The 57,671-nt window shown below is 58.2% G+C and carries 48 protein-coding genes (2 of these 48 cut by a window edge); 33 read left to right on the forward strand and 15 right to left on the reverse strand.

All coding sequences use genetic code 11. From position 1 onward, the window contains the following. Positions 1–1,067: the 3' portion of an MATE family efflux transporter gene (locus FO268_RS18830; RefSeq protein WP_150994790.1), read on the forward strand. The gene continues 325 nt to the left of window position 1, outside the view; only the last 1,067 of its 1,392 coding nucleotides appear in the window; its start codon lies beyond the left edge, outside the window; its stop codon occupies positions 1,065–1,067. Between the two features lie 5 nt (positions 1,068–1,072). Here the strand turns inward: FO268_RS18830 and FO268_RS18835 are convergent, their stop codons facing one another. Together FO268_RS18835 and FO268_RS18840 are read right to left on the reverse strand one after the other, a co-directional pair. Then, positions 1,073–2,086, reverse strand: coding sequence for a GGDEF domain-containing protein (locus tag FO268_RS18835; protein ID WP_150994792.1), 1,014 nt, complete (start codon positions 2,084–2,086; stop codon positions 1,073–1,075). Between the two features lie 182 nt (positions 2,087–2,268). Further along, positions 2,269–2,955, reverse strand: a complete 687-nt coding sequence (locus FO268_RS18840) for a DUF6901 family protein (RefSeq protein WP_150994793.1) — start codon at positions 2,953–2,955, stop codon at positions 2,269–2,271. Between the two features lie 200 nt (positions 2,956–3,155). Here FO268_RS18840 and FO268_RS18845 point away from each other — a divergent pair, with 200 nt between their 5' ends. The 10 genes from FO268_RS18845 to FO268_RS18890 all read left to right on the forward strand — a co-directional run bounded on the left by FO268_RS18845 (position 3,156) and on the right by FO268_RS18890 (position 18,154). Further along, complete coding sequence (locus FO268_RS18845) at positions 3,156–4,019, forward strand: sensor histidine kinase (protein WP_150994795.1); 864 nt, start codon at positions 3,156–3,158, stop codon at positions 4,017–4,019. A 2-nt stretch (positions 4,020–4,021) separates the two neighbouring features. Further along, positions 4,022–5,368 carry an HD domain-containing phosphohydrolase gene (locus FO268_RS18850; RefSeq protein ID WP_150994797.1) on the forward strand — a complete coding sequence of 449 codons (1,347 nt, stop codon included), beginning with the start codon at positions 4,022–4,024 and terminating at the stop codon, positions 5,366–5,368. Continuing rightward, positions 5,365–5,889: a response regulator gene (locus FO268_RS18855; protein ID WP_150994799.1), complete on the forward strand. Its 525-nt coding sequence runs from the start codon at positions 5,365–5,367 to the stop codon at positions 5,887–5,889. Before FO268_RS18850 ends, FO268_RS18855 begins: the two co-directional genes overlap by 4 nt. 10 nt (positions 5,890–5,899) lie before the next feature. After that, positions 5,900–6,574, forward strand: coding sequence for a GTP-binding protein (locus FO268_RS18860; RefSeq protein ID WP_150994801.1), 675 nt, complete (start codon positions 5,900–5,902; stop codon positions 6,572–6,574). Next, positions 6,561–7,718, forward strand: a complete 1,158-nt coding sequence (locus FO268_RS18865; protein ID WP_150994803.1) for a sensor histidine kinase — start codon at positions 6,561–6,563, stop codon at positions 7,716–7,718. The genes FO268_RS18860 and FO268_RS18865 overlap by 14 nt, the downstream gene beginning before the upstream one ends. Before the next feature lie 9 nt (positions 7,719–7,727). Continuing rightward, entirely contained in the window at positions 7,728–9,974 is a 2,247-nt protein-coding gene (locus FO268_RS18870; protein WP_150994805.1) for an ATPase, T2SS/T4P/T4SS family, read from the forward strand. Continuing rightward, a complete protein-coding gene (locus FO268_RS18875) occupies positions 9,971–13,609 on the forward strand; it encodes a PAS domain S-box protein (RefSeq protein WP_150994807.1) in 3,639 nt (1,212 codons plus the stop codon). The genes FO268_RS18870 and FO268_RS18875 overlap by 4 nt, the downstream gene beginning before the upstream one ends. Beyond that, the gene (locus FO268_RS18880; RefSeq protein WP_150994809.1) at positions 13,602–14,078 is read left to right on the forward strand and encodes a response regulator; all 477 of its coding nucleotides are present in this window, start codon (positions 13,602–13,604) and stop codon (positions 14,076–14,078) included. The genes FO268_RS18875 and FO268_RS18880 overlap by 8 nt, the downstream gene beginning before the upstream one ends. After that, complete coding sequence (locus tag FO268_RS18885; RefSeq protein WP_150994811.1) at positions 14,065–16,938, forward strand: EAL domain-containing protein; 2,874 nt, start codon at positions 14,065–14,067, stop codon at positions 16,936–16,938. The genes FO268_RS18880 and FO268_RS18885 overlap by 14 nt, the downstream gene beginning before the upstream one ends. Positions 16,939–17,032: 94 nt before the next feature. Then, entirely contained in the window at positions 17,033–18,154 is a 1,122-nt protein-coding gene (locus tag FO268_RS18890) for an HD-GYP domain-containing protein (protein WP_150994813.1), read from the forward strand. Positions 18,155–18,162: 8 nt separating this feature from the next. Here the strand turns inward: FO268_RS18890 and fghA are convergent, their stop codons facing one another. Together fghA and FO268_RS18900 are read right to left on the reverse strand one after the other, a co-directional pair. Then, on the reverse strand, positions 18,163–19,008 hold the full coding sequence (gene fghA, locus FO268_RS18895; RefSeq protein ID WP_150994815.1) for an S-formylglutathione hydrolase: 846 nt from the start codon (positions 19,006–19,008) through the stop codon (positions 18,163–18,165). A 26-nt stretch (positions 19,009–19,034) separates the two neighbouring features. Then, entirely contained in the window at positions 19,035–19,457 is a 423-nt protein-coding gene (locus tag FO268_RS18900) for a CBS domain-containing protein (RefSeq protein ID WP_150994816.1), read from the reverse strand. A 233-nt stretch (positions 19,458–19,690) separates the two neighbouring features. Between FO268_RS18900 and FO268_RS18905 the strand changes: the two genes are divergently transcribed. Both FO268_RS18905 and FO268_RS18910 read left to right on the forward strand, forming a co-directional pair. Beyond that, entirely contained in the window at positions 19,691–21,052 is a 1,362-nt protein-coding gene (locus FO268_RS18905; RefSeq protein ID WP_150994817.1) for an alanine/glycine:cation symporter family protein, read from the forward strand. Positions 21,053–21,189: 137 nt separating this feature from the next. Further along, positions 21,190–21,843 (forward strand): peroxiredoxin, encoded by a 654-nt coding sequence (locus FO268_RS18910; protein ID WP_150994818.1) that lies wholly within the window; start codon positions 21,190–21,192, stop codon positions 21,841–21,843. Positions 21,844–21,920: 77 nt separating this feature from the next. Here the strand turns inward: FO268_RS18910 and FO268_RS18915 are convergent, their stop codons facing one another. The 3 genes from FO268_RS18915 to FO268_RS18925 form a co-directional block, all read right to left on the reverse strand. Then, positions 21,921–22,703, reverse strand: a complete 783-nt coding sequence (locus FO268_RS18915; protein ID WP_150994819.1) for a MetQ/NlpA family ABC transporter substrate-binding protein — start codon at positions 22,701–22,703, stop codon at positions 21,921–21,923. Positions 22,704–22,883: 180 nt separating this feature from the next. Further along, complete coding sequence (locus FO268_RS18920) at positions 22,884–23,561, reverse strand: methionine ABC transporter permease (protein ID WP_150994820.1); 678 nt, start codon at positions 23,559–23,561, stop codon at positions 22,884–22,886. Then, positions 23,561–24,568: a methionine ABC transporter ATP-binding protein gene (locus FO268_RS18925; protein ID WP_150994821.1), complete on the reverse strand. Its 1,008-nt coding sequence runs from the start codon at positions 24,566–24,568 to the stop codon at positions 23,561–23,563. The genes FO268_RS18920 and FO268_RS18925 overlap by 1 nt, the downstream gene beginning before the upstream one ends. Before the next feature lie 191 nt (positions 24,569–24,759). On the opposite strand from FO268_RS18925, the gene FO268_RS18930 reads away from it, so the two are divergent. Then, a complete protein-coding gene (locus FO268_RS18930) occupies positions 24,760–26,181 on the forward strand; it encodes an HDOD domain-containing protein (RefSeq protein WP_150994822.1) in 1,422 nt (473 codons plus the stop codon). 15 nt (positions 26,182–26,196) lie between these two features. On the opposite strand, the gene FO268_RS18935 is transcribed toward FO268_RS18930, so the two are convergent. Together FO268_RS18935 and FO268_RS18940 are read right to left on the reverse strand one after the other, a co-directional pair. Further along, a complete protein-coding gene (locus tag FO268_RS18935; protein WP_150994823.1) occupies positions 26,197–26,904 on the reverse strand; it encodes an anti-sigma factor in 708 nt (235 codons plus the stop codon). Next, on the reverse strand, positions 26,901–27,458 hold the full coding sequence (locus tag FO268_RS18940) for a sigma-70 family RNA polymerase sigma factor (protein WP_150994824.1): 558 nt from the start codon (positions 27,456–27,458) through the stop codon (positions 26,901–26,903). Before FO268_RS18940 ends, FO268_RS18935 begins: the two co-directional genes overlap by 4 nt. A gap of 170 nt (positions 27,459–27,628) precedes the next feature. Between FO268_RS18940 and FO268_RS18945 the strand changes: the two genes are divergently transcribed. Next, positions 27,629–29,098 carry a DUF4331 domain-containing protein gene (locus FO268_RS18945; RefSeq protein WP_150994825.1) on the forward strand — a complete coding sequence of 490 codons (1,470 nt, stop codon included), beginning with the start codon at positions 27,629–27,631 and terminating at the stop codon, positions 29,096–29,098. 81 nt (positions 29,099–29,179) lie between these two features. Here the strand turns inward: FO268_RS18945 and FO268_RS22860 are convergent, their stop codons facing one another. After that, positions 29,180–29,476: a hypothetical protein gene (locus FO268_RS22860; RefSeq protein ID WP_191967003.1), complete on the reverse strand. Its 297-nt coding sequence runs from the start codon at positions 29,474–29,476 to the stop codon at positions 29,180–29,182. Between FO268_RS22860 and FO268_RS18955 the strand changes: the two genes are divergently transcribed. Together FO268_RS18955 and FO268_RS18960 are read left to right on the forward strand one after the other, a co-directional pair. Continuing rightward, complete coding sequence (locus tag FO268_RS18955) at positions 29,469–30,557, forward strand: tetratricopeptide repeat protein (RefSeq protein WP_225316861.1); 1,089 nt, start codon at positions 29,469–29,471, stop codon at positions 30,555–30,557. The two genes, FO268_RS22860 and FO268_RS18955, sit on opposite strands and share 8 nt — an antisense overlap. Beyond that, positions 30,554–31,675: a HupE/UreJ family protein gene (locus tag FO268_RS18960; protein ID WP_150994826.1), complete on the forward strand. Its 1,122-nt coding sequence runs from the start codon at positions 30,554–30,556 to the stop codon at positions 31,673–31,675. The genes FO268_RS18955 and FO268_RS18960 overlap by 4 nt, the downstream gene beginning before the upstream one ends. A gap of 49 nt (positions 31,676–31,724) precedes the next feature. Here the strand turns inward: FO268_RS18960 and FO268_RS18965 are convergent, their stop codons facing one another. Further along, entirely contained in the window at positions 31,725–32,357 is a 633-nt protein-coding gene (locus tag FO268_RS18965) for a hypothetical protein (protein ID WP_150994827.1), read from the reverse strand. Between the two features lie 149 nt (positions 32,358–32,506). Further along, positions 32,507–33,994, reverse strand: a complete 1,488-nt coding sequence (locus tag FO268_RS18970; protein ID WP_150994828.1) for an amidase — start codon at positions 33,992–33,994, stop codon at positions 32,507–32,509. A 52-nt stretch (positions 33,995–34,046) separates the two neighbouring features. Between FO268_RS18970 and FO268_RS18975 the strand changes: the two genes are divergently transcribed. Beyond that, positions 34,047–35,162, forward strand: a complete 1,116-nt coding sequence (locus tag FO268_RS18975; protein ID WP_225316863.1) for a lysozyme family protein — start codon at positions 34,047–34,049, stop codon at positions 35,160–35,162. A gap of 18 nt (positions 35,163–35,180) precedes the next feature. Next, positions 35,181–35,945 (forward strand): sulfite exporter TauE/SafE family protein, encoded by a 765-nt coding sequence (locus tag FO268_RS18980; RefSeq protein ID WP_150994829.1) that lies wholly within the window; start codon positions 35,181–35,183, stop codon positions 35,943–35,945. A gap of 29 nt (positions 35,946–35,974) precedes the next feature. Here the strand turns inward: FO268_RS18980 and FO268_RS18985 are convergent, their stop codons facing one another. Beyond that, on the reverse strand, positions 35,975–38,332 hold the full coding sequence (locus tag FO268_RS18985) for a diguanylate cyclase (RefSeq protein ID WP_225316865.1): 2,358 nt from the start codon (positions 38,330–38,332) through the stop codon (positions 35,975–35,977). 226 nt (positions 38,333–38,558) lie between these two features. Here FO268_RS18985 and FO268_RS18990 point away from each other — a divergent pair, with 226 nt between their 5' ends. The 6 genes from FO268_RS18990 to FO268_RS19015 all read left to right on the forward strand — a co-directional run bounded on the left by FO268_RS18990 (position 38,559) and on the right by FO268_RS19015 (position 42,487). Next, positions 38,559–39,359: a MotA/TolQ/ExbB proton channel family protein gene (locus tag FO268_RS18990; protein WP_150994830.1), complete on the forward strand. Its 801-nt coding sequence runs from the start codon at positions 38,559–38,561 to the stop codon at positions 39,357–39,359. Then, on the forward strand, positions 39,346–39,747 hold the full coding sequence (locus FO268_RS18995) for an ExbD/TolR family protein (RefSeq protein ID WP_150994831.1): 402 nt from the start codon (positions 39,346–39,348) through the stop codon (positions 39,745–39,747). The genes FO268_RS18990 and FO268_RS18995 overlap by 14 nt, the downstream gene beginning before the upstream one ends. Further along, positions 39,744–40,154, forward strand: a complete 411-nt coding sequence (locus FO268_RS19000; RefSeq protein WP_150994832.1) for an ExbD/TolR family protein — start codon at positions 39,744–39,746, stop codon at positions 40,152–40,154. The genes FO268_RS18995 and FO268_RS19000 overlap by 4 nt, the downstream gene beginning before the upstream one ends. Continuing rightward, positions 40,154–40,945: an energy transducer TonB gene (locus tag FO268_RS19005; protein ID WP_150994833.1), complete on the forward strand. Its 792-nt coding sequence runs from the start codon at positions 40,154–40,156 to the stop codon at positions 40,943–40,945. The genes FO268_RS19000 and FO268_RS19005 overlap by 1 nt, the downstream gene beginning before the upstream one ends. Positions 40,946–41,142: 197 nt before the next feature. Then, positions 41,143–41,661: an Hcp family type VI secretion system effector gene (locus FO268_RS19010; RefSeq protein ID WP_150994834.1), complete on the forward strand. Its 519-nt coding sequence runs from the start codon at positions 41,143–41,145 to the stop codon at positions 41,659–41,661. Between the two features lie 124 nt (positions 41,662–41,785). After that, positions 41,786–42,487 carry a hypothetical protein gene (locus tag FO268_RS19015; protein WP_225316867.1) on the forward strand — a complete coding sequence of 234 codons (702 nt, stop codon included), beginning with the start codon at positions 41,786–41,788 and terminating at the stop codon, positions 42,485–42,487. Here FO268_RS19015 and FO268_RS19020 read toward each other — a convergent pair. Next, entirely contained in the window at positions 42,467–45,136 is a 2,670-nt protein-coding gene (locus tag FO268_RS19020) for a nitrate reductase (RefSeq protein WP_150994835.1), read from the reverse strand. The genes FO268_RS19015 and FO268_RS19020 overlap by 21 nt on opposite strands. Positions 45,137–45,578: 442 nt before the next feature. On the opposite strand from FO268_RS19020, the gene FO268_RS19025 reads away from it, so the two are divergent. The 8 genes from FO268_RS19025 (at position 45,579) to nirD (ending at position 55,764) form a co-directional block, all read left to right on the forward strand. Beyond that, positions 45,579–46,205 carry an ANTAR domain-containing response regulator gene (locus FO268_RS19025; protein ID WP_150994836.1) on the forward strand — a complete coding sequence of 209 codons (627 nt, stop codon included), beginning with the start codon at positions 45,579–45,581 and terminating at the stop codon, positions 46,203–46,205. A gap of 23 nt (positions 46,206–46,228) precedes the next feature. Next, on the forward strand, positions 46,229–47,485 hold the full coding sequence (locus FO268_RS19030) for a CmpA/NrtA family ABC transporter substrate-binding protein (RefSeq protein ID WP_150994837.1): 1,257 nt from the start codon (positions 46,229–46,231) through the stop codon (positions 47,483–47,485). Positions 47,486–47,690: 205 nt separating this feature from the next. After that, on the forward strand, positions 47,691–49,046 hold the full coding sequence (locus FO268_RS19035; protein WP_150994838.1) for a CmpA/NrtA family ABC transporter substrate-binding protein: 1,356 nt from the start codon (positions 47,691–47,693) through the stop codon (positions 49,044–49,046). Positions 49,047–49,070: 24 nt separating this feature from the next. After that, positions 49,071–50,066: an ABC transporter permease gene (locus FO268_RS19040; protein WP_150994839.1), complete on the forward strand. Its 996-nt coding sequence runs from the start codon at positions 49,071–49,073 to the stop codon at positions 50,064–50,066. A 189-nt stretch (positions 50,067–50,255) separates the two neighbouring features. Continuing rightward, on the forward strand, positions 50,256–51,125 hold the full coding sequence (locus tag FO268_RS19045; RefSeq protein WP_227716563.1) for an ABC transporter ATP-binding protein: 870 nt from the start codon (positions 50,256–50,258) through the stop codon (positions 51,123–51,125). Positions 51,126–51,424: 299 nt separating this feature from the next. Next, entirely contained in the window at positions 51,425–52,654 is a 1,230-nt protein-coding gene (locus tag FO268_RS19050) for an NAD(P)/FAD-dependent oxidoreductase (RefSeq protein ID WP_150994841.1), read from the forward strand. A gap of 29 nt (positions 52,655–52,683) precedes the next feature. Next, positions 52,684–55,197, forward strand: a complete 2,514-nt coding sequence (gene nirB, locus FO268_RS19055) for a nitrite reductase large subunit NirB (RefSeq protein ID WP_150994842.1) — start codon at positions 52,684–52,686, stop codon at positions 55,195–55,197. 198 nt (positions 55,198–55,395) lie between these two features. Further along, positions 55,396–55,764, forward strand: a complete 369-nt coding sequence (gene nirD / locus FO268_RS19060) for a nitrite reductase small subunit NirD (protein ID WP_150994843.1) — start codon at positions 55,396–55,398, stop codon at positions 55,762–55,764. 158 nt (positions 55,765–55,922) lie between these two features. On the opposite strand, the gene FO268_RS19065 is transcribed toward nirD, so the two are convergent. Continuing rightward, positions 55,923–57,671, reverse strand: the 3' portion of a protein-coding gene (locus FO268_RS19065; protein ID WP_150994844.1) for an efflux RND transporter permease subunit. 1,407 nt of this gene lie beyond the right edge of the window; only the last 1,749 of its 3,156 coding nucleotides appear in the window; its start codon lies off the right edge, out of view — the gene reads right to left on this strand; it ends in the stop codon at positions 55,923–55,925.

A 57,671-nucleotide genomic window follows, 5' to 3' on the forward strand; every position in this document is an offset into this window, starting at 1 on the left:
TAGCGGCCGGTGGCTCGGTGATCATGATCCTGTTGCTGACGAATGTGCATCCGGTACTCAGCGCCCTGAACCTGGAAGCCAACACCGCACGTATCAGCCAGGGCTACCTGGATGCCTTTGCCTGGGGCATTCCCGCCATGTTGCTGATGATGGCGCTAAGGGGTCTAACGGACGGCCTCGGGCATACCCGGGTGATCATGGCATTCTCGGTACTGGGCACCCTGATCAATCTGCCCCTCAACTACATCCTCATCTATGGCAAGCTCGGGATGCCGGCCATGGGGGGTATTGGCTGTGGATGGGCCACGTCGATTTCCAATGGTGTGGCTGCCACAGCCCTGCTGGTCTACCTGAACCGCAGCGCGGTCTATCGCCGGTTTCACCTGCTTGCGGACTGGGCCAAACCAGACGGCGCGGGTATACGCTATATTCTGCGCCTGGGCGTCCCCATCGGCTTTACCATTTTTGTGGAAGCCAGCATGTTCTCGGTGATCGCTCTTTTCCTGGCACCGCTGGGCCCCGTGATCGTCGCTGGGCACCAGATTGCCCTGAACGTGGTATCACTGCTGTTCATGCTTCCACTGAGCATCGGTATGGCGCTCACCCTGCGGGTCAGTTTTCTTGTCGGCGCCAGGGCCCCGGACACCGCCCGGCTCATTGCCCGCAGCTCGCTGATTCTGGCGTCGGCTGTGGCGCTGGTGTTTGCCATTCTGCTGTTCGTGTTTGCCGAGGGAATTGCGGCGCTGTACACCAGTGACGCAGATGTCCAGGCCGTCACCGTGACGCTGCTGGTATACGCCGCTTTTTTCCAGATCGCCGATGTCATCCAGGTTACCTGCATCAGTGCTCTGCGGGGGTACAAAGACACCAGCATTCCCATGTTCATCATGCTGTTTTCGTTCTGGATCGTGGGGTTGCCCCTGGGCTGGGTGCTGACGTTTACCGACTGGTTGTTGCCGGCTATGGGTGCTGCCGGTTTCTGGGTAGGGCTGACCAGTGGTCTGGCGTCTGCCAGTATTCTGCTGGGGTTACGTTTGTTCCTGTTTGCACCGGAAGCAGAGAAATAAAACCATCAGGCGCTTTCTGCCGCGGGCTCCTGAGACACAACCTCATCCGCGTAAACAATCTGGTCCCGACCGCTGGCCTTGGCTTCGTAAAGCGCGTCATCGGCCCGAGCCAGCCAGTCATCAGGGCTTTCGCCATTTTTTAACAGGGCAACGCCGAAAGAAGCCGTCACCTGGCCACCACTTGGGTGCTTGAGAAACCTGTGCATAATGTGCTGCAGGTTGTGCATCACCGCCCTGAGCCCTGTTTCATCCACACCGCTCATCAACAGCACAAATTCCTCACCACCAAACCGGAACAGCTGGTCGGATTTACGGATATTCTGCTCAATCAGTGCCACCATTTCGGTCAGCACGTGATCCCCCACACTGTGGCCGTGCTCATCGTTGATCTTTTTGAAGTGATCAATATCCAGCAGCACCAGGGCATAGGAGATCCCCGTTCTGGCGGCGCTGGCGGCTGCCATTGCCAACTCTTCGTCCATCGAGCGACGGTTCTTGACGCCGGTCAGCGGGTCAATGGTAGCCAGGTGTTCCAGGCGCTCCCGCTGGTTTTCATTACGGAAGGCAAAAACGTAGGCGCAGCAACTGACCACCACGGCCGTCGCGGAAAAGGACCACATCTGGACCGTGGAGCTGAAAGCGACGCCATGGATTATCAAGGCAGCTACAGCGGCCAGGTTGATAAAGATGGCGTAGCGGGACTCGGTAAGAAAGAAACTGGTCACCAGGCATGGAAATAACCAGAAAAGGCCCGGTTCCCCGACCACAGCGCCGACGGTAACAGCACCCGCAGAGGACACAATGGCCATGGCCAGACCGGTGCGCGCGGTATCACCGGTCACCCACGCATACACCATGCCCGCCGAAATAGACAACATGATGGTCAGGTCGACCACCCCGGCCAGCATGTTCCCCTGCACGAACCGCATCACCGCAAACGGGCTGATGCCCAGAATGGCGCTCATGCCCAGCAGCGTGATTATGGACAGGCGAAAATCAGTTTTCAGACGATAGAACATAGTGCTTACCAATACCGGGAAAGCCGCGCAGGTTTTCCAACTTCTTTGTTATTGTGGCTCAGGACGCATCCGACCAAAGTCTTATTAGCAAACTATCATAGCCCAAGATGCCACCCCCGACGGCGCACCCTGCGAAATTTAACAATCGTCCCATATCTTCACGTGTTGTGTTGTCCACCAACTCATTCCAGGAATTCCCGGAAACTGTCATCCAGCTCCCCCTCGTACTCCTCAAGTGCGTAGCTGACGTCAGCCGCCAGCAGATCAAGCAGCACAAAACTGTTCACTCCGGCATCCTCATCCTGGCTCGCCCGCAGGCGGCTGCTCATACCATGGTTAAGGCGCCTCAGGTCATTGTATACCTGGCTGAGCGACGCCATCTGCCAGTCCGGCTCCAGTCCCTGGCGTTGCCTGAGATACTGCCCCAGAAGATAGGTACCGAAGGTCCTGAAAAGTGTTTCGTCCGGTGAACTCAGGGGGAGATGAAATCGTGCCATAGGCCGCAGAATACGGGTGACCGGGCAGCCGGAAAACGGGCCGATCAGCCCCAGAAGGGAGCCCATGGCCCGCTGCAGCGTGGTATCAGCGGTAATGGTTCGGGAGCGGGAGGTAACCGTGACCGTCACCGGCTCATGGGACGCCCGCATTGCCGTTACCCTTGCGGGCTCCACCAACGCCACGGCATAGGGGCAATACCGGTATTCTTCTGTCGACAGGGGACAGTGACTGCACTGGTGAAAGCCCAGGCGCGTCCACTCCGGCAGGTTGGCCGCCGTCAGAGCCTGGTCACCGCCCGCGGCCGCTACGTCACACTCCCAAACGGAGGTGTCGTCAAACCGGAAATGATAATGCACATCCGCAGCCGCCATAGCCCTTCTCCCGACCAGTATAGCCCGGCAATAAAAACCAATAATCCAGATACCAAACGTAACGTTGAACAATGCCCAGAACTACTATACTGAAGCCATATAAATAATAGTAAACCCATATCTCGATTAAACGTATTGCGCGTCATTTCAAGCTGGCTTCCCCCCGAATTCTGGAGCCATCCGCCCAACGGACCATCACTATGCCGGACTTCACCCCCAGATTATCAGAGCAGGATCAACTGAACGCCAAGCTGGAGCAGGCAAACAGGCAGTTGCTGCAGTCTGAAAAGCTTGCCGCCATTGGCCAGTTGGCGGCCGGGGTTGCCCATGAAATCAATAACCCGGTTGGTTATGTCTATTCCAACCTGCAAAGCCTGGGCACCTATCTGGAAGATCTGTTCAGGCTTACCGATGCCGTGGATGCCGGGGCATCGCTGGAAGATCTGAGTGCGATCAAAAAGAACATAGATTACGGCTTTCTGAAGGATGACCTTAAAGATCTACTGGCAGAGTCCCGGGAGGGTATCGAGCGGGTTAAGACCATCATTTCCGCAATGAAGGATTTTTCCCATATCGAAGACGAGGAGTTCAAGCTGGCGGATCTGCATCGTGGCATTGAAACCACCCTCAACGTGGTCAACAACGAACTGAAATATAAAGCCACTGTCATCAGGGAATTTGGCGCCCTGCCAGAAGTGGAGTGCATCAGCTCACAGATAAACCAGGTTGTCATGAACCTGCTGGTCAATGCTGCCCACGCTATCGACGATTTTGGCGAGATTATCATTCGTACCCGTTGTGACGGCGAATGGGCAATCCTCGAAGTAGAAGATAACGGTAAGGGTATTGCCGAGGAAAACCTGCATCGGATTTTCGAGCCTTTTTTCACCACCAAGCCGGTCGGCAAGGGCACAGGCCTCGGGCTCTCCCTGTCGTTTAATATCCTCCAGAAACATAACGGCTACATCACAGCGGAAGCCGCGTCGACCGGCAAGGGGACCTGTTTTCGTATATCCCTGCCACTGAAGCAGCCAGAGACCCCAGCGGACAATGAGCGGGGCTGACCATGGCAGAGTCTCTTCCCTCCAACGCCAGCCTGTTATTGGTGGATGACGAGGAAAACATCCTCCGTAGTCTGCAGAGAATACTCCGTAAAGAGCCCTACGACATTCGCACGGCCGCATCCGGTGAGGAAGCACTGGCATTGCTCAATGAGCAGAAATTCGACCTGGTCATATCAGATGCCCGCATGCCCGGCATGGATGGCCCTACCCTGCTGGCCGAAATCAAGAAAAAGTGGCCCTGGTGTATCCGCATACTGTTGACCGGTTATGCCGATATCAATTCCACCATCAAGGCCATCAATGATGGCCAGATATACCGCTACATCAGCAAACCCTGGGACGATGAAGAGCTGAAGCTGGTCATCCGCCAGGCGCTCGCGTTCCAGTATTCCGAACGTCGCCGGCTGGCACTGGAGAAGCTGACGCGCAAGCAGAACAAGGAACTACAGTCGCTCAATGCCAGCCTGGAAGACAAGGTGCAGGCCCGCACCGAGGAGCTGAAAGAAACCGCAGACATGCTGGATGCGGCTTACACAGAACTGAAGCTTAGTTATGTCACCACCACCGAAGTTTTCTCCACGCTGATTAACAAGCGGCTGCCCGCCAACCGCCAGCCCAACGCCAAAGTAATCGGCCTGGTGAAGGCCTATGCCGAGTACCACCAACTGGACGAAGACCTCTCCCGGGACCTTTATATGGCGGCCGCCCTCTACAATCTCGGCAAGCTGAGTTGGCCCGACGAGCTGTTCACGGCCCCCTCCGATCTGCTGACCAAAGAACAGCGCCTGGAATACCTGAAGTATCCGGTCAACAGTGAACAACTGTTGATGGCCCTGGAACCTCTGAAAGAAACCGCCCGGATCATCCGTCACCATCAGGAAAAATGGAACGGCTACGGGGTGCCTGAAAGGCTGGAGGGCAATGAAATTCCCCTGGGGTCGCGAATCCTCAGGCTGGCTGTGGATTTCATCGAGCTACAGTACGGCCTGATTCTGGAGCGCCGGGTATCCCGGGACAATGCCCTGAAACTGATCAAACGCTACCGGGACCGGCTTTACGATCCGGAGATTGCCGATCGTTTCCTGGAGGTCTGTATCGAGGTGGCGCCCGATGTGGAGCATGAGGACCCCGACATCATGGTCCTCGACACGTTACGACTGAAGGCCGGCATGGTGCTGGCGCGTAACCTGTATGCCGCTTCCGGCATGCTGTTGCTGAACGAAGGCAAGGAGCTGACCTCCCTGCTCATCGACAAACTGGTGGCGTTCGAGAAAGGCGAACCGGACGGTACCCACTACACGGTGTATGTCCACCGCCCGGACGAGGAAGAAACGGAGAAAGCATCATGATCAAGATTCAGCTGGTGGATGACGAGCCGAACATCCTCAATGCCCTCAAACGTCTGCTGCGGCCTAATGGCTGGGAGATCCATACCTACGATAACGTCGAGTCGGCCCTGGGGGGACTGCTTGAGCACAACTATGCCGTCATCATCTCCGACTACCAGATGCCCACCGCCGATGGCGTGACCTATCTGCAGTTTGCCAAACAGCGCCAGCCCAACGCCGTTCGTCTGGTCTTGAGCGCCTACGGCGATCGCAATTCCATGATCAAGGCCATTAACCAGGCGGAGGTCTATCGCTACCTGTCCAAGCCCTGGGATGACTATGAAGTGGTGGCAGCCATAAAGTCCGCCATTGATATCTACGAGCTCAAGTCCGAAAACCAGCGCCTGGTGGATGAAGTCAATGCACAGCGTCGGATGATAAAAGCCCGGGAGCAGGAATTGCTACGCCTGGAAAAAGATAATCCCGGTATTACCCGCGTTCATCGCGATGCCGACGGCTCCGTGCTGATCGGCGACCAGTGAAGAGGTTCTGATGGCGGATCATAGCCCTGACGACAACAGGTTGGCTTTGAAGGTGGTGTTTTACGGCCCCGCCCTGAGTGGAAAAACCACCAACCTGATGCAGTTGCATTCCCTGCTCAACCCCCAGCGCAAGGGAGAGCTGATGGTGCTGGAAACCCGGGATGACCGCACGCTGTTTTTCGACATGCTGCCCATCGGCCTGAAAGGCGCTTCCGGGCTGGACCTGCGGCTGAAGCTATACACCGTGCCGGGCCAGGTTCAGCACGACAGCACCCGCAAGGCGGTTCTGTCCCGCGCAGACGCCGTGGTTTTCGTGGCGGACTCCCAGACCGCCCAGCAGGACAATAACGCCACGGCGTTCGGAAACCTGGAGGAAAACCTGGAAAAGGTCGGGCTGGATATCGACACCCTGCCCATGGCCGTGCAGTTCAACAAACGCGATCTGCCCGGTGTGGTTGGCGATGCTGAACTACAGAAGCGCTGGGCTGAAACACCCTGGGCGCCACTGCAGATGGCCTCCGCACTTCATGGCAAGGGCGTGCTGGAGACGTTCCGGGTGCTTCTCGATCGGCTGTACACCGAGGTGGACCGGGAGTTCGCCCTGGACACGGATCACGGTATCGATCGCGATACGTTTATCCGCCAACTGAGCGCCGCTAGCGAGGACAGCCGTGCGTACCTTTGAAGACGACCCCACCCTCGAAGACCTGCTCTCCGCGGACCAGCTGCAGCGATTGAACCGGATGCTCAGTGCCCTGTGCCGTGAACCGGTCGAAATTGGCAGCGACAGAAAAGACGGCGCGTTGGCGCTGGAATTCAACCTGGAAACCATAGGCTGGCTCGCCGGCGGCAGTTCGGAACAGGAGCGGCTTGCGGCCGCGGACCTGGTGTCGTTCCTGATGATGTTTATTGCCAAGTACCGGCTTGCGGCCAACCTGCACCACGACACTACCGAGGCCAGTTACGCTGAATTGCAGAAACAGAACGAAGCCCTGAAAGCGTCGGAAGCCCGTTACCGGGCGCTGTCAGACCAGTTGCAGGAACAGGTGGATGAACAGGTAACGGTGATCAAGCAGGCCCAGATGGACCTGTACGAGAGCGCCCGACTGCGCTCTGTGGGGCAACTGGCGGCAGGCGTGGCCCATGAAATCAACAACCCGATCGGTTTCATTTCCAGCAACCTCAAGGTGGCTGGTGAGTACGTCAACGATCTGCGGGAGGTGGTGCCGGATACCAGGCAGAACCGGGAGCTGCTGGACGACTTCACCGACCTGCTCGGAGAGTCCTCTGACGGCGCCCGCCGTATCGCCAGTATTGTGTCAGACCTGAAGACCTTCTCCAGCATTGATCAAGCCGACTATACCCTGTGTGACGTCAACGAGCTGCTTGCCAGTGCCGTGCACCTGCTCCAGACCGAATATGGTCATGACCTGGAAATCCTGAAGAAACCGGGAGAGCTGCCAAAGATCTCTGGCCATCCCTCACGATTGTCGCAAACCTTTTACAACCTTCTCGACAATGCCGCCCAGGCGCTCAGAGAGCAGACACAAGAGTCCGGGGCTGAGGGCAAGGCCGGCCGAATCCTCGCTAAAACCAGTGTCGATAGCGACGGTATCCGGGTAGTGATTCAGGACAATGGCTGCGGCATTCCCGAAAGCATTCGCGAACAGGTCTTCGACGCCTTTTATACCAGCCGGCCGGTAGGGTCGGGCACCGGCCTGGGCCTGACGGTTGCTCGGGATACTGTGCGCGCTCACGGGGGCTCCATTCAGATCGACAGCAGGGAAGGCACTGGCACCCGTGTCACCCTTTTGCTGCCGGTCAGTTAAGGATTGATCATGGCTAAACGCTACGCCTCGCTATTCTTCAACCAGGAGCCGGATGACAAATCGGAACCGGTCATTGAAGAAAAGAAAGCGCCCTACCGGCTGCTGCTGGTGGACGACGAACCCAATATTCTGGCGGCCCTGCGCCGGGTCTTTCAGCGTGAGAATTACGAACTGCTGTTTGCCAATAATGGCCACGAAGCCCTGCGCATCATGGAAAAACAGCCGGTCGAGCTGATCATGACCGACTTCATGATGCCCGGCATCAACGGCAGCGAATTGCTGAAAGAAGTTCGGGAACGCTGGCCCAACACCATCCGTATCATGCTCACCGGCCACGCCAATACCGATGCCGTTATGGGGTCCATCAAGGAAGGCGCTGTTTACCGTTTCATCCTCAAACCCTGGAATGACGACGACATCCGCCTGACCATTGCCCTCGCACTGGAACAGTACGAACTCATCCAGCGCACACGGGCCCTGGAGCAGCAGACCAAAAAGCAACACAAAGACCTGGAAACCATCAGCAAGCTGACGGCCACCAACCGCAGCCAGCTTGCCATACTGCTGCACAAGAAAGGCTGGCTGAATCCCCAGCAGATCCAGCAGCTGCACCGGGAAATGCAGAGCCACAAAACCCCCGTGGTTCGCCAGTTGCTGAAACACGAATGGATCGATTTCCGCAAAGTGTTCGAAATGCTGCGGGATGACATGCTGTTCGAGGAAATCGATCTCCGCGAATTCCAGCCGGACCCGGCCCTGATGTCGCTGGTACCCCAGAAAATCTGCACCCGCCAGTTGGTGCTTCCGCTACGGGTACAGGGCCAGCGCTTGCGTCTGGCCATGGTGGATCCCATGGACGTGAACCTGATCGACGAACTGGGGTTCATGACCGGCTACACCATCCACCCGTTGCTGTGCGAAACCACCCAGATGCAGGCCAAGCTGACGGAGATTTTCGGCGAAACCAGCGACCTCGATGATATCGCCACCAAAGTCGGCACCGATGACCCCTATGAAGGCATCGAAATTGTTCTGGATGAAGACAGTGATAATGAATCCCTGGAGCAGTTGCTGGGCAGCTCCGAAGAGCCACCGGCCATTCGCCTGGTCAATGCGATCATTTTGGAAGCACTGCGCCTGGGCGCCAGCGATATTCATGTTCACCCCCGCACCAAGTCGCTGGTGGTCCGTTACCGGATTGACGGGGTGCTGCAGGACAAGATTCACATCCCCACCAATCTGCTGATGTCGGTGGTCTCTCGTATCAAGGTGATGGCGGAACTGGATATTACCGAACGCCGCAAGCCCCAGGATGGTCGCATTACGGTCAAGACACCGATGAAAATCGTCGACCTGCGGATTTCCACCCTGCCCACCATCAACGGTGAGAAGGTGGTCATGCGGGTACTGGAGCGGCAATCCTCCGCACAGTCCCTGGAAGACATGGGGCTCTCTGAGCACAACCTCAAACGCCTGCTGCACGTGGTGGCCAAACCCCAGGGCATTATCCTGGCAACCGGCCCCACGGGCAGCGGCAAAACCACCACTCTGTATGCCCTGCTGCAACACAATGCTTCACCGGAGCGCAATTACGTCACTATCGAAGACCCGGTGGAGTTTCATGTGGATATGGCCGGTCAGGTACCGGTCAAGGATCGCATTGGCCTGAGTTTCGCCAGTGTGCTCCGAGCCATTTTGCGACAGGACCCGGACGTCATCCTGCTGGGTGAAATCCGTGACGAGGAAACCGCCGATGTCGCCTTCCATGCCGCCATGACTGGCCACCTGGTGTACTCCACCCTGCACACCAGCTCCGCCGCAGCCACCGTAGCGCGCTTGCTGGACCTGGACCTGAAGCCCTATGTGCTGGCCTCAACCCTGGAAGCCATCATTGCCCAGCGGCTCGTCCGGCGAATCTGCCCCCATTGCTGCGAGCAAACCGACGCGCCTACGGAAATCCTGGAACAACTGGGCCCCGAGTTCATGGCGCCCGATCTGATTTTTTACCGGGGTACGGGCTGTGATAAGTGCCACAAGGGTTACAAAGGCCGGGTCGCCATCCACGAAGTGCTCACCATGAATCAGCCACTGCGGATTGCTATTACCGAAGGCGCCAGCGCCATGCAGATTGAATCCATTGCCAGGGAGCAGGGTATGCGTGTGCTTCTGGACGATGCCCTGGAAAAACTCCGTGCGGGCCTGACCACCGCGGAGGAGATCCTGAGGCTGCTGGGGCCCCAGGTGCTGAACGAATGAAAGAAGAGCGCAACCCGGTGGTCGGACGATTCTGCCTTGTGCTGTCCCTGGCCATTGCACTCATAGCCGTCGGACTGGTGATTTTTATCGATCATTTCTCCCTGGGTGGCAGTGCCAATGGTCGGGTTTCGCTGTCCCCCGGTGGCGGGCTGGCCTCAGTATTGATCGGGGCATCATTTTTGGCGCTGGTGTTTCGCCGCATAGCGGCCGCCACTGTCCTGGCCTGCCTGACCATTATGATCGCCCTGCTTCAGGTTGCCCTGCCATGGATTCCCACCGCGGAGCCACTGGCAACGCTGGCTATCAGCAAGCCTCTTCTCGTAGTGGTGTGTCTTACGGAGCTGTCGCTGCTTGCAGCGCTCTACCGCAAATGGGGAAAGCGTGTGGGGCGGATATGCGGCCTCGTCGTTGTGGTCCAGGGCCTGCTGTCACTGTTGTCCTACTGGTACCCGTCACTTCAGAGTTTCAGTCTTGGCACCCTTCCGGAATCAACTATTATTGTCAGTCCTCTGGCAGTACTGGTGGGACTGGTTCTGCCGCTTTTTCACACCATAAACCGCCGGAACCTGCCGGATTTTTCGGCGAAACTGGTGCTGGTCGGTGTAGCCAGCATAGTGCTGACCACCATCATCTGGCACGCCATGCGGGTGCAGAACAGTGATAGCCTGCAGGACAGGGCGGAAATTCTGGCTGAGCAGCTGAAGGCTTCCAGCACGGCAGCTTTCAATGACGACCTGGCACTGATTCGCAGACTTGCAGAGCGACAGGACCTGCTGACAGGTTTCCCCGCACAGAGGGAATGGACACAGGAAGTCCAGAGTTACCTGGATGACTTTCCTGAAGTACAGCTTATCGGCATGCTGGATCCAGCCAGGCAACCCATCGGCATTCATTCCCGTGCGGAGCAGAACCAGCATTGGCTGAACAGTTTTCTGACAACACCGGCCAACCAGAAGTGGCTGGATCACGTGACCAGTACCACTCGACCGCATCTCAGCCCGCCACAGCCGGATGAAGACGGCCGAATGCATGCCATGATCGCGTATCCCGCAAGGGTGGTTGTCGGGCAGCCCTGGGTCGTCTTTGCGGTGATTGATCTGGATACCGCCTACAGCAGCCTGCTTCAGCACTACGATGGCGACCTGAGCCTGAGAGTCTATTACCAGAACATTCTCGTTTTTGATCTTTCTCCGGATACCGCGGCGGGGACACGGATTCCACTGGCTACCCGCATTACCAACCCTCACCACGACAGTCAGTGGCGGATTGAAGTGTACACCCGGCAAGGCGGACTCCCCGCCACCGTACTATATCTCCCTCCAATGGTCCTGTTTACCGGTCTGATACTCAGCTTCCTGATGATGCTCAGCCATCTGTTCTGGCGGGAATCGGAACGTCGCTCCCAGAGCCTGCGGAAACTCAACAGCACCGTTAATGCCCACCTGGCACGCGAGCTGTCACTAAGGCAAGCCAATGAACGCATCATGGAATTTTCCCGGGACATTCTGTGTTCGATCGACTCGAGGGGCCTGTTCAAGTCCATCAACCCCGCGGCTGAGGATATTCTCGGCTATCAGCCGGACGAGCTGATCGGCGAACCCTACAACGTTCTGATTCCGGACATGGACCGGGACGCCACAGCCGAAGAAATGCGTAAACTTATGGCTGGCGAACGCCAGATCAGTGAAGGATTTCGCAACCACTTACGGCACCGGGACGGGCATATCGTTACCTTGTCCTGGACAGCCGAATGGTCGGAGGCCGACCAGGCTCTGTTCTGCGTGGGCCGCGACATGACCGACCAGTTGGTGGCGGAAACACTGATGCGGGAGAGAGACCAGTTCTTTTCCCTGTCACCGGACATGTTCTGCATCGTCGACCTGAACAGCCACTTTTTCGAGCTCAACAACGCCTTTGTGGAGGTTCTTGGCTACGAGCGCGAAGAACTGCTGGGCTCCTCTTACCTGGAGCTGATCCTCACAGATGATCGGCCCAGGGTCGAGGAGGCAGTAGTTGCGCTGATAGCCGGAGACACCATCAGAGATCTTCACGTGCGGATAATGCACAAAAACGGTTCGGAGCACTGGCTTGAACTCAGCGCCACCCTCAGCTCAGACGAGCTTATTTATGTGGCCGCCCGTGATACCACGGAAATCCGCCACACGCAGGAGAAACTGCGGGAAAGTGAAACACTGCTGAAAATTGCCGAAAAAGCAGCCCGCATCGGCGGCTGGGTGGTGGACGTAAGCACCGGCAATACGCGCTGGACCCATGCCATGTTCGACATCTTCGAGATGCCGGTTGGTGAGGTGCCTGCTCTTGAGGAGGGGCTCGGGTTCTATACTCCAGAGGGCCGGGACACCATAACCCACGCCATGAACATGTGTACCCAGACCGGCATCCCCTTTGATGAAGAAGTGCAAATCCGCACCCGTCTGGGCCGACTGCGATGGGTTCGGGCAATCGGCCAGGCGCTCAAGGACGCCGACGGCCAGATCGTCCAGATCCAGGGTGGCCTGCAGGACATTACTGCCTCCCACCAGGCCATGGAGCAGATCCGTCGGTTTGCCGAACGCCAGGCCGTCATCTTTGAGAGCATCACCGATGCCTTTTTTACCCTTGATCGTGAATGGCGGTTCACCTACGTCAACCAGCGTTCCGAGGAGTTGCTCAGGGAAAGCCGGGAGGTGCTGCTTGGCAACACCCTCTGGGACATGTTCCCGGCAGCGCAGGGCAGCGAGTTCGAACGCCATTACCGACGCGCCATGGAGACCGGGGAGTCCGTGTCCTTCGAGGCCCATTACGCCCCCCTGGACAACTGGCTGGAGGTGAGTGCCTACCCCTCCGATGAAGGACTGGCCGTTTACTATCGCAGCATAAACGAGCGCAAACAGGCCCAGCAGAAGTTGCAGGACACCATGGCTGAGCTGGAGCGCAGCAACCGCGAGCTTCAGGATTTTGCTTTTGTTGCTTCCCATGATCTTCAGGAGCCACTGCGCAAGATTCAGGCCTTTTCGGACAGGCTCTTGACGCGATCAGAACGGTTTGACGATCAGGAACAGGATTACCTGCAACGAATGCAATCGGCCGCCAGGCGCATGCAGTCACTGATTCAGGACCTGCTCACCTATTCCAGAGTGACAACTCAGGCCCAACCATTAACCGTCTGCGACACCAACCGAATTCTCGGAGAGGTAATGCAGGATATGGAAACATCCATCTCCCGTGAAAATGCCGTTATTGACATCAGACCACTTCCGCCTGTCACCGGTGATGCCACCCAGCTCCGACAGGTTTTCCAGAACCTGCTCAGCAATGCCGTCAAGTTCCACAAACCTGACCAGCCCCCACACATATTGGTCTACTCTGAAGACAACACTGAAGATCATTGGACGCTGGTTGTCAGCGACAACGGGGTAGGGTTTGACAGGCGCTACGTTGACAAGTTGTTCCAGCCCTTCCAACGGCTGCACAAACAGGCTTTCCCGGGCTCCGGCATTGGCCTGGCCATCGTAAAAAAGATACTGGATCGCCACCACGCGACGGTATCCGTTGAAAGCGAAGTCGATCATGGAACGACTTTCCGCATCCGTTTTCCAGCCAGCAATCAGATGAAAGGAAGCAACAATGACTGATCCGAAAACGACGCCCATCATACTGATTGCCGAGGATGACCCTGACGACAGGTTACTGATGACGGAGGCATTCGCTGAGCGTTGCCGTGACTGTCGGATCTGCTTCGCCCACGATGGCGTTCAGCTGATGCGCTTCCTCAACGGCGAGGGCCCGCTAGCAGAGGATACCGGCGCCTCCTTTGTATGCCCGGACCTGATACTGCTGGACCTCAACATGCCGCTGAAAGATGGCCGGGAGGCGCTTCAGGAAATCAAGTCCGACCCCAGGTTGCGAACCATTCCGACGATTATCCTGACAACCTCGGGCAATGCCGATGATGTTCGCTACTGCTACCAGACCGGTGCCAACTCCTACATTGTCAAACCATCAAGCTATTCAGGACTGCTGGATGTTGTCTCCTCGCTGACAACTTACTGGGCAACAACCGCAACCCTGCCACGAAGACCGGAGCGTTATGACCGAGACTGAACCCTTGCTGCGCATCCTGCTGATCGAAGACGATGAAGACGATTACCTGATCACCCGCGACCTGCTGCAGGACAGCAGCCCGGTGAATACCCGGCTGGACTGGGTGGACTCCACCAGTGACGGCATAGCTGCACTGGAGACGGGCGATTACGCCATAGCGCTGGTGGACCTCCGCCTGGGCCCGGATTCCGGGATTGATCTGATCCGGGAAGCCCGAGAGCGGAGCATCACCACACCGTTCATCCTGCTGACAGGACAGGGCGATGAAGAGCTGGACGCCCGCGCCGTCGAGCTGGGGGCAGCGGATTATCTGGTCAAGGGAAGCCTGGACGGCTATACCCTGATCCGCAGTATTCGCTACGCCATCGACCGGGCCATGGCCACGGAGAGCCTTGCCACCAGTGAGAGCCACTACCGGCTGTTGTTCGAGAGCAACCCCGCCCCCATGTGCCTGGTAGCGCCGGATTCTCTGGCCCTGGTTTCCATGAACCAGGCCGCCAGGGCTCTCTATGGATATGGCACCGACGAGATAGGCAGCCTGACCCTGCACACAATTCGCGCTGCCGATCACGCACCGCTCAGACTATCGTCCGAGGGCATTCTGTTACGGGAAGGCGGAGTGCTGGAAAGACACCAGCGCCGCGACGGTCGGGAAATGATCGTGGAAATGGTCAGCACCAGCATGACCATCAACCACCGCCCTCTGCAGGTACTGATGATCACGGATGTGACGTCTCAGCTGGAAAACAGCCGTCAGCTGAGGCTGTTCAAGCGCAGCATCGAATCCAGTTCCAACGGCATTCTCATTACTGATGCCCGGCAGGGCGATTTGCCCATCATCTACACCAACAAGGCGTTTGAGAAGATTACCGGTTACAGCTCTGAGGAAGCCCTTGGCAGGAACTGTCGTTTTCTGCAGGGCAACGATTTTGACCTGAGTAACGAGCAGGGGCTCTCGGACATAAGGCGCGGCCTGAAAAAGGGCACTGACATTTCAGTGGTATTGAGGAACTACCGCAAGGATGGCACCCCCTTCTGGAATGACCTGTACATCTCCCCGATGCGCGACGAACAGGGTGAGATCACCCACTATATCGGTGTCCAGAACGATATATCGGAGCGCAAATCTGCCGAGTACCAACTGGCTTTCAATATCAGCCACGATGTTCTCACCGGACTGCCAAACCGCACCCTGCTGGAAGACCGGTTGGGCCAGGCCTGCCAGTTATCACGTCGCTATGGCCGCACCATCGCCCTTTTATTTATCGATCTGGATGGCTTCAAACTGATCAATGACTCGCTTGGGCATCGTCTGGGCGACCAGTTGCTGATCGAAGTGGGCAGACGCCTGAAGGCGCTGGTCCGCTCCGGCGACACGGTTGCCAGGATCAGCGGCGATGAGTTCATCATATTATTGCCGGACCTGGCCCAGGCTGAGGACGCCGTGATTGTCGTGGAGACGGCCATCCATGAAATCGCCTGCCCCTATCACCTCGATGGCGAAACCATTCACCTGACCGCCAGCGTGGGTATTTCAACCACTGACGGCAGTATCGAAAAACCCATGGCCCTGCTGCAACAGGCCGACCTGGCCATGTACCGCGCCAAGCAGCAGGGGCGCAATACGTATCAATGGTATTCGCAGGAATTCAATGAGGAAGCCAGCTACCGTGTTGCCCTGCGCAATGAATTGCAGGATGCCATCGACCAGGAGCAACTGTCCGTCTATTACCAGCCACTGATTGACGCCCGCACCGGCCACACCCGCAACGTCGAGGCGCTGGTTCGATGGCAACACCCGACTCGTGGCCTCATCTCACCTGGTGATTTTATCCCTCTGGCGGAAGAAACCGGGCAGATCATCGCGCTGGGAGAGTGGGTTCTGCGCAAGGCCTGTCGCGACATGGTGCATCTGCATTCCCGGGGTTTCCGACACTGTTCGATATCGGTCAACGTATCGCCGATTCAGCTGCGCAAAGAAGGCTTTACCCAAACCATCACCAACGCGCTGAAGGCTTCAGGCCTTCCTCCGGAAAGTCTGGAGCTGGAGGTGGTGGAATCCGCCATACTCCTGGACACCGATCTTGTGATCAATACCCTCCATGCCATTCGCGAGCTCGGAGTACACATCGCAATTGATGATTTCGGTACCGGTTTTTCCAGCCTCAGCTACATCAAGCTGCTGCCGGCCAATAAGATCAAGATTGACCGATCCTTTATCAAGGATGTCATCGAAAACCGCAGCGATGCTGCCATCACCCAGGGTGTCATCTCCATGGCCCACCACCTGGGCCTGGAAGTGGTGGCCGAAGGGGTGGAAACCGAAGCGCACGCAAGCTACCTGCGGAAAAACCATTGCGATCTTCTGCAGGGTTTTGCTTTTGCAAGGCCCATGCCGTTTGATGATCTGCTGGCATTTCTCAATGACCAGGCCAGGGGGGACACATCGACATCCGGTACCGGTGAGGTCAGTGAACAGGAGCGGACGCTACTCCTGCTGGATGACGAGGAAAATATATTGCGGGCGCTGACCCGCTTACTCCGTCGCGACGGCTATCGCATACTGGCCACCACCAGCGTAAAAGAGGCGTTCAGCTTGCTGGCGGCAAACCAGGTGCAGGTGATTGTCTCCGACCAGCGCATGCCGGAGATGTCCGGTACCGACTTTCTCAGCGAGGTTAAAGCCATTCATCCCGAAACCGTCCGAATTGTACTGTCAGGTTATACCGACCTGAAGTCGGTCACCGACGCCATCAATGAGGGCGCCATCTACAAGTTCCTGACCAAACCCTGGGACGACAAACAAATACGTGAACATATCCAGCAGGCGTTTCTCTATTACCGGGCCACAACGGGATGAGCACGCGAAAGAGTTGACCAGCTCTTTCTGGAGTTGAACATGGATTCAGAGGTAGACTTAAGCACCACTATTATAAGCATCAGGAAGCGACAGAGTGCCGAATCTTGTCCGTATCGCACCCGGCGCATTGACCATTGGAAAGCCTTTACCCTGGACGGTGTTCGACGCCGATGGCAATGTGCTCTTGCGCCAAGGTTACGTCATTCAGAATGACATCCAGCTCGAGCAGCTGTTTGAACGTGGTCTTTTCCAGCCCCGTAAAATTGAGCGCCCGCAGGATGAGATTCTGGAAGATACCCGGGTCCTCAACCCCTTTGCGGAATACCCGCTGTTGCTGCAAACACTGGAATCCACTCTTAACGCCATCACCAGACGGGAAGAAAGCGCCCTCAAACGAGTGCTCGGCCTGTCACGAATGATCGACCAGATGTGCCAGGAGTCGCCGGAAGCCAGCCTGGCGCTTGTGCACCTGTATTCCATCGAGCCCACCATTCACGAGCAGATCCTGTTCTACGCCGTGCTTTGCCAGTTCACCGCACGCCGCTTCGGCCTTGATGACAAGCGGATCGCCGTGCTGATCAGCGCAGCGCTGACCGCAAATCTGGCGCTGGTACCGGTGGCCGATAAACTGAATGCATCCAACCGGCTGTTGAGTGATGACCAGCGGGCAGTTATTCGCAAGCACCCCGAACGCAGCATCCAGGCACTGAAAGACGCCGGGATAACAAGCCCCATACTGCTGAAAATCATCGCCCAGCATCATGAACAGGCAGACGGTTCGGGGTATCCGCAAGGGCTTAGCGGCACTGATATCCGGGGTGAGGCAGAAATTCTCGCATTGGCGGAACGTTATGTCGCGATGATTACCCGCCGGGCCTATCGCGAACGAATGAATGTTGTGGAGGCCCGTAAACTGACCAGCTCACTGGCCAACGGCAAGTTTCGCCCCGCCATCCCCCGCGCCCTGCTGGCTGTGCTTACCGAATACCCACCAGGCACCCTGGTAAGGCTGGCCAACAACGAGATAGCAGTGATTGTACGCCGTCCCCACCGGCACCGGGGGCCATTCGCCAAAGCGATCATCGGGCCACGGGGCAATCGTTACAGTGGCTCGTTCGAGCGGGACTGCAGCCTGCTGGAATTCAACGTCAGGGGTATAGAGCAGCCGGAAGTGATGCCCTCCATGGACTTCGGGCTGCTCTGGGGATTTCGCTGACCTCGCCGCTACTTCAGCCCGAGGGCCTCGGCATGATGGTCCAGATGATCGTCGATAAACGAGGCAATGAAGAAGTAACTGTGGTCATACCCCCGATGCATCCGCAAATTTATGTGGTGATGCATTTTTTCACAGGCATCTGCCAGCGCATCCGGATTCAGCTGGCTGTCGAGGAATTCATCGGCGGTGCCCTGGTCTACCAGCAGGGGTAACCTCTCTCTCGCCGTGGGAATCAGCAGCGTGGCGTCCCACTCTTCCCATGCCTTCTGGTCATCACCCAGGTACCCGCTGAAGGCTTTCTGGCCCCAGGGGCACTCGGTGGGGTTGGCAACGGGTGCAAACGCAGAAACCGACTTGTACAGCCCCGGATTCTTCAACGCTGCTATCAGCGCCCCGTGCCCGCCCATGGAGTGGCCGCTGATACTGCGGTCCTCCGTCACCGGCAGGTGGCCTTCCACCAGCTGCGGCAGTTCCTTGACCACATAATCGTACATGCGGTAATGGGCCGCCCAGGGTTCAAGGGTGGCGTTGACGTAGAAGCCGGCCCCGCTGCCGAAATCATAACTGTCATGCTCGCCAGGCAGGTTCAGGCCGCGGGGACTGGTATCGGGGCACACGATGGCCAAACCCAGACGAGCGGCTTTCTTCATGGCACCCGCCTTTTGCATGAAATTCTGGTCTGTACAGGTGAGCCCCGACAGCCAGTAAAGTACCGGCACCTGGCGCGAGTCCGTGCCCAGCGCCGCGGGCGGCAGGTAAACCGCAAACTCCATGTCGCAGTCCAGGGCTGCTGAATGATGCCGGTAACGACGGTGTTCCCCGTCAAAACAGACGTTGGTGGAGAGCAGTTCCATGATCACCTCGGGGGCTTATGGGAATTTTACAACGCGTATTTGGGCACATCGATGCCGAAGCCGGCTTTTGCCAGCTCCGACAGGATAGCCGTTCGGGTTACGATGCCAATCAGGCGATTATGGTCAACCACCGGATAGACCTTGGGTTTTCCAGCGCCCAGGTTCTGGGCCAGATCCACGACAGACATTTCTGGTGAAATCGTCACCGGATTGCGGAACATCACATCATCCACCAACGGATCGCCTTCGTGATGATAATTGCTCACCAGAAGGGCGTGTATACAATCCTGTTCCGAGATGAAACCGATAACCTTGCGGTGGTCGTCCACCACCGGCAGCCCCGTAACGTGATTATGGAGCAGCGTTTTGACCACTTTGGTTAACGGTGTACCACAGCGAACAGGCTCAATGTGGTTCCACATGACATCCGATACTTTTAACGATTGCATTGGCAGGCTCCCTGACCATTCACATTCCGGATATTTCCTTCTATAACCATAGGCAATGCGGGCGGAAACTGGAAGTATAAACCCCGGAATAACGAATTCTGCCCGCCGAATGTTTACAGATAAAAATAAGTGTCTAAACTCAGTCAGTTATACCCTTATCGGGAAGCACAGACCTGCTCCGCCCATCGTCACGGCCGGAGCATTTCAACCATGGCAGAAACAGGGAGATTCCCATGGAAGCCTTAGAGTCTTTTTTTAGCAGCATAAACGCTCTGGTATGGGGCCCACCCATGCTGGTGATGATTCTCGGTGTCGGACTTTTCCTGAGCATTGGCCTGAAGCTTATGCCGGTGCTGAAACTGGGTGCCGGTTTCCGCCTGATGTGGAAGGGTCGTACCGGTATCGAGTCTGACGGTGAGATACCACCGTTTCAGGCCCTGATGACGGCTCTGTCGGCGACAGTCGGTACCGGTAATATTGCCGGTGTTGCCACCGCGGTATTTCTGGGCGGGCCGGGGGCCCTGTTCTGGATGTGGCTGACAGCACTGGTAGGCATGGCCACAAAATATTCGGAAGCGGTACTGGCAGTGCGTTTCCGGGAGGTGGATGAACGTGGTGCCCATGTGGGCGGCCCGATGTATTACATCCGCAACGGGTTGGGAAAAAAGTGGGCGTGGCTGGGCGTGCTGTTCGCCATATTTGCCTCAGTGGCGGCCTTTGGCATCGGCAACACCGTGCAGGCCAACTCCGTGGCCGATGTACTGCAGACCAACTTCAACCTTCCCCACTGGGTAACGGGGCTCATTCTGATGACCTTGGTGGGCCTGGTACTGATTGGCGGCATCAAACGCATCGGGCAGGTGGCAAGTGCGCTGGTACCCTTCATGGCGATCGCCTATGTTTTCGTGGGTCTGGTGGTACTTGCGATCAACGCCAATGAGCTTCCAGGCGCCATCGCCATGGTCTTCACCCATGCCTTCAGCCCGGTAGCTGCCGAGGGTGGCTTTGCAGGTGCCGCTGTCTGGGCCGCCATTCGCTTCGGCGTGGCCCGGGGTATTTTCTCCAATGAGGCCGGCCTGGGCTCTGCTCCCATTGCTCACGCCGCAGCGCAGACCAAGAACCCGATCAACCAGGGCATGGTGGCCATGTTGGGCACCTTTATCGACACTATTATTGTGTGCAGCATCACGGGCCTGGTCATCATCAGCTCCGGCGCCTGGACGTCTGGCGAGACCGGTGCCGCGCTGACTTCACTGGCCTTTGAGTCGGGTCTGCCTGGATTCGGCAATTACGTTGTCGCCATTTCCCTGGCGATTTTTGCCTTTACGACCATCATCGGCTGGTCGTTCTACGGCGAGCGCTGTATCGAGTTCCTCTTCGGTGTAAAGGCCATTGTGCCCTACCGTGTGGTATGGATTCTCGCTATCCCGGTTGGCGCTACCATCAACCTGGGCCTGATCTGGCTGATTGCCGATACCCTCAATGCCATGATGGCCCTGCCTAACCTGGTAGCGTTGCTGTTGCTCAGCCCCGTGGTCTTTAAACTGACCCGCGAGCATTTCGAAAAAGAGCGTTCTCTTGGTGTGAATCAATGAGCCGCTGGTGACGAATGAGGCAGATCAACCGCCCTTGGTTTTTCGCTCATTCGTCACCATTGTTTATCGTATAGACTGAATCATATGCCGGCGCTTCTATCTTGCCGGGCTTTTGTATCGCCAAAGGAGGAAACACCATGAGTTTACGTCTGGGAGATACCGCACCGGATTTCGAGCAGGATTCCAGTGAAGGCAGGATCAGTTTTCACAACTGGCTGGGTGACAGCTGGGGCATATTGTTCTCGCATCCGGCGGACTTCACGCCCGTGTGCACCACCGAGCTTGGGCTGACCGCCAAGCTGAAGAGCCAGTTCGACAAACGTAATGTCAAAGCCATCGCGCTGAGCGTCGACCCGGTGGATTCCCACAAGGAGTGGATCAAGGACATCAACGAAACTCAGGGTTGTGCGGTGAATTTTCCGATCATTGCCGATCAGGACAAAAAAGTGTCCGAGCTTTACGACATGATCCACCCCAACGCCAACGACAGCCTGACGGTTCGTTCGCTGTTCGTGATCGATCCCAACAAAAAGATCCGCCTGATCATTACCTACCCGGCCAGCACCGGCCGTAACTTCAACGAAGTTCTCAGGGTGATCGACTCACTGCAGATGACCGACGAGCACAAGGTGGCTACTCCGGGCAACTGGGAAGCCGGCGGTGACGTAGTTATCGTGCCGTCGCTGCAGGATGAGGATGAGATCAAGGAGCGCTTCCCGAAAGGCTACAAGGTCGTGAAGTCGTATCTGCGGATGACACCTGACCCACGCTCCAACTGGAGTGGTGACTGATCGCTGAAAATCTGATCAGCTAAAACCGAAAAGCCGGGCACTTGCCCGGCTTTTTTCGGTCCGTTTCCGGGTTGGCTTCAGAATGCCGGAACCACGGCACCTTCGTAATTCTTCTCGATGTAGCTCCTCACGTCTTCTGACGTCAGCGCTTTCGCAAGCTTTTGAATTGCCTCTTCGTCAGCACGGTCCTCATGGGCCACCAGAATGTTTACGTAAGGAGACTCCGCACCTTCAATCACCAACGCATCCTCTGTCGGGTTCAGGCCCGCTTCCAGTGCGTAGTTGGTGTTGATCAACGCCAGGTCTACCTGGTTCAGGATACGAGGCAGGGTTGCGGCCTCCAGTTCCTTGAAGTCCAGGTTTCTGGGATTTTCGGCGATATCACGAGGTGTGGCAGTGATCTTGCTGTCATCCTCCAAGGTAATCAGTCCGGCCTTTTGCAGCAGCAACAGTGCACGGCCGCCGTTGGTAGGGTCATTAGGGATTGCAACTGTGTCGCCATCCTTCAGCTCGTCAAGAGAATCGATCCGGCTGGAATAGGCGCCGAACGGCTCAACGTGAACGCCAGTAACGCTGACCAGCTTGGTGCCTTTGCCGTCGTTGAATTCATCCAGGTACGGCTGGTGCTGGAAGAAGTTCGCGTCCATCCGCTTCTGGTCTACCTGTACGTTGGGCTGCACATAATCGGTGAATACTTTGACATCCAGCTCGACACCCTGTTCTGCCAGTTTCGGCTTAACAAACTCCAGAATCTCAGCATGGGGTACCGGAGTTGCCGCCACGGAAAGCTTTTCCGCAATCGCGGCGGAAGAGAATGTTGCAATGGCAGCCAGGGCTACCAGCGTTTTCTTGAGTTTCATAAGTCTCTTCTCCTGTTGGGTACTTCAAATAATTTATTCTGTCTGGGAGTACGGCAGAGGGTGGGAGGCAGCTTCCGAAAAGCGCCCGTGAATACATCCATGTAGGGCTCGGTCGCGCCATCCCTGGCGCTCCACGTTTTCGGAAGCTGCCTCCCACCCTCTGCCTATATCAAGCTATTGCTATCTGCGGCTGAAATATAAGACAAGACGATCGCCGGCCATTTGCAGCAACTGCACGAAAATTACCAGTAACGCCACCGTAATCACCATTACATCGGTCTGGAATCGTTGATAACCGAAGCGGATGGCGAGGTCACCCAAGCCACCACCGCCGACCACGCCGGACATCGCGGCATAAGAAACCAGCGTAATGGCGGTTACGGTAATACCTGCAATGATCCCGGGCAACGCCTCGGGCAGCAGAGCACCAAAAACGATCTGTTTTACGGTCGCACCCATGGCCTGCGTGGCTTCAATGATGCCTCTGTCTACTTCGCGCAGGGAAGTCTCCACCAAACGGGCGAAGAATGGCGCGCCGCCTGCCACCAACGGCGGAATCGCTCCGGCTACGCCGAGAGACGTGCCGATCAGCATCACTGTGAACGGGATCATCACGATCAGCAGGATGATAAAAGGTACCGATCGCAGTACGTTTACCACGAAAGACAGCACTGCGTAGGCTATGGGCTGTTCCAGCAACTGTCGCTTCCCGAACAGGAACAGTAATACGCCAAGCGGCAAACCAATAAGTACACTGAACAACAGCGACATACCCACCATCACCAGGGTATCCCAGCTGGCCCAGCCGATCTCGGTCCAGTCCACGTTACTGAACAAACTCTCCATCAGGGCTTCCATCAGCGCAGCACCTCCACATGAACGTCCGCGGCTTCCAGTGCCTGCATGGCAGTGTCAAGGTCACCACCCACCAATGACAGCGTTAGCTGCCCGTAGGGCGTGTCCTTGATATGGTCGATGCGGCCGGAGAGGATGCTGAAGTCCACGCCTGACTCACGAGCCACGCTACCCAGCAATGGCGTGTAAGTGGATTCGCCACGGAAGGTCAGGCGCAGGATGCGGCCTTTGGCCTGTTGCAGATCCTGCTGCATTTCGTCCCGGTCAATATTCTCGCTCTCGAATACGAAGTCCCGGGTCGTGGGGTGCTTCGGGTGCAGGAAGACATCGCTGACCGCGCCCATTTCAACCACTTCGCCAGCATCCATTACCGCTACACGGTCGCAGACACGGCGCACCACGTCCATCTCGTGGGTAATCAGCACAATGGTCAGACCCAGCTCGCTGTTGATGTCTCCCAGCAGCTTCAGCACGGACTGAGTGGTTTGCGGGTCCAGGGCGCTGGTGGCTTCGTCGCACAACAGGATCGTCGGTCGGCAGGCCAGTGCCCGGGCAATGCCCACCCGCTGCTTCTGTCCGCCAGAGAGCTGCGACGGGTATTTGTTGGCCTGGTCCACCAGGCTCACCCGCTTTAACAACTCATCCACCCGTTCACGGATCTCGGTGCGGGAATAGATACCGGCCAGTTTCATGGGGAAGGCGATGTTGTCCGCCACGGTTTTTGACGACAGCAGATTGAAGTGCTGGAAAATCATGCCTACCTTGCGGCGGAAGGCCCGCAACTCACTGGCGTTATAGCCGGTGATGTTTTCGTCATCGATCAGAATGCGGCCGCCTGTAGGAGGCTCCAGCAGGTTGATCAGCCGCACAAGGGTGGATTTCCCCGCGCCGGAATGGCCGACGATGCCAAAAACCTCGCCGGTTTCGATGGTCATACTGGTGGAATGCAGTGCGGGGATCGCCCGTCCGCCCACTTGGTAGGACTTCTGTACCTGGTCAAATACAATCACAGCTTTGCCTTGTCAGCGCCTTGGGGGTGCAGCGTTAAAGCGCGCAATTATAAACGAATCCGGTTGCAAACCCGAATCCACCGCCTTGGTATATCCCCTTACACCATCTACCACCTGACATTCACCGCCTTACTGGACTAAACTCATCCTTCAAAGGAACCTTTAAATACCCCTCCGAGGCGCACGATATTTTGACTACAAAAACCGAGACCACGCCCTCAAGGATGAATTCAACCCAGGCATGGGTCACCTATCTGAGTAAAGTCGAACTGCCGGTGCTGGCCAATACGCTCCGCAGGATCGACGAGCTGACTGACAGCAGCAACAGCACGGTCAACGAACTGGCCAACGTCATTCTCAACGACGCCCAGCTCACCTCCCAGGTTCTTCGGCTTTCCAACACGGTGTTCTATAACCAGACCCGCACCCAGGTCAGCACCGTGAGCCGGGCCATTACCCTGATCGGCTTTGATGCGGTGAAGTCCATGGCCATCTCCTCGCTGATCGTGGACTCTCTGCTCGCCCGCAACGACCGGCCCCACCTGCTTCGCTGCCTCGCACGCGCTATTCATGCTGCCGTCCAGGCCCGCTGCCTGCTGCCCAAGCGTAACGAACATGCGCTCGAGGAGGTGTTTATCGGCGCACTACTGATGAATATCGGCGAGCTGGCGTTCTGGTCCTGCGAGACCGAACAGGCCAATGAACTGGAAGCGAAATTACGCGCGGATGAACCGCCAGTGGAAGCTCAGAAAGCGGTGCTCCACACCACCTTTACGGAAATCACCCGGGGCCTGGTGGAAGCCTGGTCCCTGGGACCTTTCATCAAGGAAGTCGTCGCCCCGGGGCAGGCCAATTCCAAGGCCGCCAGCCTGGTACGCCATTCGGTGGAGATGGCAAAGCTGTCCGAGAACGGCTGGCGTGGCGCGGCGATGGAAGAGATAGCGGAAGCACTGGGTAAGGACATCGGCGAGAATCCCGCCGTCATACGGGATCAGCTCAAGGTCAACGCCGGTGAAGCAGCAAGGGTAGCAGTATCACTGGGCATCCCCCAGGTCACGGCACTGATGCCCGGCAGCCAGTCAGAAGGCGGGAACCGAGCGGCGCATGCGCCAGAGGTGGACCCCGTTCTGCAATTACAGATTCTCCGGGACCTGACTCACAGCCTGACCGACAAACCGGATATCAATGAAGTCTGTCAGCTGGTGATCGAAGGCATACACCGGGCCGTGGGGATGCAGCGAGTAGTGCTATTGATGAGCGACCGCAGCGGGCTGGAGTTGATCCCCCGCAAACTCGGAGGCAAGGGTACCGAGAGCTGGAAGGAGAATTTCACCGTGCGCAAAGACGGTACCGGTCCTCTGGGGGCACTGCTGCCCCATGCCAGTTGTTTCGTATACCAGCCCAAATCAGGCGCAGAAACCGTTCCCTATGATCGCTGGCTGGGCAATGTGCCGGCGCTGGTCGGCCCGCTAAAGGCCAAGGGTCGGCTCGTGGGCCTGTTCTATGCAGACAATGCGGCGGCGGACTACGTGCCCTCCGAGGACCAGCTAACGGCGTTCGGCCATTTCGTGCAGAACGCCCAGCTGTGCATTACGCTGCTGTCGAGCAGTTGATTCGCCTTCGGAGGATCAGAGTTCATACAACCTGGCTACGTGCAGGATCGGCCCGGTCGGCGCTCCGGTCGGCGAGCCTCCCACCGGTTCGAGGCTGATGGCCAGGGTACGGCTGCTGCTGAGCAGTGCCCGGGTCTTGTCGTCAAGGGTCACCTGATAGGTTTCACCCACTGGCATGACCCCCAGTGACACAGGCTGGCCGTTTTCAGGCACGATCCACAGTTCGTAATCCTTGCCCTGCTCAGCCGCTGTGGCGGCAACAGGCCGCAGTTTCAGCTGGCGTTCAAGTGCGGACTCACTTACCAGCCACAACGGATCAGTCATTTCCGCCTGAACAATGGCGCCCGACAGTCGTTGGTCATCACGGGGTGCCGGCTGTTGTAACAGGATGACCGCCAGCACCAGTGTTGCTGCCGTCGCCACCAGGCTCCAACCGGGCCATAACCAGCGGCCGGCGCCGTCATTTGCCGCAGTGGCGGGTTCCGTGCCCCGGTTTTGCGGCCATAAACGCCGCTCGATTCCGGACCATACCGACGCCGGGGGTATTTCTTCTTCGATGCGCGACCCCAGATGCCCCAGTTTTTCTTCCCAGAACCAGACCTCCTGCCGGACCCGGACCGACTCCATCATCCAGCGCTCAAACCTGCGGCGGGCGTGCCCCCGGAGGGAGCCCAGGACATACTCTGCAGCCAGTGCTTCGATTCTTTCCGGTGTCTTTTTCATCGCTCCAGGCACCTCTTCAGCGCCATCAGGCCGCGCCTGATCCAGCTTTTGACGGTTCCAACAGGGGAGCTCAACGCTTCAGACAACTCGTCGTGGGTGAAGCCACGGTAATAGGACAGCAGAATACTGTCACGCTGGGGTTCTGACAGCTCCTCGAGACATCCGGTAAGTTCGGCAGCGCCAGCGCTGCGAAGAGAAACATCCAACGGCCCTTCCCGCCCGTCTTCCATGTGTTCCAGATGGCTATCGCCTGAGGTCTGCTTCGCCTTACGGACCCTCATCAGGTCCAGAGTGCGATAACGGGCAATGGTCAGCATCCAACTCAGAGGGGCGCCACGTTCGTTGTGGTACTCACCAGCGTTGTGCCAGATCTGCACAAAGGCATCCTGCACGGCCTCCTCCGCCAGGTCCCGCTGGCTGGCCAGTTTCAGGCAAAGCCCGAACATCCTCCCGGAGACTTTCTCATACAGCCGCTGGAACGCAGCCCTGTCTTCCCGGGCAACTGCAATCAGCAACCCCATGAGTTCATCATGCTCAACATCCACGGCCATCATTACCGAACTCCCACCTGTTTTTCGTGTTTATAACAACATTACGTCCGGTATGGCTTTAAAGATGCACCCCGGATACATCCCCGGCAAACATTTTTAATGACAACTGCATCTTTCTCCAACCCGGTTCCGTTCCTTCCTGGGCAACACCAACAACAGAAGAGGAAAACGGAATGAACACACTGTTTAAACGCTCCGGCCTCGCGCTTGCGGTAGCCGGACTATGCGTGGCAACTGGCCTGGCACAGGCTTCCAGCCACCGCGAAGCACCCTTCATAACAGAAGTGCCCAAAGTCGACGGCACTGATTTCTATATGTTCCGCAGCTACGAAACCGGCCGCGAGGACTTCGTAACCCTTATTGCCAACTATCTGCCGTTGCAGGATGCCTATGGCGGCCCCAATTACTTTGACCTGGATGACGACGCCGTTTACGAAATCCACATCGATAACAGCGGCAATGCGCAGGAAAACCTCACCTTCCGTTTCCAGCTCTCCGATGTGCTGAACGACATTCAGCTGTCAGTCGGAGCGGACGGCGCGAAGGAAATGGTTTCTGTGCCGCTGAAGAACATTGGCGACGCCAGCAACGGCGACAATGTTCAGTTCAGCCAGGAGTACACGGTAGAAGTCATCCGCGGCGATCGCCGCACCGGAACTGTGCAGACGGCAACCAATGTCAGCACTGGCACGGAAGCCTTTGCCAAACCGCTGGACAATATCGGGGGCAAGTCCTTTGCGGACTACGAAAGCTATGCCAATGCGCACGTCTTTGACATTGCCATTCCCGGTTGCGGCACCAACGGCCAGGTATTCGTGGGCCAGCGCAAGGAAGCCTTTGCCGTCAACCTCGGTGAGATTTTCGACCTCGTAAACACCAACCCTCTCGGTGCCCGTAATGGCGAAGGCCAGGGCGATCTGGCCGACAAGAACGTGACGTCATTCGCGCTTGAAGTACCAACCGAATGCCTGACCGGCACGGCGGTGACTGCTTCGGGCGACCCTGTCATCGGTGGCTGGACTACCGCCAGTGTGCGCCAGGCGCGGGTAATCAATCCGGCGCCGACCACCAATGGCAAGGGCGCAACAGTAGAAGGTGGAGCCTTGACCCAGGTCTCCCGCCTGGGTATGCCGCTGGTCAACGAAGTGGTCATTGGCCTGAAGGACAAAGACCGCTTCAACGCCAGCGAACCCAAGGATGACGGCCAGTTCGCCACCTATGTCACCCACCCGACCTTGCCAGAACTTCTGGAAATACTCTTCCCGGTAGAGGCGCCCAATAACTTTCCGCGCAACGACCTGGTCACTGCGTTCCTGACCGGCGTGCCAGACCTGAACAAGCCTGAGGGCGTCGCGGTCTCGGAAATGCTGCGCCTTAACCCGGCCGTCGCCGCAACCGCTGCAGCCAGCCAGAACGATCTGGGCGTGCTCGGCGGTGACAATGCCGGCTTCCCCAACGGCCGTCGCCCGGTGGATGACACCGTGGACATCGCACTACGTGTCGCGATGGGCGTGCTGGCCGACCCGGCCGATGCTCCAAGTGGCGACCTTGAGTACACCGACGGTGTTCAGCTGGATCCGGCAGAGCTCCGGGAAACCTTCCCGTACCTGGCCACCCCGATCGCCGGCTCACCCAACAGCTAAAAGGACGCCATGATGGGATTATTTCTGAAAACTTCATGTCTGGTTGTGCTGATAGCCGCGGTCACAGGCTGCTCTAACGACTCAAGCAGCGGTGGAACACCAAGGCCGGAGCCGTCTGTCGATTTCACGGCTTTCGTGAAGACACAAATTGAAAACACCGATGACCGTCGCGATGCGGTCCGGATCAACGAACAGGAGTTCAGCTTCAATGACCAGAACAATGAACAGGCCTTCGATGATCTGTTCATGCAATAAGACCCGACGCCGGCTCTCAGCATGTCTTGAGCCGGTGAGCACTTTCCCTGTCCTCCCGGGCAGGGCTTTTTGTGCCGGGCTGTTATTGTTGACAGGGTTTGCATGGCTGAGTGCCTTGAGCACCAATGCAGCCGCCACACCAGGGCCCATCAAGACCGATTTCAACGATACCGACGTTTTCATAGAGTTGCCGGAACCAGCGCTGACCGCTACGGCACTTCCCGCTTCACCGGACCAACTGGCAGACCTTGTTCGTCGCCGGATCGACCGGGCACGAAGCACCGGCGACCCTCGTTTTCTCGGTTATGCCGAAGGCGCACTGCAACAGTGGCAGGGCGAACTCACGGGCCGGCTGCTGGTGCTGAGGGCCACCCTGGAGCAAAGCCTCCACCGTTTTGACAACGCCAGGAACGATCTACACGCCGTCATTTCCAAAGCCCGCGACCCACAGCAAAAAACCCAGGCAATACTGTTGCTTGCCAACCTGGAAACCGTGCAGGGGAATTATAGCGCTGCAAAGAAGCACTGTGAGCAATTACAACGGCGTTATCCCGGTTTGATTGCCAGCAGCTGTCTCGCCCAGTTGGAAGCCCGAACAGGGCGTGCACGGCAAGCCTACCAGACACTTCAACGCCAGTTAGCTACTGCCAGAACAGACACCACCAGCACGTTGTGGGCACAGGGGACCTTGGGAGATATAGCAGCACAGCTGAACATGCCCGAGGCGGCTCGACACTGGCAGACGGTACTCGACGCCAGCCCCGACGATATCTACACCCGCGCCCAGCTGGCAGACTGGTATCTGGACCAGAACAAGCCCGACAGAGCGCTCGCCTTGACCGCGAGCTATGCGGAGGTAGACACCCTTGCCGTAATAAGAGCAATTGCCATGGCGCGCTCAGGGCATCCGGCTGCCGAAACCCTGACCGAAAGCCTCAGGGTGCGATTTGCTGAAGCGCGCTGGCGCGGCAACCTTCTCCATCAACGGGACATGGCTCGCTTCCAGCTGGACATTGAGGGCGATGCCAGAGCCGCACTGATATTTGCGCAGGGCAACTGGGAGGAACAGCGCGAGCCCCTGGACACCCGCCTGCTGCTCCGCGCCGCCCACGCGGCAGACGACGCCCCCTCGCTACAAAAGGTCAGATCCTGGCTGAAAGAGCACGGCCAGACCGATGCCCGTTTTCCAGAGGCAGACTCATGAACACTCACAGACACCCGGCCAGGGCCCTGGTTACAACGGGGCTGTTGGTCCTGCTGTTCTCATCCGCTGCGCTGGCGCACAAAGCCAGCGACAGCTTTATCTACGTGGATCAGGACAAGTCCGAGATACGTATTGACGTGGCACTTCGAGACCTCGCCCTGGTACTGCCACTGGATCGTAACGGGGACCGGAAACTCAGCGGCTCGGAATTACGCACCAGTCGCGACAGGATTACCCGATGGACAGAGCAGGGGCTCACGCTGTCCAATTCCAGCGGTAATTGCCGGATGACAGGGCAAGAGTGGGGCGTCTCGAGCCACAGCGACGGGCCTTATGCCGCCAGCCGTTACACCGTGAACTGTCCCGATGGCGCCGCGGCCGACACCCTGGATTACCATCTTCTGTTCCCGCAAGATCCCTTGCACCGCGGCCTTGTCAGCCTTGAATCGGGCGAATTCAGCACGCTGGGGGTGTTGTCCCCGGATAGCCGCAGCTTTTCACTGACCACCGAAGCTGCGCCGGGCGGGCTGGCGATGTTCGCGACCTTTGTTTACCAGGGGATCATCCACCTGTTGATCGGCCTTGATCACATTCTGTTTTTGCTGGTGTTAATGCTCCCGGCCACACTGGGAACGCGGAACGGTAAAGCGCGGGGAGTGAAACCGCGACTCTGGGAACTGACCGGCACCATCAGCGCCTTCACCGCTGCTCACTCTATTACTCTGGCGCTGGCTGCCCTTGAAATCGTGCATGTGCCGATCGCCTGGGTAGAAGCTGTTGTGGCGCTATCCATAGCGGTGGCGGCGTTTAACGTGAAATGGCCGGTACTGGGCAAGAAAACCTGGAAGCTGGCATTCGGTTTCGGCCTGATACACGGGTTCGGCTTTGCCAGTGTGCTGGGAGACCTTACCAGCGGCATTTCGCAGACTGCACTGGCACTCGCGGGGTTTAATATTGGCGTCGAGCTGGGGCAACTGGCACTGCTGATCGTTCTGTTTCCGTTGTTCTATCAGTGGGGGAAAACGAACCATTACAGTAGAGCTGCGGTACCGCTGATGCTGATTGCCGTTGGCGCAACGAGCCTGTTTTGGGTTGCAGAAAGAATTGCTGCAATCTGAAACGCAAGGCCCCCGGTATCACACCCGGGGGCTTCGCAGGGCAGCTCAATCAGTGCAGGGCACGGAGTTGACGTGGATACAGCGCGGCGCTGACTTCGGGCTCGTCCAGCAGATCCGCCAGTTCCATGTCCACCTCGGTTTCCTGTCCTTCATCAGGCAGGGGTTCAAACAGGGTGTTGAGCCATGAGGTGACGGAAGGGGCTTCATCGCGGCCATACTCTGTGGATAGCGCCTTGATGCGACGGAAGCCGATGATCCGTTGGTGCTTGGGATCACGGATCTGCTCGAAGCCGCGCCAGTATATCCGGTCGCGGGTGTGCAGCTGGACAAACAGTGTGTCGATGGGCTCGGCCGGGTCTTCGCCGCGCACCGGTTCATCGTCGCTGTCTTCAGCGGCCAGGGATTCTTCAGACAGTGTGTCGGCCTTCGCCGGCTTTTTGTTGCGGATGGTGGTCCACGCCGGATAGAGCACGGCCACCGCGTCGGCTTCTACATGCTCACGGGCAGCGCGGAGGATCAGTCCCCAGCGGGCCTTGTCGGCATCGGTTTCAAGAGAGTTAATGGGCAAGTCGTAGCTTTGTTCGCTGGACAGGACGATTGCCATCATCGGGGCATCAAGTTCCCCCATGGCTTCAGCCTGTGCTACAGACACCAGTTCGTCGATTGCCATCGGTTGGTTCATAATACGCTCGCCTCCTCGATGCCATCAGGGTCTTTCAGGGAGAAAGGGTTCTCCCTGACTCACAGCATAGCCTGTTACGGCCATAAAGATAAACGTGGATGCGGTGATCGCGGATCACAATACGTCATTTATTGTTTCAGAGCGTAGTTTCACACTGTCGTCTCCAACAGCTCATAACGACCAAACCAGGGGCTGGCCTCTTCCAGTTGCGCCGCCAACTGCAGCAGTGTGGCTTCGTCGCCATGGGGCGCCCCGAACTGTACACCAACAGGCAAGCCGGACGCTGTCCAGTACATCGGCACTGACATCGCCGGCGTTCCGGTCAGGTTCGCCAACTGGGTGAACGGTGTACGGGCCAGGCTATCCAGGGCCATCTGATCCACCTGACCGCTGCGATGCAACACCTTCCCCGCCTTGAGCGTCAGCATCAGCCGGGCTGCAAACTTTAGATGGCCAGGGGTGTCCAGCTCACCAATTTTTGCTGGTAGTTGTCCGGCGGTCGGGCAGAGATACATATCGTAACCCTGAAAAAACGCACCGAGCGCCCGCGCAAAATCATTCCATTGCTGCCGCCGCCGGACATAATCCGGCAGCGGCATAGTTCTGCCAAGCATGCCAAGCAGGCGGGTATCCAGCTCGAAATCCTCGTCCCTGGCGCCGAATTCGGCCTTCGCCTTATCCATCAGGGTCGATACTTCACCAAAATAAAGGCCCAGATAACAGCGAGCCAACGCCATGCCATCAAACTCCGGACGGGCATACTCCACATCGTGTCCGAGGGTTTCGAGTACACGGGCGGTGTCTTCAACCGCATCCACACACTCCTGAGCCACCTCAGTGTCATAGGGGGAAGAAGTAAAAACACCGATTTTCAGGCGTCGCGGGGAATGCTGCATCAGTTCTGCATAGGGCGCCGATGGTGGCGCAATGACGAACGGATCGCCCGCCGCGGGGCCTGACAGAACGTCGAGCATGGCCGCGCTGTCGCGAACAGTACGCGTCACCACGTGGTCAGCAGAGGCGCCGGTCCAGGCTTCGCCGCTAAAGGGACCTGAGGAAATCCGGCCACGGGAAGGCTTGAGCCCGAACAGGCCATTGTAGGCCGCAGGAATTCGTATGGACCCGCCGCCATCGTTGGCGCCGGCCATGGGCACAATCCCGGCAGCTACAGCAGCACCAGAGCCACCACTGGAACCACCAGGCGTCAGATCGGTATTCCAGGGATTGCGGGAAGCTCCCCAGAGGGCTGACTCGGTCACCGCCTTTAGGCCGAACTCCGGGGTGGCGGTACGGCCCAAAAACACCAGCCCGCCGGCACGGGCCCGGCGAACGTATTCCGAGTCCTGCCTTGCAATGTTGTTTTTAAGTCCACGACTGCCAAAGGTACAGGGATGCCCCTGTTGCTCCTGAGCCAGATCTTTAAGCAGCATGGGAACGCCGGAAAAGGTACCATCAGGCGGATAACTCTGGCTTAGCGCATCCGAAAACTGGGGGTAGCAGACGGCGTTCAGTTTGCTGTTTACAGCCGATGCCCGCTCGATAGCCGCCTCACAGACTTCACGGCCTGAAACTTCATTGCGGCGAATCAGGTCGGCAAGCGCTACCGCATCGTACCGGAGGTATTCGGATTGCTTCATGATCGATTCCGTTTGTTATTCTGAACTCTGGAGATTGAGGGAATTATCGTCTATGAACAAAAGTCCCAGGCGTCGCACACTTGCTGTAGCTTTCATGGTCACGTCCATTATCGCACCAATCCTGTGCGCCAGTGAACAACCGCCAGAGCCAGTCGATGACTGGACCAGTATTGTCCGCGGCTCCCCCTATTGGGTAAGCCAGGGGGTTTATAACAACATTGTCACCATCCGGCGCTGGGTACTGAAAGAATCCGGATACTGCTCTGACACAGACCGGCATATTCTGTTCGATATGCGCGGCCAGTTCCTTGGCTATATTGACGATGAAAGCAGCCGCGAGGCCACCCAGAAGCGCCTGAACGACACCAGGCGCACGCTGGCCACCAGCGGCCGGGCAGAAAACTGGGCGGTCGGCGGCCCTGCCAAAACCGGCTATCCGTTTGCGCTCGCCTGTGACCAACCGCACGTCAACCTGGACGAAGCCGTCGCCCGTTATCTCGGCACGCTACCCGCCGAGCTGATCTGGGGCGCCTGGGATGACCTTGTCTTTGCATCACAGGAGAAACCCGAACCCCTTCACGATGCATTGATGTATGTCTATGAAACACGCCAGCAACGAAACAACCTGCCTAAAAGCCTGCCAACGTATCTTGCCGGGCAGGTGCTGATCGAAAGTAGCGGGCAGCAACGTGCCCACTCCATCGCCGATGCCAAGGGCATATTACAGCTCTCGCCTTCGGCACTCAGCGACTGCCAGATCAAGCCGGCCAACCACTGGCACCGACTCGCCCAGATTGATTGCGCCCTGAGGTTAATGAACCAGAATGCCCGTAACCTGCAGGAACCGTTCAACCAGCGTTTTGGTGAGTTGCCCGCTGAAAAACGGGACCGGCTTTTTACACTGCTGCTGGTTCAGGCCTACCACGGGGGTGCGGGCCGTGTAAAAGCCCTGCTGGATGACGACACCCTGTCCAGGCCTGCCGCCTATTTTGCCCGGGAACACGATAATTTCAGTGCCGGTGATATCGCTTTCGGGATGGTATTTCACAACCTGGGGCGCGACCGTTTCGGCCTGGCCTCGCTGTATTATGTGGCGGACGTCCAGCTTGCCGCAGAAGCATTGTGCAAAACGGCGCGTCTTGGCGATGCCTCTTTCTGTAAGCTTTAAGTAGCCCGGGAGTCCGCGTTGGAACTGACACTGATTCCGGAGGGCCTCACTGCCACTACCGCAGCCATACTGCTGACGAGCTCAGTGGTAACCTCAATGATCACTGCCAGCCTGGGTGCCGGGGGCGGCGTGCTGTTACTGGTATTGATGGCATTCTGGATACCGCCTGCGGCGATCATACCGGTACACGGCATGATCCAGTTGGGCTCAAATGCCGGGCGGGCAGGCCTGACCTGGCGCCATACCGACTGGAAAGCCATCGCGGCCTTCGCCCCCGGTGTGCTACTGGGGGCAGCGTTGGGGGCCTGGGTATTGGTGGATCTGCCAACCTATCTCTGGCAACTCACCATTGGCCTGTTCGTGCTGTACCTGTGCTGGGGGCCAGCATTGCCCCGGGGAGCTTTTGGCAGCACAGGCATATTCCTGGCCTCCGTCCTGACCAGTTTCGTGAGCCTGTTTGTCGGGGCTACGGGCCCGCTGGTGGCGTCTTTTATCAAGCAGATGCACAGCGACCGCTTCACCACGGTAGCCACGTTTGCCATGGCCATGACGCTTCAGCATGCCCCAAAAGCACTGGTATTCGGGTTTGCGGGTTTCATGTTCCGGGAGTGGGTGCTGTTTATCCTGGCGATGATCGCCTTCGGTTTCGCCGGCACCTGGCTCGGGCTGCATGTGCTCAGGTCCATGAGTAACCGGCACTTCAGCCGTCTGTTCAATGTTCTGTTGACACTGCTTGCCCTGCGCCTGCTTTGGCAGGCCGGCAGCGCTGCAGGCTGGTGGTAGGGCAGAGCCGCACCATCACGGCAGGCCGATCATACAAGCTGGTCCTGGGGCGGCAGAGGAACCGTAACCACCTGGTTGCGGCCCCGGGCCTTGGCGGCATAGCTGCCTTCATCAGCTCTCGCCATTACTTCACGGGGGCCGGAATCGGCTTCTGACATTTCCGTCAAACCGATGCTCGCGGTCACACCAAAGGATTTGCCGTCCTGCTCGATCCGAATAGACTCAATACCCCGGCGGATAGTTTCGGCCAGCTCCAAAGCGCGTTCCAGCCCACACGCGGGCAGAATAATGCCGAACTCATCACCACCCAGGCGTGCCACTGTATCGGACTGTCGTACCGTCGCCCTGAGCAGATCCGAGAGGCGGCCCAGCAGGTCATCCCCCATCAGATGGCCGCCCTCATCATTGACGGGCTTGAAGTAGTCCAGATCAATCAGCATCAACACACTGGCAACGGTCTTTTTGCTGGCGTCGCCCAGGCATTTCACCAGCGAGGAATTAAATGCCCGTCGGTTCATCAGCCCCGTAAGGCTGTCATGGGTCGCCTCCCACGACAGCCGCTCTTCTTCACGGCGACGTTCACTGTCGTCCCTGATCACCAGTATGAGTTGATGATGGGCTCCACCCCTGCGCAGGTGCAGCATGGTCAGGTCCACGTCGAAGGTGCGGCCGCGGCTGTTCCTCATCGTCGCATACAGGCTGTCCACATCCGCACTGCGGAGGAAATCATCTGGCTCCCAGCGACGGCTTTCACTTTCGATCGCGACACATTCGTAAAAATTGGCCTGGTCACACCCCTCTGGCAATCCCAGGAAAGCGCAGGCGGCGTCGTTGGCATAGCGAATAACACCGTCAACATCCAGCATCAGTACACCTTCCTGAAGGATGCCAAGAATGCTGTCAGCGCGTTCCTGCTCGTCGGCCAGTTCTGCCTCGATTTCCAGTTCATGGGTGATATCCCGGACCACGGTAATAGTCCCCAGTGTCCGTTCATCGGTGCCAATGAGGGCGGTCATTACGTCCGCCCAGACCAGTTGCTGGTCTCTTCGGGTCTTCAGACGGAAACGCCCGAGGAAAACCTCGTTGTTTCTCAGTGCCTCCCGCCAGTCTTCCAAGGCACTGGCGCGGTCTTCTTCATACACTCCCTGGACCAACGGAGTATGCAGCAGGTCATTGGCGTCTATTCCGACAATTCGTTCGAAGGCCGGGTTCACAAATTCAACCCTGCCCAGAACATCCGTCTGGATAATACCGATAGGCGCACTCTGGGTAAGGGAGCGAAAGAACGCCTCGCGCTCAGCCAGCGATGCCATTACTCCATCCCGCTCTTCCATGACGGTGTTGAAGGTTTCCGCCACCTGGCGAATTTCAGAACCACCGGCAACATCCACCGGGTCGGTACGGATACCGAGATGACGTTCACTGATCTGGAAACCAAGCTTGCGCAGTGGCGCCATCAGACGCCGGAAAACAATCAGCGCCAAAGGAGCGGCCACCAGAATCACGATCAACAGTACCTGCGCAAAAGTGACTTCCAACCGGCTGACCGGGGCATAGGCCTCCTTTGCCGGCCACACCGCCGCCACGAACCAGGGCACCTGGGACATCTGCTGCACCGACATGATGGTCTCGGTTCCTTCCTGGTTATCCGTTCTGGCAGTGCCCTCAAACCCGGCCATGGCATCACGCAATATCGGATTTTCCAGTCTCAGCGGTGTCATGGTTTCACCGGTACGGCCATGCGCAAGAGTCACGCCGCTGCGCGTTGCGACACCTACATAGCCTGTCTTGCCAACATGCACCCCGCTGATTTCCTGCATAAAATTGTCGCCAGCAAGATAGATCGCACCACCGAGAACGCCGATAAACCGCTTACGATGATCGAAAATGGGGGCCGTCATCATCACTGCCGGCCGGTTCTCGTAGTTCGAAACATAGGGTTCACTGATAACCGGAGTCAGCTGACTTGAGGTTTGCCGGAAATAGTCGCGTGAACTGATATTCAGCCCGGTCTGCTGATATTGCTCGGGGTGCTCGGCGATAACATTGCCTTCGGTATCAAACAGATAGATACCATCAAACAAATGCTGAAGCGCAATTTCGCGCCTGATGAGCACTCGGGCCCTGGCCTTCAGTACGCTCTCTTCCATGGCGAACCCCTCGGCAACATGGGCAAGCGTATCCCGTCGTTGCTCGAGACGGGTGTCCAGGTCAGCAGCGACCAGGGTTGCGAGGGTTTCCACCTGTTCGCTGGCCTGCGCCTCAAGTTCAGCACGACTGACCATAGAACTGACCACCGCGACTGCCACTGCTGAAAGCACAATGGCAAAGACGACAAAGGCAACAGCCCGGTTGACGAGGCTGGCGAACCATCGCTTTCTAGACACGCTCAGCAGACTCCCGAACACCTAAAATAATTGAGGGCAGGTAGTGATTTTCAGAGGGATCACCAGGCAACTGGCTCACCAGGCGTAGCATCGTTTTTTGTAATTGCCTGTAATTGATCGTCATTCCACAGTCTAACAGACAGTCAGCCGTCAGGAGATTACGGGACTTGCAAATTCAATGATAATCGTTATTATTTAGATCTATTTAACGATTGAGGTTACCGCAATGTCAGACCCCCTGCTCGCCGACACAACCGGCATCAGTACCGGCCCGGTAAGCCAACTGATGGAAATGGGCGGCCCTGTAATGATGGTACTGCTGGCCATTGCGGTTGCGGGCATAGTGACCTTCTTTTACCTCATGTTATACGGGGCTTTTTTTGCCCCGAGACTCACCAAAAAACTTAAAAAAGGCATTACGGTTTGGCAACAAAAGCCCGGCAGTGAAGGGCCGGACCACCTGAGTCGCAACGCCAGCCGGTTTAGCCGCCTCAATCCGCTGCACCATTTGATTATCGATACCATGAATGCCCGCCTGAAGAGGACAGACCCCCAGCAGATCCGGGAAACCGTCGCCAGAGATGCCCATCATTCTCTGGAGCCTTTTGAGGCGCCGCTCAAAATTATTGAGGTTATCGCGGCACTGGCGCCGCTTCTGGGCCTGCTGGGCACGGTTATGGGCATGATGGAAGCTTTCAGCGCCATGGCTGCCACCGAAGGTCGGGCCAACGCTTCCCAGTTAAGCGGAGGCATATACGAAGCACTTACCACCACCGCGGCGGGCCTGGTAATTGCCATTCCCTTTGCCGCCCTGGCGGCCTGGATTGAATTCCGCCTGCGGCGGATCCAGAAAACCATCAACAGCGCCCTTGTTACGGTGATATCGGTGCCGGCAGTAGCAACGTCCGGAAATCAAGAACCCGCAGAAAACCCCGAAGCCGAAACAGACGCCGCACCCACATCCCGGCGTTTTGCCGATTATTCAGGAACCGGGCAACAGGGCCGACTGGCCAATGCAACTGGTTGATCCCAGACCGGCGCGGCCGGTTCCCATCCGCATTACCCCGCTGATTGACGTGGTATTTATCCTGCTGGTGTTCTTCATGCTTACCAGCCGCCTGTTGCCGGTAAGTTTCATGGAGTTGAGCAACAGCACCGGCAATACCAGCCCGGTCACCGGAGAGCCCATGCCAGAGGTCATAATCGAACGCGAAGGACAGGCAGTCTGGCGGGGCGAAACCTACAGGATTGACGCGCTAGTGGGTGAACTGAAAGCCAGTGGCATTGACGAAATCAATCTGGCCACCGCACCTGTCACACGCCTGACAGATTTCACCTCGGCCTACAGCCGGTTATCAGACAGCGGCATCACTGCCCACTGGAAGCGTTCACCGCAGCCCGCGGAGCAACCATGAGCGATCTTGTACCACCACCGGTAACGTCCGGCAAGTCCCTTATGGAACGCCTGGAAGACGCCCTGCTTCCACTCATCAACCTGGTTTTCCTGTTGTTGATGTTTTTTATCGTGGCGGGGCAGCTGTCAGATATCCCGCTGCCGGACCTCCCCGGCACGGCCAATCAGGCCGGAAATGAGCAGCCCCACGCAGATCTCATCGTTACCGCCGCCGGGGATTGGCAGGTAGGTGGACAAACGGTGAGGGCCGAGGGCCTTGCTGACGCATTACCGGCCCCCGATGCGGAAACTCCCCTTAAAATTGCAGCTGAGCAGGACATTGCCATGGATGACCTGGAGGGCCTGCTTCGCGTGCTGGAGAACAGTGGCTATGAGGAAGTCATTCTGCTGACGGAGCCGGCCAGCTGATGGAAGCCAGTAAAACCGTCCGCGGCCTGCTGTTGATTGTGTCTGTTGCCCTTACCGCTGTGATCCTGATAATTGCCGCGCCTGACCGAGTGCCTGAGCTCAAACCGCTTGGGGAGTCGGCGGTCAACTCCGCTCCGGCTATCCGGATATCCCTGGCGGGAGCCCGGCAACCGAAAGAGCTCAACACTTCCGAACCAGAGAGTCAGGAACAGCCACCGGAACCAGAGCCAGCACCCGAACCAGAACCAGAACCAGAACCAGAGCCTGAACCTGAACCTGAACCCGAGCCAGAACCTGAGCCTGAGCCTGAGCCTGAGCCTGAGCCTGAGCCTGAGCCTGAGCCTGAGCCTGAGCCTGAGCCTGAGCCTGAGCCTGAAGTAGTGGAGCAGGTGGCCGAGGCTGACACAACGGAAAGTGAAACCCGAGCGGAAGAACCCACGGAAGACACCACAGGAGAGGAGAGCCCCAATCAACAGGTGGAGCTCACAGCCGGAGAATCCTCCGAGGTGGACAGCTACCTCACCAGACTGAGCCGGCACCTCAGCCAGTTCTACGAATACCCGCGTCGCGCCCGCCGCCTGGGCCAGGAGGGGTCTCCGGTTCTAGTGTTCGAATTCAGCCGCGATGGTAAACTGGTTCAGTATTACCTCAGCAAGTCCTCGGACCACTCCCTGCTGGACTACGCCGCTCTGGACATGCTTGAGGACGCAGAGCCCCTGCCCGAGGTTCCGGACTCCATGAAAGGCGAAACCTTTACCTACGCCCTGCCGGTTCGCTTCCGTCTACGCTGAGCAAATTATTGCCCGGCCAGCGAAATCTCGCCCCGAAGCCAGCAACAAGTTGCCTGAACTACCCCCCGCGCATTCATGAAACACCCTTACTCATTGTTATTAAACAATTTTATATTTGTGGCACGACCTTTGTTACTGAGTAGGCGTCCAGGGAGAACCCGAGGACACTTATTCATTCATTCGTCATGGAGCAGACTATGCCAACTCCTTGTTATATCAGCATCGAAGGCCAGACTCAGGGTAACATCACCGCCGGCGCATTCACGTCCGATTCCGTAGGCAACATCTACGTTGAAGGCCATGAAGACGAAGTACTGGTCCAGGAATTCAGCCACGTTGTAACCGTTCCGACTGATCCTCAGTCCGGCCAGCCTTCCGGCCAGCGCGTTCACAAACCGTTCAAGTTCACTTCTGCCCTGAACAAAGCTACGCCGCTGATGTACAACGCCCTGGCTTCCGGTGAAATGCTGCCAAAAGTTGAGCTGAAGTGGTACCGCACGTCTGTTGAGGGCAAGCAGGAGCACTTTTTCTCTACCATCCTGGAGGATGCCACCATCATTGACATCCAGTGCGACATGCCGCACTGCCAGGATGCTGCCAGTGCTGATTTCACCCAGCTGGTAACCGCGTCCCTGTCCTACCGCAAGGTCACCTGGGAGCACGCAGTTGCCGGTACTTCCGGTGCGGACGACTGGCGTTCCCCGATCGAAGGTTAAGCCCTCCGGTCCGACCAGTCAGAACGGCCAGCATTTGCTGGCCGTTGTTGTTTTTACGGGAGGGCCGGGACGCGGTATTATCAGGTAATGATCGTTTTCCCCTCCTGCTGCACGCGTCTGGCCCATGACTATTGATCCCTGTGAAGCCCACCGGTTGGGCGAGCTGATGTGCAATACCACCAGCGCAATTCTCTGGTCCCCCGCAAAAAGCTGGGTTTGCCAGCAGTATCCGGCCACCACTCTGCTATGCCGGGTCGGCTCCGGGCAGGCTACCTATCACCGTTTTGACCCACGCCTGAAACAGCACCAGATCACCTATGGCAAGCGCATGATCATCTCGAAGCATCAGCCTGATGCGGTCGCTGGCTGGCTTTCCGGGCGGGAGATCCGTCAACGCAGGTATTTTGGTGGCGAGGTTACTACACTGAACCTGCTGGCCCACACCTGTTGCCACGAATTCGCTCACCTGCTCCAGCATGTATCCGGCCAGCGCTATCGAGGCTCCGTCCATAACCGACATTTCTATCGCATACTGGATGAGCTCCACAGTAGCGGTGGTGCGGCTGCCGCCAGGGAACATCTGGCGGAGCTGGCAGAGAATGCCGGCACGCCTGTACCGCATGAGACCATACAAGCACCGGATACCCGCCAGTTAATGGCACAGTGGACGGTGGGAGACGCCGTTGGCTTTGGTGCCGGCAGGCGACAACTGCAAGGCACGATTATCCGGGTGAACCGGAAAACCTGCACCGTGGAGGGTACCGGCCCGTGCCGTGGCTTACGGTACCGGGTGCCGGTAGTGCTGCTACAGGCTCTCGCTGACTGAAACTTCAACCAGGTGGCGGAGTTCCGGAATACAGGAGCCACAGTTGGTCCCGCAACGAAGTTGTTCCCCAAGGGCTGCTACTGACCCCGCACCGCCTGCAATGGCGGCTCCGATCTGGCGCTCACCCACCTGAAAACAACTGCAGATAATCGCACCCGGGTCTTCAACCTCGACGTCCCGGGCCGCCAGCAGCGCGCGACGGCTGGATTCCGACAGCGCCGACTCGGAAAAACACCCATCCAGCCAGCCCGCATCGGGAATTCTGGCGGGCTCGTTATCCACCATCAGCACCGCCTCCAACTGGCCGTTGACGATACGGGCGGCACGGAAACACCCCTGCGCCGGGTCAGCCATCACCACATGGGCGACTCCTCCAAGCCAGTCCGTCACCATGTCCAGCCACTGAACCGGCTGCCGGCCGGCGACCCACCAGCTGTCACAGTGATCAAGCGGAACATGGCACCAGTAGTCGGCTTGCCAGCGCCGCGGCCGGCCCCTTCGAACCAGCAGCCGCCCGTGCCAGCCGGCAGGGAACGGTGTGATGGCGGCGCGGCCATGCTTTGCTTCTGGCTGGCCGGAAACCGGATCCGTTACCTGTTCGGTCAGTACCGTAGCCACCCCATTGGAGGCAAACTGACGGTTCCAGTGAATGGGAATAAAGACCTCCCCGGGTCGCTGCTCAGCACTGCGTCGTACCCGCCCCACAAACTGGCCACTTTTCAGCGTCAGCCGGGCAAGATGCCCTTCCAGCAGCTTCAACCTGGCCATGTCGTGGGGATGAACTTCAACAAACGGTTCGGAACGGTGGGCCAGCAATCGCGGCGCATTGGCAGTTCGGGTCATGGTGTGCCACTGGTCCCGGATACGCCCGGTATTGACCACCATGGGGTAGTCGTCGCCAGGTTGCTGCTCAGGCAGAATCGTTTCAATGGCGATGAAGCGGGCCCGACCATTGTCAGTCACGAATCGGCCGTCCGTGAACAGCCGCTTCGAGCAGATGGCACCAGAGCTTTTCAGCACAGGCCACTGCACCGGTTCCAGGGTGTCGTAGTCAACATCCGTCAGGTTTGCCAGTCGGGCGAGATTGAAAATACGCTCACCATGGTTTTCATGAGCCGAAAGGGCTGCGTGCTCACGAAATATGTCTGCAGACCGACGGTAATCAAAGGCGTCCCCAAAGCCGAGTTTTCCGGCCACGGCGCTCACTATCCACCAGTCCGGTTTCACCTCCGCCGGCAGGGGCAGAAAACACCGTTGACGGGAGATCCGCCTTTCCGAGTTGGTGACCGTGCCGTCTTTTTCACCCCAGCCCGCGGCAGGCAAGAGAATGTCCGCATGTGCCGTGGTATCGGTATGAGCCACACAATCGGAGACGATCACCGTCGGACAACGCGCCAGGGCTTCCCGAACCCGTGCCGAATCCGGCAGACTGACCGCCGGGTTGGTACCCATGATCCAGATCACCCGGATATCCCCCCGATGCACCGCTTCAAACATATCCACCGCTTTCAGGCCAGGCCCGTCTGCCACTCCGCTGGTGCCCCAGAACGCGGCCACCCGCGACCGTGCCCCAGGACTGTCGTAATCCATGTGGGCGGCGAGGGTGTTGGCCAGGCCGCCCACTTCCCGACCACCCATGGCATTGGGCTGGCCGGTCAGGGAAAAAGGCCCGGCCCCGGGCTTGCCAATTCGACCGGTGGCCAGATGACAGTTGATGATGGCATTGCCCTTGTCGGTACCGGCGACGGACTGGTTCACCCCCTGGGAAAAGCCGGTCACCGTGCGCGGCGTCGACGCAAACCAGCGGTAAAAAGTTTCCACATCTTCCGGCGGCAGGTCACACTGCCTGGCCACTGCTGCCACATCTGGTGCAGCATCGCGGGCGCTCGCCAGGGCTTGTTCATAACCCTGGCAGTGGGCATCAATATAGGCCTGATCCATACCACCCTCGGCGGCCAGCCAGTTCAGCAGACCATTGAACAGTACCGTATCAGTGCCGGGACGAAGGGCCAGATGCAGATCGGCCAGTTCGCTGGTTGCGGTGCGACGGGGGTCAATCACCACCACCCTGCGCCCCTTCCTGGCTGCGGCTTTCATGCGCTGGTACAGCACTGGATGGGCCCAGGCGGCGTTGCTGCCGGCCAGCACCAGCAGGTCTGCAAGCTCCAGGTCTTCATAACAACCGGGCACCACATCAGCACCAAAAGCCCGTTTGTGAGCTGCCACCGCAGACGACATGCAAAGGCGGGAGTTGGTGTCCACATTGGCCGTACGAAGAAAGCCCTTGGCCAGCTTGTTGGCTACGTAATAGTCTTCTGTCAGCAACTGCCCCGACAGATAAAAGGCCACGGACTGAGGCCCATATGCTTCCACGCTATCGCGGATGGCTCCCGCCACTTCATCAAGCGCGTTGTTCCAGGCAGACCTCCGCCCTCTGACCACCGGGTATAGTAGTCGTCCTTCCTGGCCGGTAGTCTCGTGCAAGCTGGCACCCTTTACACACAATCGCCCATAGTTAGCGGGATGACTGGCATCTCCGGCTACCGGCATGCGGGTGTCGGAGTTCGCCATAACACCACACCCGACCCCGCAATAGGGGCATGTAGTGTGGACAGGTGGTTTACCGGTATCGTGCGAATCCACTGACATCTCCTGAGAATCACAATCACAAAAAAACCCGCGATGCCCGACCTGGTATTGAACAGATCGGGCATCGCGGGCTTCTTTGCCAGAATTATTCACCGGGACTAAATCCGCCCGGCGTCTTCACGCGCTGCTTCTGCTTATGTGCAAATCCAGGGCCACCATTGGGAGAACCTGTCGCCGTCAGTGATTCCGCCTGTATCGGCAAGCAATCAATGACGCAATTCAGACTCAAAACAGTGCAAAACCGCCGAAAATGCCCAACGACTGCGCAACGTGCTACTCGGAAACGACCGGAAAATCGTAACTACATCGGCTTACACCCCCGCTACAGAGGCCTTGGAGGGGGCTGGCAGATTTATTGCTTCCAAGTCTGGAGAAGGTGAAGACCACTTCGCCGAATGATCAACCATTCGCAGTCAACGACTGTTCAGTTGAGGAAATCATCATGAATTCGCCAGACCCCCTTCGTATCCTTTTGATCGACAAGGACCCCGAACGGGCAAGCCAGGTATGTGCAACATTACGGCACGAGGGTCATGAAGTGATTCGCCAGCGCCCGGATGCCACCGGCCTGACTGCAGCCGTGGCCCGCGACCAGCCGGACATGGTGATCATTGATATGGACTCACCGGACCGGGATACCCTGGAAAACATGAGTACCCTCAATGCCCATGCCCCCAGGCCCATTGTCTTTTTTGCCGACGAGCCCGGCGACCGCGCCACCATTCACGCCGCCGTAAAGGCTGGGGTCAGCGCCTACGTAGTGGATGGTATACAGCCAGAACGGGTTCGCTCTATTATTGACTCGGCGGTGGCGCAGTTCGAATCCTTTCAGGCGCTGCGCACAGAGTTAGAAGAAACCCGCTCCGCGCTGGAAGACCGTAAGACCATCGAGAAAGCCAAGGGGCTGATCATGCGTCATGAGGACTGTGACGAGGAAACCGCCTATCGCATGCTCCGCAGTTCCGCCATGGAGCACAGCGAACGCCTGGCGGTCATGGCTGACCGCGTTATTACCCTAATCGAAAGCCGCAACCAGGGATCGGGCGGGCCAGTCCGCAAAGCCTCATAACTGCCCCGTCAGACGGAGAAACAATGGTTCAACCCACACCACTCCACAGACATCCCGGTTTCCATATTCGGCTGGGCTTTGTGCCACTTCTGGACAGCGCACCACTGATCGTCGCCCGTGAACTGGGGCTTTTTGATGCAGAGGGGCTTGATGTAGAACTGGTGAGGGAAGGTTCCTGGGCTTCCCTGCGGGACAAGGTCACGTTCGGGCTTATCGACGGTGGCCACATGCTGGCCCCCATGCCCCTGAGCATGTCCCTGGCCATTGACCGGCCAAAGGTCCCCGTCGTGGTGGGCATGGTGCTGAGCCGAAACGGCAATGGCATCACACTTGGCAATCGGCTCTTTGGTGAGCTGCTCCGGTCGGCCACAGATCTGGACAACCCCATCGCCACGGCAGGGGCCCTGATCAGTCTGGCAAAACAGAGGGGTAAGCCAATACAGCTGGCTTCCGTCGCTCCCTGGTCAAGCCACGACCTCCAGCTTCGTGACTGGCTGGCTTCTGCCGGCGCGGCTATGGACAACCACATCCAGATTATCCCGGTATCGCCGATTCAGATGGTGGACGCTTTCCGTTCGAACGCCATTGAGGGCTGTTGCGTTGGCGAACCCTGGAACAGCCTGCTGGAGTACGAGAAGCTCGGGCACATCCTCCATTCCGGCCATCAGATATGGCAAAACGCCCCGGAAAAAGTCCTGGGAATGCGGGCGGACTGGATGGCACAGCACAGCGTGATGTACCGGCACCTGCTGCGCGCCTTGCTCGCGGCCTGTCGGTGGCTGGACAATTCCCATAACCACCTTCTGCTGAGGGAGATTCTGTCGAAACCTGAATACCTCGGAGCGCAGATTAATGCACTGGACAACCACCCCTACAGCCTTTTCCACCCGCGACTGGAACAACACTTCTTCCGTCACTCCGCCAATTTCCCCTGGTTGTCCCAGGCCCACTGGCTTGCCTCGCGGCTGACACTCCGAGGGCAACTCGGCCCCGTCAGTGGAGCAATGTTGCGCCAGGTGGTGCGGCCCGACCTGTTCCGGGATGCGGCCGCGTCCATGGGCATCGACACACCGGTAATCGACAGCAAAATGGAAGGGCGCCACCAGCATCCGTTTACTCTCTCCGGTCGTTATGGCCCCGTTGACGTTGCCAGCGACAGACTTCTTGGCGAACACCTCCACGACTGGATGGCAGAACACCATGACCGCCCCGGCCCGCCCAACAATGAGGCGCCACGCACTAAAACGGCCTCCAGAACCGGGCCGGAATCGGGAAACTGAAACCGGATTTATAAAATAACTCTTTACTTTCAGAGTCTTGAAGAACTGGCACGCCGTCTGCTTAACAGACTACATACGATCTTGCATTTACTGCACGTGAATTCGGCAGTAGTGAACACTTGAAGAATATCAGGCATTGACGCCTGCGCCCCGGCAACGGGGGGCAGGCTTTTTTTTGCCTGAAATAAGCAACCGGGAGAACACCATGCAACTGAAAACACTGGTAGCCACCTTACTGATACTGGCAGGAACCGGTTCAGCGCAGGCCGAGATTGGCCCGCCGGAAAAGCCGGACCTGCGGCTTGGATTCATCAAGCTGACCGATATGGCTCCCCTGGCTATTGCCTGGGAACAGGGTTTTTTTATGGATGAAGGTCTGTTCGTGGAGCTCGAAGCCCAGGCCAACTGGAAAGTTCTGCTGGACGGAGTGGTCACCGGCACCCTTGACGGCGCCCATATGCTGGCCGGCCAGCCCCTTGGCGCCACCATCGGCTACGGCACCCAGGCGGATATCATCACCGCGTTCAGTATGGACCTGAACGGCAACGGCATTACCGTATCCAATGATGTCTGGGAGCAGATGACCCCACACATCGATAAAAACGGGGACGGCAATCCTGCCCACCCCATAAGCGCCGCTGCCCTGAAACCCGTCATCGAACAGTACCGTGACGAAGGCGAGCGCTTCCGCATGGGCATGGTGTTCCCGGTATCCACCCACAACTATGAGTTGCGCTACTGGCTGGCGGCTGGGGGCCTGAACCCCGGTCTCTACGCTCCACAACGGGGAGACACCAGCGGCACCATCGACGCCGACGTGCACTTGTCTGTCACGCCCCCACCGCAAATGCCGGCCACCATGGAGGCCGGCACCATCCAGGGCTACTGCGTGGGTGAGCCCTGGAACCAGCAAGCAGTGTTCAAAGGCATCGGTGTGCCGGTGATCACCGATTACGAAATCTGGCCCAATAACCCGGAAAAAGTCTTTGGCGTTACTGAAGCCTGGGCCGAACAGAATCCCAACACCCATCTTCGACTGCTACGGGCTCTGATTCGCGCCGCCCACTGGCTGGACGAGAACAACAATGCCAATCGGGAGGCAGCGGTAAAGATCCTGGCCCGTTCCAGCTACGTGGGTGCGGACGAAGAGGTGATCGCCAACTCCATGACCGGCACCTTCGAATACGAGAAGGGCGATGTACGGGAAGTGCCGGACTTCAACGTCTTCTTCCGCTATTACGCCACCTATCCGTATCCATCGGACGCGATCTGGTACCTGAGCCAGATGCGCCGCTGGGGCCAGATCCCGGAGGCAAAGTCCGACGACTGGTACATGGAAACGGCAGCCAGAGTCTACCGTGCCGATATCTACAAGGAAGCCGCCCGCTCGCTCATCGACGATGGCACGCTCAGTGCAGAGGACTTCCCGGACCTGGACGCAGAAAACTTCACCCGCCCTCACCAGGGCAAGCTCATCGACGGCGTGGCTTTCACTCCCCGGGAACCGAACGCCTACATCGACAGTTTCAAGATTGGCCTGAAAGGCTCGCAAACCCCGTAAGCATTGAGTGTCAGGAGACATCACATGACAACGCTCAGCCAGACCGACTCGTTATCACAAGGCCAACGATGGCTCCGTGCACTGACTGAAAAACTGGCCGGGCGCAGCCTGGCCGAAACCGGACGCCAGCTACTGCTCCCCGCCATTGGCATTGCCCTGTTCCTGGGCTTCTGGCACCTGGCTGCGCCCCAGGTACAGACCTCCCTGGGCGCCTTCCCGGGCCCGGCCCAAGTGCTTGAGCAGACCGGCCAGCTCTGGCAGGAACACAGCAACCAGCGGGACCGTGCCGCTCAGTTCGTGACCATGCAGGAAGAGCGCAATGAGCGAATCCTGACCGAGAACCCGAACGCCGAAGTGAAAATCCGTGATTACCCCGGAGCGCCCACGTTTATTGACCAGATATTCACCAGCCTTGGCACCGTGCTGGCAGGATTTGTACTGGCCACCATCATTGCGGTGCCGCTGGGCATTATCATAGGCCTGAACCGCCATTTTTCGGCGGCGGTCAATCCCTTGATCCAGATCTTCAAACCGGTATCGCCACTGGCCTGGCTACCCCTGGTGACCATGGTGGTTTCGGCCACCTACGTCAGTGACGATCCGATGTTTGCCAAGTCGTTCCTGACGTCGATGATCACCGTGACCTTGTGCAGCCTCTGGCCCACGCTGATCAACACCAGTGTGGGGGTCGCGGCCGTCAACCCGGACCTGCTGAACGTTTCCAAAGTCCTGCAACTGTCGTTCTGGACCCACGTTCGCAAAGTCGTGCTGCCGTCATCCGTTCCTATGATCTTTACCGGCCTGAGAGTATCCCTGGGCATCGCCTGGATGGTGCTGATTGCCGCCGAAATGCTGGCCCAGAGCCCCGGCCTCGGAAAGTTCGTCTGGGATGAATTCCAGAACGGGAGCAGTCAGTCCTTGAGTCGAATCATGGTGGCAGTATTGGCCATCGGTTTTATCGGCTTCTTACTGGACCGAATCATGCTGCTAATTCAGAAGAAGGTTGCCTGGAACGAATAGCTTCTGACCTTGGAGCATGCCGCCCGGGATGACGATGGCCTCCCAGGACACGCGGTGAATACGTCCATGTACGCTCGACAAAAACATCCATGTTTTTGACGGTCCCGGGAGGCCATCGTCACCCCGGGCTCCGCAAGTTTTGAGGAGATTGCTATGAGTAAGTCACACCTTGAATTGACCAATGTACAGATGGCTTTTGATACGCCCCACGGGCCTTTCGTTGCTCTGGAAAACGTCGATCTGAAGATTCGCAAGGGAGAGTTCGTCTCCCTTATCGGCCATTCGGGTTGTGGTAAGTCCACCGTACTCAATATCGTCGCCGGCCTGTTACAGGCCACCCGTGGTGGCTGTGTACTGGATGGGCATGAAGTAAACACCCCGGGGCCTGAGCGCGCCGTTGTGTTCCAGAACCATTCGCTGATGCCCTGGCTGACCGTGTATGAAAACGTGGAACTGGCCGTACAGCAGGTGTTCCGCAAATCCATGAACAAAGCGGAACGCAAGGAATGGATCCTGCACAACCTCAAACTGGTCAATATGGACCATGCCCTGCACAAGCGCCCCGGTGAAATTTCCGGCGGTATGGCGCAGCGCGTTGGTATTGCCCGAGCACTGGCCATGAAACCCAGCGTGCTTTTGATGGACGAGCCCTTTGGGGCGCTGGATGCGCTGACCCGGGCTCATCTTCAAGATTCATTGATGGAAATCCAGCAGGACCTGAACAGCACGGTCATCATGATCACCCACGATGTGGACGAGGCAGTACTGCTGTCGGATCGGATTGTGATGATGACCAACGGCCCGGCCGCCACCATAGGTGAGGAGCTGCATATCAAACTGCCACGACCACGCAACCGGGTAACACTCGCAGACAACCCGGAGTATGTGCACTACCGCCAGGCCGTGCTGTCCTTCCTTTACGAAAAACAGCGTTTCCCCGGCAAAGGCCAGGAAGAACAGGGCGAGCAAAACACCGAGGAGCCTGCCCCGATTCACACTGAAGAAACGCCGGGCGTGGAAAGCAGCCAACCGGAAAGCCCTGTTCGCCGTATCGCCTGAGAGCATTCGGGCATGGCCGGCTGTTAAACCGATTAAAGCACTCATCCGGTGCATCCCGCCCCGTCAAAGCGCACGGATTTCAGGCCAAGTTTAAAGCGTATTCCGATAACCTGCTGTAAACAAAAGAATAACTATGTTGGCACGGCCTTCGCTATTACAAATATAGGGAAGAACGTCCCGGCCATGGATCGGCCGGACCATCAGATCATTGTTGTTGGCATTGGCGCCGGACCATCGAGTCCCTTCGGGGATCAGATGCTCCGGCTTTTTTTGTTCGGGCAGAAAAGGGGATAACCACCATGAGCAAAGGGACAGACCAGACTCTCGTTATCTGCGGGCACGGCATGGTGGCCCAACGTCTACTCGAACAGCTGGTTGAGCAACCGCAAAACCCTTTCGGGCGGATTGTGGTGTTCAACGGCGAAGCAACGCCGGCCTACAACCGCATCCAGCTGTCGGCCGTGCTGGCGGGCGTCGCCAGCGAGGACAGCCTGCAACTGCAGCAACCCGACTGGTACCGGAAGCACAACATCGAAGTGCACCAGGGCGATCCGGTTGTTGCCATTAACCGCGCGGAGAAAACCGTCAGCACCGAGAGCGGGGTGATCCAGCCCTATTCCCGCCTGGTTCTGGCAACCGGTTCCCGCTCGGCCAGCCTGGGCCTGGAGGGCGAGCACCTGGAAGGCGTGATGGGTTTCCGGGACCTGCAGGATACCCGCAGGCTCATCAACATCAGCCAGCGCCACCGCCGGGCTGTGGTCATCGGCGGTGGATTTCTGGGCCTGGAGGCCGCCGAGGGGCTTCGTAGCCGTGGAATGGCAGTCACGGTTCTGCACCGCAGCAACCACCTGTTGAACCGGCAGCTCGACCGCGCCAGTGGCGCGCTGTTGGAGGGTGCCCTGACTGACCGCGGACTGTCCGTTCGCACCAATACCTCTCCGGTAGCACTGCTTGGCCGCAATCTGGTACGTGCAGTGCAACTGGATGACGAAACCCTGATCAGTACCGACCTGGTGGTGATTGCCGCCGGTATTACCCCGAACACGGAATTGGCCCGGGAGGCCGGCCTCGGCTGTGACAGGGCCATCCAAGTGAACGTGCAACTGCAGACCAGTGATCCCCACATACATGCGTTGGGCGAATGCTGCCAGGTCGGCAGCCACACCTTCGGGCTGGTGGAGCCGGGTTATCAACAGGCGGATGTACTGGCACAGGTTTTAGCCGATCCCACTTGCCGGGCTGCTTTTGAGCCAGCCATAACCCCCACACGCCTGAAAATCAGCGGCATTCCCATTTTTTCCTGCGGCCAGACCGAAGCGGATGCAGATACCGAGTCCGTGGTCTGGCAGGACTACGAAACCAATCGCTACTGCCGGCTTCTGGTCCGCGACCAGCGCCTGACCGGCGCCGTGCTGTTCGGTGAGACCAGCGACGGCACCTGGTACAGCGAACGCATTCAACAGGCCGATGACATCAGCCCTTACCGGGCCCATCTGGCCTTTGGCAAGCACTACTGCGAAGCCGCGTAAGGCGGCCGGGAACAGAGAGAGGAATTACCATGAGCAAAAAAACCCTGATCGTGATTGGCAACGGCATGGTCGGCCACCATTTCCTGGAGCAACTGGTGGCAACGCCCGCTGCAGCGGACTTCGACATCAAGGTATTTGGCGAAGAGAAGCTGCTGGCGTATGACCGGGTTCATCTGTCCGAATATTTCGGCGGTTCCACCCACGCCGACCTGGCCATGGGTACCGCCGACTGGTACGGGGAAAACAACATCGACCTGCGCCTGGGTGAGCAGGTCACGGCTATCGACCGTGCCAAACAGACCATCACCACGCCCATGGGCGACTACGCCTATGACGAACTGGTGCTGGCTACGGGTTCCTATCCGTTCGTGCCGCCCATCAAGGGCAACGAGCACCCCCATTGTCTGGTGTACCGCACCCTGGAAGACCTGGACAGCATCCGCGCCAGTTCAGAAGGTGCCAAAACTGGCGTTGTGGTGGGCGGCGGCCTGCTGGGACTGGAAGCGGCTAATGCCCTCAAGAGCCTGGGCCTGGAAGCCCATGTGGTGGAATTCGCACCGCGCCTGATGCCGGTGCAGCTGGACGCCGACGGCGGCGCCCTGCTCAAGCGCAAAATTGAGGAGCTGGGTGTGCAGGTTCACACCGAGAAAGCGACCACAGAGATTGTTGAGGGCGAGGACGCCCGCTTGCGGATGAACTTCAGCGACGACACCCACCTGGAAACCGACCTGATCGTGTTCTCCGCCGGCATCCGCCCCCAGGACGCCCTGGCCCGTTCCAGCGAGCTGGCCATGGGTGAGCGCGGTGGTATTGTCATCAACGATCAGTGCACCACCTCTGACCCGCACATTCACGCCATCGGCGAGTGCGCCCTGTGGAGCGAGAAGATCTTTGGCCTGGTGGCGCCCGGCTATACCATGGCCCGCACCCTGGCATCGGTACTGAACGGCGACCGGGAAGCGGCCTTTAGCGGCGCCGACATGAGCACCAAGCTCAAGCTGCTGGGTGTGGATGTGGGCTCCATCGGCGATGCCCATGCCACGACACCCGGCGCCCGCAACATCCGCTTCAACGACGAACAGGCCGGCCATTACCGCCGCATGGTGATCAGCGAAGATGGCAAGAAATTGCTGGGTGCCATCCTGGTGGGCGACAACAGCCATTACGACACCCTGCTGCAGTACGCCCTCAACGGCATCGAGCTGCCACAGCAGCCGGAAACCCTGATCCTGCCGGAAAGCCAGGGCGGCGCCCCGACTCTCGGCCCGGATGCCCTGCCGGAAACCGCCTCCATCTGCTCCTGCCACAACGTGTCCAAGGGCGACATCTGCGGCGTTATTGACGCCGGCTGCAGCGACCTGGGTTCAGTCAAGGCGGAAACCAAGGCCAGCACTGGTTGCGGAGGCTGTGCGGCCCTGCTGAAGAATGTGGTGGATAGTGAACTGGAAAAACGCGGCGTAGAAGTCAGCAAGGACATCTGCGAACACTTTCCGTACAGCCGCCAGGACCTGTTCAACATCGTCAAGGTGAACGGCATCCGCACTTTCCGCACGCTGATCCGTGACCACGGCAAGGGCCACGGCTGCGACATCTGCAAGCCAGCGGTGGCGTCAATACTCGCCACCTGCTGGAACGAGCACATCCTGGCTACCGACCATGTGCCGCTGCAGGACACCAACGACACCTTCATGGCCAACATGCAGAAGAACGGCACCTACTCTATTGTGCCGCGCATTCCGGGTGGTGAGATTACCCCGGACAAGCTGATTGTGCTGGGGGAAGTGGCCAAGGAGTACGATCTCTATACCAAGATCACCGGCGGCCAGAGGGTGGACCTGTTCGGTGCCACCCTGAGCCAGTTGCCGGAGATCTGGGAAAAGCTCATCGCCGCCGGCTTCGAAACCGGCCACGCCTACGGCAAGTCCCTGCGCACGGTGAAATCCTGTGTTGGCAACACCTGGTGCCGCTACGGCGTGCAGGACAGCGTGGGCATGGCGATCACCCTGGAGAACCGCTACAAGGGCCTGCGCGCGCCCCACAAGGTGAAAATGGCGGTTTCCGGCTGCACCCGTGAATGCGCGGAAGCCCAGAGCAAGGACTTCGGCGTGATTGCCACGGAAAACGGCTGGAACCTGTACGTCTGCGGTAACGGCGGCATGCGCCCGCGCCATGGCGACCTGTTCGCCACCGACCTGTCCGACGAGGAGCTGATCCGCACCATTGACCGGGTGGTGATGTTCTATGTGCGCACGGCGGACCGCCTGCAGCGCACCAGTGTGTGGATGGAGAACCTGGAAGGTGGTCTGGACTATCTGAAGCAGGTGGTGCTGGAGGATAGCCTGGGTATCTGCGAGGAACTGGAGCAGCACATGGCTGATCTGGTGGGCACCTATCAGTGCGAGTGGAAGACTGCGGTTGAGGATCCTGAGAAGCGGAAGCGCTTCCGGGAGTTTGTTAATGCTCCTGAGAAGAAGGATCCGGTTCAGGAGTGGACCACCGAACGGGATCAGCGTAGGCCTCTGCTTGAGGGGGAGCCTGCTTAAGACTGTTGGCTTGGGGCGGAGCGCGGGGGTGCGAAATATTTTTCCTTGGGAAAAGAACTCGCTTCGCTCAGACATCTTTTCCTGGCGGAAAAAATTTCGCACCCCCACGCTCATCTGGGCACCAGTTATCGCTGGTTACAGACTAGTCCGGGCTCGAGCCCAAGTTTTGAATTAACCGTATTGAAATTGGAGAACGTTATGAAAGCACGCACTTCGTGGGACGTTGTTTGTACCGTTGATGATCTGGTGCCGGAATCCGGTGTGGCGGTGTGGACCGAGGACGGGCCGGTGGCAGTGTTTTATTTGCCGCATCGGTTGCCGGCTTTGTTTGCCATTAGCCATACCGATCCATTTACCGGTAAGAACGTGCTGGCACGGGGTATTACCGGCGACCTGAAAGGGCAACCGGTGGTTGCTTCACCGCTGTACAAGCAGCACTTCAACCTGCAGAGCGGTCAATGCCTGGAAGATGAGGAGGTCGCCGTTAAAACCTACCCGGTCCTCCTGGACGGCAACAACGTCCGGGTAGAAGTCCCGGCAGCGAACAAAGAATCAGCAGCGGCGTAACCGGTCATCACCGACCCCTGAAAGCGGCCCGGCAAAATGCCCGAAAAGCCGATTGGGGGGTGGGGTTATTTTTTCTGCCAGGAAAAAGGTGTCTGAGCGAAGCGAGTTCTTTTTCCCAAAGAAAAAATAACCCCACCCCCCGAAGCGGCGACTCCCCTTTACCGAACGGGCCGCTTGGCACGCCACCCGAGGACAAACACCGTAAGCGCCGGCAAAAAGGTAACAGTCACCGTAGCCGCCCCAGCCAGCCCAAACAGAACGATGGCACCCACACCGCGGTAAAGCTCGGTGCCTTCGCCCGGCAGGAAGACCAGCGGGGACAGGCCGCAGATGGTGGTCAGGGTGGTCATGGCGATGGGTCGCAGGCGGGTTTCCACGGCACCGGTGACCGCGTCCACCACCGACACATCCTTCAGCCGCAGATTCTGCCTTGCCTGTTCCACCACCAGGATCGGGTTGTTGACCACCGTGCCCATCAGGATCAGAAAGCCCAGCATGGTGATCATGTCGAAAGGCTGGCTCAGGGGCAGCAGGCCGATTTTTGGCAGCAGGCCACCCACTAGGTTCATCAACGCCAGGCCAACGATGCCGCCAGCAATGCCCAGGGGGATGGCCGTCAGGATCAGCAGTGGAAAGCCCCAGTGGGCGAAGATGGCCACCAGCAACAGGTACACGATCACCACCGCAATGATGAAATTACCACTCAGGGCATCGCGGGTGGCGTTTAGCTGGTCGCTGGCGCCGGAGATGTCTATGGACACGCCGGTGGGCAGCTCGCCACTATCACGCATCGCCTCCAGCAGTTCCGTCCGAACACGCTCAACGCCGGCTTCCAGCGGCACATCGTCTGGCGGGATCACATTGAGGGTAACGGTGCGACGGCCATCCAGCCGCCGGACTGTGCTGGTGTCCACGGTTTCCTCGATGGTCGCCAGGCTCGACAACGGCAGGGTCGCACCCTGGGGGGTGTGCACCATCACGTCAGGCAGCTGGTCCAGGCTCGGGTTCCTGCCCTCGCTGCCGTAGATGTAAATATCGATCTTGTCGTCATCCAGGAAGAAGTCGTCGACATAGGATCCTTCCGTCAGAGAGGCTACGGTGAAACCGATGGCCTCGGTGCCAAGGCCCAGCTCAGCAGCCCGGTCCCAGTCCGGCCGTACCTGGATCAACGGCTGGGCCAGTGACAGGGTTCGGGGTTGGGTCTGGATGCGGGGGTTGTCAAAAATCTCCCGGGCGCGGCCGTATGCGGTGTTGGCCACTTCGTAGATAGAGACCAGATCCGGTCCGGAGATATCCAGGTTGATGCTGCGGGTGCCGCCGTCGTTGCTGGAGATGATGGAGCCCTTGGCCGCAAAAGCCCGCATGCCCGGGAACTGCTCGTAGAACCCGGTAATCTGCTCCATCAGCGCTTCAATATGCCGGGCATTCACCGTTTCCGCGATGATCCGCACATTGGTGGGGCTCACCTGCATATTCAGATAGGCCAGGGGCGGTATCGGGGTGAAGCCACTTTCATAGGCCTCCGGGTCTGCCTGCACATGGGGCAGGAAGTGGGCTTCCACCTGTTTGGCGATGCTTTCCATCTCGGCGAGGTTGTAGCCCGGCGGGGCGTTCATGGAGGCGAAGGTTTTCGGCTCTTCGCCTTCCGGCAGGTATTCCGCCGGTGGGGTAAGGAACAGGATGATCCAGAAACTCAGTGCGATGGTGCCCAGTATCACCACGCCCCGCCGCACCGGCCCGCTCACCATACGTCGCACGGCACCGACGATGGCACCGGCCCAGCCACCGGATACGGTATTGCCGAACTGGTCGGTATCGGTTTCGCGGATGCCGAAATCCAGCCGTGCGCTCAGCATGGGGATGACGGTCACCGCCACCAGCATGGAGGCGAAGATGGCCGCAGAGAT

Source organism: Marinobacter denitrificans (genome assembly GCF_008795955.1).
Classification (GTDB): domain Bacteria; phylum Pseudomonadota; class Gammaproteobacteria; order Pseudomonadales; family Oleiphilaceae; genus Marinobacter; species Marinobacter denitrificans.

What these genes read in the sequence shown, in the direction of transcription:
- FO268_RS18835 (WP_150994792.1), bottom strand. Translation starts at nt 2,086, where the DNA reads ATGTTCTATCGTCTGAAAACTGATTTTCGCCTGTCCATAATCACGCTG.
- FO268_RS18840 (WP_150994793.1), bottom strand. Translation starts at nt 2,955, where the DNA reads ATGGCGGCTGCGGATGTGCATTATCATTTCCGGTTTGACGACACCTCC.
- FO268_RS18845 (WP_150994795.1), top strand. Translation starts at nt 3,156, where the DNA reads ATGCCGGACTTCACCCCCAGATTATCAGAGCAGGATCAACTGAACGCC.
- FO268_RS18850 (WP_150994797.1), top strand. Translation starts at nt 4,022, where the DNA reads ATGGCAGAGTCTCTTCCCTCCAACGCCAGCCTGTTATTGGTGGATGAC.
- FO268_RS18855 (WP_150994799.1), top strand. Translation starts at nt 5,365, where the DNA reads ATGATCAAGATTCAGCTGGTGGATGACGAGCCGAACATCCTCAATGCC.
- FO268_RS18860 (WP_150994801.1), top strand. Translation starts at nt 5,900, where the DNA reads ATGGCGGATCATAGCCCTGACGACAACAGGTTGGCTTTGAAGGTGGTG.
- FO268_RS18870 (WP_150994805.1), top strand. Translation starts at nt 7,728, where the DNA reads ATGGCTAAACGCTACGCCTCGCTATTCTTCAACCAGGAGCCGGATGAC.
- FO268_RS18875 (WP_150994807.1), top strand. Translation starts at nt 9,971, where the DNA reads ATGAAAGAAGAGCGCAACCCGGTGGTCGGACGATTCTGCCTTGTGCTG.
- FO268_RS18880 (WP_150994809.1), top strand. Translation starts at nt 13,602, where the DNA reads ATGACTGATCCGAAAACGACGCCCATCATACTGATTGCCGAGGATGAC.
- FO268_RS18885 (WP_150994811.1), top strand. Translation starts at nt 14,065, where the DNA reads ATGACCGAGACTGAACCCTTGCTGCGCATCCTGCTGATCGAAGACGAT.
- fghA (WP_150994815.1), bottom strand. Translation starts at nt 19,008, where the DNA reads ATGGAACTGCTCTCCACCAACGTCTGTTTTGACGGGGAACACCGTCGT.
- FO268_RS18900 (WP_150994816.1), bottom strand. Translation starts at nt 19,457, where the DNA reads ATGCAATCGTTAAAAGTATCGGATGTCATGTGGAACCACATTGAGCCT.
- FO268_RS18905 (WP_150994817.1), top strand. Translation starts at nt 19,691, where the DNA reads ATGGAAGCCTTAGAGTCTTTTTTTAGCAGCATAAACGCTCTGGTATGG.
- FO268_RS18910 (WP_150994818.1), top strand. Translation starts at nt 21,190, where the DNA reads ATGAGTTTACGTCTGGGAGATACCGCACCGGATTTCGAGCAGGATTCC.
- FO268_RS18915 (WP_150994819.1), bottom strand. Translation starts at nt 22,703, where the DNA reads ATGAAACTCAAGAAAACGCTGGTAGCCCTGGCTGCCATTGCAACATTC.
- FO268_RS18920 (WP_150994820.1), bottom strand. Translation starts at nt 23,561, where the DNA reads ATGGAAGCCCTGATGGAGAGTTTGTTCAGTAACGTGGACTGGACCGAG.
- FO268_RS18935 (WP_150994823.1), bottom strand. Translation starts at nt 26,904, where the DNA reads ATGAAAAAGACACCGGAAAGAATCGAAGCACTGGCTGCAGAGTATGTC.
- FO268_RS18940 (WP_150994824.1), bottom strand. Translation starts at nt 27,458, where the DNA reads ATGATGGCCGTGGATGTTGAGCATGATGAACTCATGGGGTTGCTGATT.
- FO268_RS18945 (WP_150994825.1), top strand. Translation starts at nt 27,629, where the DNA reads ATGAACACACTGTTTAAACGCTCCGGCCTCGCGCTTGCGGTAGCCGGA.
- FO268_RS18960 (WP_150994826.1), top strand. Translation starts at nt 30,554, where the DNA reads ATGAACACTCACAGACACCCGGCCAGGGCCCTGGTTACAACGGGGCTG.
- FO268_RS18965 (WP_150994827.1), bottom strand. Translation starts at nt 32,357, where the DNA reads ATGAACCAACCGATGGCAATCGACGAACTGGTGTCTGTAGCACAGGCT.
- FO268_RS18970 (WP_150994828.1), bottom strand. Translation starts at nt 33,994, where the DNA reads ATGAAGCAATCCGAATACCTCCGGTACGATGCGGTAGCGCTTGCCGAC.
- FO268_RS18975 (WP_225316863.1), top strand. Translation starts at nt 34,047, where the DNA reads ATGAACAAAAGTCCCAGGCGTCGCACACTTGCTGTAGCTTTCATGGTC.
- FO268_RS18990 (WP_150994830.1), top strand. Translation starts at nt 38,559, where the DNA reads ATGTCAGACCCCCTGCTCGCCGACACAACCGGCATCAGTACCGGCCCG.
- FO268_RS18995 (WP_150994831.1), top strand. Translation starts at nt 39,346, where the DNA reads ATGCAACTGGTTGATCCCAGACCGGCGCGGCCGGTTCCCATCCGCATT.
- FO268_RS19000 (WP_150994832.1), top strand. Translation starts at nt 39,744, where the DNA reads ATGAGCGATCTTGTACCACCACCGGTAACGTCCGGCAAGTCCCTTATG.
- FO268_RS19005 (WP_150994833.1), top strand. Translation starts at nt 40,154, where the DNA reads ATGGAAGCCAGTAAAACCGTCCGCGGCCTGCTGTTGATTGTGTCTGTT.
- FO268_RS19010 (WP_150994834.1), top strand. Translation starts at nt 41,143, where the DNA reads ATGCCAACTCCTTGTTATATCAGCATCGAAGGCCAGACTCAGGGTAAC.
- FO268_RS19015 (WP_225316867.1), top strand. Translation starts at nt 41,786, where the DNA reads ATGACTATTGATCCCTGTGAAGCCCACCGGTTGGGCGAGCTGATGTGC.
- FO268_RS19020 (WP_150994835.1), bottom strand. Translation starts at nt 45,136, where the DNA reads ATGTCAGTGGATTCGCACGATACCGGTAAACCACCTGTCCACACTACA.
- FO268_RS19025 (WP_150994836.1), top strand. Translation starts at nt 45,579, where the DNA reads ATGAATTCGCCAGACCCCCTTCGTATCCTTTTGATCGACAAGGACCCC.
- FO268_RS19030 (WP_150994837.1), top strand. Translation starts at nt 46,229, where the DNA reads ATGGTTCAACCCACACCACTCCACAGACATCCCGGTTTCCATATTCGG.
- FO268_RS19035 (WP_150994838.1), top strand. Translation starts at nt 47,691, where the DNA reads ATGCAACTGAAAACACTGGTAGCCACCTTACTGATACTGGCAGGAACC.
- FO268_RS19040 (WP_150994839.1), top strand. Translation starts at nt 49,071, where the DNA reads ATGACAACGCTCAGCCAGACCGACTCGTTATCACAAGGCCAACGATGG.
- FO268_RS19045 (WP_227716563.1), top strand. Translation starts at nt 50,256, where the DNA reads ATGGCTTTTGATACGCCCCACGGGCCTTTCGTTGCTCTGGAAAACGTC.
- FO268_RS19050 (WP_150994841.1), top strand. Translation starts at nt 51,425, where the DNA reads ATGAGCAAAGGGACAGACCAGACTCTCGTTATCTGCGGGCACGGCATG.
- nirB (WP_150994842.1), top strand. Translation starts at nt 52,684, where the DNA reads ATGAGCAAAAAAACCCTGATCGTGATTGGCAACGGCATGGTCGGCCAC.
- nirD (WP_150994843.1), top strand. Translation starts at nt 55,396, where the DNA reads ATGAAAGCACGCACTTCGTGGGACGTTGTTTGTACCGTTGATGATCTG.